The organism is Runella sp. R0.1_18 (assembly GCF_057652155.1).
In genome coordinates this window covers 1-57,671 of sequence record NZ_JBYFCK010000025.1, presented here as the reverse complement: position 1 = coordinate 57,671, position 57,671 = coordinate 1, and the positions used below count along the sequence as shown (strand labels likewise).

The following is a 57,671-nucleotide window of genomic DNA, read 5'->3' as shown; positions in this document are numbered from 1 at the left end:
TCATCAAGTTTGGCAACGGGGATAATTTGGATGTTGTAGTTTTTGAAAATCAACCCTTTAACATTGTATTTGGATATATAAATTTTCTTAAAACCGAGCTTTTCAGCCTCCGCTATGCGCCCTTCGATTCGATTGACTGCCCGTACTTCGCCTCCGAGTCCGACTTCGCCCGCGAAACAAATCGACGGAGGAACGTACGAATCTTCGTACGAAGAAGCAAGGGACGTAACGACTGCCAAGTCGATGGCAGGGTCTTCGACACGTAAGCCACCTGCTACATTAAGGAAAACATCTTGTGTTCCTAACCGAAAACCGCCGCGTTTTTCGAGTACGGCCAACAACATTTGTAAGCGCTTGTTGTCAAAACCCGTACTGCTACGTTGAGGTGTTCCGTAGTTGGCGACACTCACAAGCGACTGAATTTCAATCTTTAAGGGTCTGTTTCCTTCCAACATCGAGCCAATCGTAATGCCGCTGAGGTGCTCTTCTCGTTGGGAGATTAAAATTTCGGAAGGGTTGGTGACTTGACGAAGTCCTGAGCCTAGCATCTCGTAGATTCCCAGTTCGGAGGTGCTGCCAAAACGGTTTTTGGTCGTACGTAAAATACGGTAAGTGGTATGGCGGTCGCCCTCAAATTGCAGTACAGTGTCCACCATGTGTTCGAGGGTTTTGGGCCCTGCGAGGTTTCCATCCTTGGTAATATGCCCAATCATAAATACGGGAACCCCGCTTTCTTTGGCATATTTCATCAACTCTGCGGCACACTGACGCACCTGCGACACACTTCCCGCCCCCGACTCAATCAGCGACGATTGCATGGTTTGGATGGAGTCGATGATGAGGACATCAGGGTCAAATTCTTCAATTTGACGAAAAATATTATCAGTAGAGGTTTCGGTGAGGATGAAGCAATTGTTGTTTTTACTGCTCAAACGCTCCGCTCGCATTTTAATTTGCGATTCACTTTCTTCTCCCGACACGTACAACACTTTTTGGGTAAGCGTAAGGGCGATTTGGAGCATCAACGTTGATTTCCCAATGCCAGGCTCGCCTCCAATCAATACCAGTGAACCTAACACAATTCCGCCCCCCAAAACACGATTAAGCTCGGCATCGGAAGTGACGATGCGAGGTTCTTCTTCGTATTTTATTTCGTTGATGGCTTTCGGTTTGGGGGCTAAACTCACCGATTTCCATTGGGCCAACGGCCCTTTTTTATCTTCTTTCTCAATGACTTCTTCTACCAAGGTATTCCACTCGCCACACGACGGGCAGCGCCCCATCCATTTAGTGGCTTGGTGCCCACAATTTTGACAGAAATAGGCTGTTTTTACTTTTGCCATGTAAGAATGTGATTGGTTTGTGTTGCACTGTAGGTGAAACGTATTAAAATAAAGTGGCCTCAACGCTCGGTGAAAGATGTCACCCCGATGGGGCTTTGAGGATAGTTTGCGTTATTCATTCTACTAAGATTTAGCCCCTCTGGGGCATTGTAGCGATTAACTTGTGCTTTCACACTTTCGTCATCATCTAAACAAAAAGCGTTGACAGTGACTCCACCATCAACGCTTTTTATATGAAAATGGAGGCATTCTAGCGCTCGTTCATTGGAACGAAATCGCGAGGAGTAGCACCTGTGTAAATCTGACGCGGGCGGCCAATTGGCTCCTTGTTGGTACGCATTTCTTTCCATTGAGCAATCCAGCCTGGAAGGCGACCAATCGCAAACATCACCGTAAACATGTTGGTAGGAATACCCAAGGCACGGTAAATAATGCCTGAATAGAAGTCAACGTTTGGATACAAGCGACGGCTCACGAAGTATGGGTCGTGAAGGGCGGCTTCTTCTAAGCCTTTGGCGATTTCCAACACTGGGTCGTTTACGCCCAATTTCGCCAATACATCATCCGCCGCTTTTTTGATGATTTTGGCGCGTGGGTCAAAGTTTTTGTAAACACGGTGGCCGAAACCAAACAAACGGAAACCGCTTGTTTTTGCGTTTTTCGCCATGTCCACGTATTTCGCCACATCACCACCGTCGGCTTTAATGTCTTCCAACATTTCGATAACCTCTTGGTTGGCACCACCGTGGAGCGGTCCCCACAAAGCACAAATACCCGCCGAGATAGACGAATAAATGTTGGCTTTTGAAGAACCTACCAAACGAACCGTTGAGGTAGAGCAGTTTTGCTCGTGGTCGGCGTGGAGAATCAATAATTTGTTGAGCGCTTTTGAAACAACAGGATCGACTTTGTATTCTTCCACGGGCAAAGCAAACATCATGTGAAGGAAGTTAGAGCAATAGTCTAACTCATTCTTAGGATAGTTTACTGGGTGGCCTTGTGATTTTTTGAACGACCAAGTCGCGATGGTTGGCAATTTGGCCAACAAACGAATGATATGAAGTTCTGTGCTGTCAGGGGCTTTTTCGTCGTACGAATCGGGGTAAAAAGCACTCATGGCACTTACCAACGACGACAACACGCCCATCGGGTGAGCGTTTACGGGGAAGCCATCGAAAATTCTGCGCATATCTTCGTTTACCATCGTATGGATACGAATTTTATGCTCAAATGCCTCGTATTCGGCTTGCGTTGGAAGCTCTCCGTAAATTAATAAGTAGGCTACTTCCAAAAAAGTAGCTTTTTCCGCAAGTTCTTCAATTGAGTATCCACGATACCGCAAAATCCCTTCTTCTCCGTCCAAAAATGTAATTGCACTTTTGGTTGCACCCGTGTTTTTATAACCACTGTCAATAGTTATATAACCTGTGGTATCACGAAGAGTGTTGATGTCGATGGCTTTTTCTTTTTCCGTCCCTTCGATGGTAGGAAATTCATAGGTTTTTCCTTCTACTATTAATTGTGCTTTATCTGACATACAGTGGGTATTTATGAATATTAGATGGATTTGGACTAAGCTACAATTTTCCGAAAAAATTTCGGATTTTCTTAGTGAAAACCTACTTTTTTTAAACGTTTTTCGCAAAATTAGTATTGATATACGTTGTTTGCGGAGTTCTAGTGCCGTTAAAAAAGTAGGGTACTAAGACCTTGACTAATGTTGAATTTCGCCATTTTTGATGACCAATTTGACATTGCGAACGTCGCTTATCCGAACGTCGGGGCGTCCTTCAACCGCCACTAAATCAGCCAAAAAGCCCGTTTTGATTTGGCCAAGCTGTTCTTGGTGGAAAACGCGGGCGTTGACCGACGTCGCCGAACGCAGCACGTCGAGGGGTTTCATGCCATAATCGACCATCATTTCCATTTCACGGGCATTGTCTCCGTGAGTAAAAACACCTACGTCGCCCCCGAAACAAATCGTAACTCCTGCGTCTAGGGCTTCTTTAAAAGTCTTTCGTTTGTTTTTGATTCTTTCGGGCTCGGGTTCAATGCCCTTTTTCCAACCTCGGTACTGCGTGATAGCATCGCCTGCGGCGAGGGTAGGGCAGAGTGCAACGCCCTTTTCTTTCATCAATGCAAAGATTTCGGGCGTACCTGCATCGCCGTGTTCGAGGGTTTCGCATCCTCCCAAAATCGCCCGTCGCATTCCTTCGACACTCCCTGCGTGGGCAATCACGGGGCGGCCGCTGCTTTGGGCTGTTTCCACAATGAGTTTGATTTCGTCAACCAAGAACGTAGGGCGTGCTTCACCCATCAAACCCCAACGATAATCGGCATAAATTTTAATCACGTCGGCTCCTTTCCCGATTTGATTTCGTACTGCTCGAATGAGCGGGTCGCGGCCGTCGGCTTCTTCTGCACCTTGCGGTACGGTCACGTCGGTACTAAAGCCCTTGGGGGCGTAGCTACCCGTTGCAATCAGGGCTTTGGTGGCAATAATCATGCGTGGGCCTGGGACAATTCCTTGTTGGATGGCTTGTTTTAAGCCTACATCGTCAAATTCAGCTCCTTCTGTTCCCAAATCACGTACGGTTGTAAAACCTGCCATTAACGTTTTCTTGGCGTGAACCACCGCCCGCGAAGTACGAAGTGAACGTGCTTCTTTGAGTACTTGGTCGTCCCAAGTTGTTTCGTTGTAGGGGTGTAAAAACAAATGGGAATGCCCTTCTATAAAACCAGGAAGTAGCGTACACCCTTTTAAATCAATGATTTCAGCTTTGGAAGACTGGGGAGCGGCGGTGATTGATTTGACATCGCCAACGGCAATTATTTTATCATTTACGACCAGGACGCTCCAATTTTCGCGAATGTCTTGCCCATCAAAAACGCGGTCGGGGCGTAGTAAAAACGATTTTTGAGCGACAACGGTATGGGTCGCCAAAAGAATTATCCAAATGATTCGATTTAGTTGATGAAGTGACATGCTTGTTAATTTGTATCCTACAAAAATAGGCGTCAAACTGCATTTATAACCTCAAAATGTACCTGAAAGTTTTAACATTTAGCTAAAAACAGAACGTTAGCCATGATTTTGAAGAAAGTAAAAGAATGGTTTTGGAATTTTACCAAACGTTCGTTTGGTAAAATAGATTTGTTTTTTCACCTTTGTACACCACACGGTCAGACGCGGTAGTCAGACCGTAAGTACGTTTGTAAGATGTATCTGTCTGACTGCCGTCTGACAGAGTTGGTCAGAGTTATCTGTCAGACGATAGTCAGACAGAGTTGGTACCTATAAACAACCATAAATGCCCATTCAAAAAGTCACCAAAGAGGAAGTTGTAAAACAAGCCCTGTTTTTGTTCAAAAAACAAGGGTATCACCGTACAAGTATGTCCGACCTTGCGGCGGCTTGTGGGCTGCTAAAAGGAAGCTTTTACCATTATTTTAGCAGTAAAGATGCTTTAATGTTGGAAGTTCTTGAAACAGTCCATCAGTATTTTGCCACAAGGGTCTTTTCTATTGCTTACGACGAAACATTAATGCCTCGGGAACGCCTTCAAAAAATGATTACGAAACAAATTTATGTTGCAGCAAGCACAGAAGGTGGCTGTTTGATGGGAAATATGGCAATAGAAACGGCCCTAGTAACACAAGAGTTCTTACCAAAAATGCGGGAGTTTTTTGAGGAATATCTACGCGCATTGGCGCATTTATATAGTTTCAAATGGGAACCAACTACGGCTCAGAAATTGGCCGAACAGGCCATCGTTGAATACGAAGGAGCATGGATTATGGTGAAATTGACCCAAAATAACCATTTTTTACAAGATGTGCTTCAACGCGCCCTTGACCGATTTGATACGGTGAATTAATGATAGTAAAATCTAATTAACCTAACACAGCTATTGAAAATGAAGGAAATAACACTTACCATACCAACCACCGATGGTTTTGACTTGTCGGCAATTCTTTATGAGTACTCAGGCCAGCCCAAGGGTGTGGTTCAGTTTAATATAGGCACAGGGATGCGGAAAGAGTTTTACGGCAATTTGGCACGCTTCATCGCCGAACAAGGATTCATCGTGTGCCTATGGGAATACCGAGGCATGGGCTGGTCGAGGCCAGCAGATAAAGAAGTATTTTCGACCATCACAATGCAAGATTGGGCCAAAGACATGAGCGAAGTGCTCGCCTTTTTGGAACAGCGTTACCCAGATTGGCCCAAATTAATGATTGGTCATAGCATCGGAGGGCAGTTACTAGGGCTGATGCCCAATCATGCTATTTTGAAAGGAGTGGTCTTACTTACAAGTTCGACGGGTACGTGGTGGCGTCAGACCTTTCCATACCGATTGAAAGCCTTTTTTTTCTTTAATATATTGTCGCCGCTGACGGCTCCTTACTGGGGGTATTTGCCCGCCAAGCGAATGAAACTTATGGAAGACCTACCCAAAGGCTTGATTATGGAGTGGCGTTCGTGGTGCAATTCAGAAAATTATCTATTTGATTTTTTAGACAAAACCATTCCCCGACATTATTATAATGAAGTAAGGTTGCCAATAAAGTCATATTGGACTACCGACGACCCTATTGCCAATGCACATACCGTTCCTGCGCTGTTGAAACATTTCCGAAATGCTGATATTATGAATGAAGCCCTTCGGCCCAAAGACTACCGTGTAAAGCGGCTAGGGCACTTTGGCGTATTTTCAAGAAAGTTTAAAGAGTCATTTTGGCGAAAAGTGGTGAATGATCTTGAATTGATGCTGACCAAAAATCATCACTATAATAATCCAGCATTGCGAAAAGTCAATTTGTAAATAGTTAAACAACACATTTTATGAACAAGACAGAATTGAAAGGACTGCTCCAAGAGCGAGTCCAAGGAGTTGTTGTGTTTTCAGAAAACCAAACATCCGAAATTTTTTATGCCAAACCCGCCGTTGATGTATGGTCGGTGGCAGAGAATGTTCAGCACCTGATTTTGTCGGTGCAGCCATTGACGCGGCTTTTTGGTGCCCCTAAATCGTATTTTATTGAAAAATGGGGAAAAGCACCCTATGGGTCGAGAGGGTATGAACAGATGGTAGAGATTTACGACGCGGCGTTGGGAGGAGGAGGAGGAGCAACGGGAGCGTTCGTTCCATTGGCGACGACACCTTCTAAGGAACAACTGCTAGGGGAGTTCGTGCAAATACACCAAATGCTGTTACAATTGGTGGAAGCCAATTGGTCGGAAGAGGAGCTGGACGAGTACCCGATACCACACCCACTTTTGGGGCTAATTACCGCCCGAGAAATGTTGTATTTTACCGCTTATCACCTCCTTCATCACCATCAAATTATGCAAAAAAGGGTGGAACAAGTAGCTTAAAAAAGTAGCCCTAAAAGCGAATTTGTACATTTCCGTTAGCAAAAAGGATTATTATTTGTGGTACTTTTCTCATTTTCGTTGTACTATTTAAAGAACTTTTCATTTTTAGCAAAAATTTATTTGTACTGAACTAAGCAGAGGTTGAATTTTTCATTCAAGAAGAAAGGTTGTTTGTACTATTCTAAGAAAAGGTTGAAACCCAAGATATGAATTTATCAAGAGGGTGTTTTTACCCTATTTTTTTGTAAATCAAAATCTTACACCTTTGCATTGTCAAAGCGAAGTCACCGCGACTGAGCGGCACAAGATGGTACAAAAACTATAACACACTATGAAAAAGATCACAATGCTTTCGACAGTATTTGCAGCTATGATGCTCGCAACCGCAGGAACTGCTTCGGCAGAAACTCACCTCCTTACCAAAGATGTAAAATTGGTAAAGCGTGACACCAAGAAGGTTGAAGTAAAAATCAACCAACCTAATGTAGGCGTACTTGATGTAGTAATTAAAGATATAGATGGCGTAATCGTTCACGAAGGAATTTTTGAAGTAAACGAAGGCGTATCAACTCAATTGAACCTTAACGCACTTCCAAATGGCGAGTACGTTATGAGTTGCTCTAACAACAATTTCTGGTCGGCACAAACACTTTTCATCAAAAATGGCAACGTGGAAATCGACGAGAATAGCTACAAAGAAGCGGTTCTTCCTAAAGTAGAAGCGTTTGGTGTAAACCGTTTTGAAGTATCAACTTCTAACAGAAACGTAGCAGATATGAGCGTAGCGATCACAGACTTGGCTGGAACACCAATTTATAACAGTTATTTGTCAGCAGGTAGCCGTTTTAACTTGAGCCACTTGCCAGCAGGTGAATACGCTTTTGAATTTACAGTGGCTGACAAATCTTTCAAGAAATTCGTGAAAGTTAAATAAGCCAACAGTTGCAATGACTTCTCAAAAAAACAGACTATAACCACATCATCTTGCGATTTTGCGACACCCGTCGGCGGAGAACCCGCCGACGGTTTTTTTTATGGTTAGTCCAAAAACCAGCCTGCAATCCATTGGGTCAATGACAAGCCAATGCTAAATAGCAATGCGGCGATGGCACTCGAAACGCTGAAACCATCGACCAAGTAAGCGCATAGATATACAAGGGCGATGTTGATGATAAAATAAAACAGCCCAAGCGTCAGAATGGTGATAGGGATAGACAAAAACTGTAAAACTGGCTTTACGAAGGTGTTGAGGAGCCCCATCACAATGGCAACAATCACGGACGTAGTGAGGGAGTCCACATAAAATCCTTGTAAAACACGGCTGGCGACAATTACCACAACGGTGCTGATAATGAGTCGAATAATTAGGCTAGTCATTGATTTATAGGTTTTTGGTTAGAAAAGCTGATTGTAAACAAAGGTCAGGTTGTGGGCAACCTGACCCACATTCGTTATGAAACCGCAAGGTTGGCCGAATCGAACTGCAACTTGATGAGGCTGGCGTAAAGGCCGTCTTCGTTGAGAGCAAGCTCGTCGTGGGTGCCTGACTCTAAAATGGTGCCGTCTTTGATGACATAAATGCAGTCCACGTTGCGAACCGTCGCCAAACGGTGCGCAATGATAATTGTCGTGCGGTTTTGCATCAGTCCATCGAGGGCTTCTTGCACCAATTTTTCTGATTCAGCATCGAGTGAGCTTGTTGCTTCGTCCAAAATCAGGATTTTAGGATCTTTCAAAATGGCGCGTGCAATGGCAATGCGCTGACGTTGCCCACCCGAAAGTTTTATTCCACGTTCGCCCACAACGGTTTCCAATCCTTCAGGGAAAGATAAAATAAAGTCTAGTGCGTTGGCTTTGCGGGCGGCTTCGCGGATTTCTTCCTCGGTGGCATTGGGTTTTCCATAGGCAATGTTTTCACGAATCGTTCCGCCAAATAGCATCACTTCTTGCGGAACGACGGCGATATTTTGACGGTATGCTGTAATGTCAAGTCCTTGAATATCATTGCCATCGACCAATATTTTTCCTCCAACGGGCTGATAATAACGCATCAATAATTGAACAATTGTTGACTTTCCAGCCCCACTGTAACCCACCAGCGCAATTTTACGACCTGCGGCCACGTCAAGCGAAATATCTTTCAACACCGTTACGTCGGGACGAGTGGGGTAGGTGAATTTAACGTTTTGGAAAGAAATCGTACCGTTAATCGGAGCAACTGCTTTGGGCGATTCAATTTCGACTTCGGAGGTTTCGTCCAAAATCTCCAAAAGACGTTCCGACGCTCCCAAGGTTTTTTGGATTTGGGCGTACATATCTCCCAAACCACCAATTGACCCACCAATAAACATGGTATATAGAATAAAGGTCATAAGTTCTGAGAGTGGCATTTCGCCGCTTTGAACGAGGGTAGCACCGTACCAAACCACCCCAATGATGCCACCAAACAACGCAAAAATGATAAACGAAACGAAGCCGCCACGGAAGCGCCCTGCTTTGAGTGCTGCTACGATTACGTTGTCGAGGGCTTTGCCATAGCGCTGAACCTCAAGGCGTTCGTTGGTAAAAGCCTTTACTACGTTGACCGATTGAAGTGTTTCTTCCACAATGACGTTGGCAGTAGCCAATTCATCTTGGGCTTTTTTAGAAAGTTTACGAATAAAACGCCCAAATACCATCGCAATCACAATAGCGACAGGGAAGGTGGCCAGCATAAAAATGGTCAATTTCCAAGAAATAAAGCAAATGATACCAATACCCACAACCACCGTAGCGAGCGAACGAAACAGTTCAGCAAGGGTAAACGAAAGAACGTCTTGGAGCGATTGAACGTCGGAAGTAATGCGGCTCATTAGTTCACCTACGCGACGCTGTTCAAAAAAGGAAACTGGCAACGAAATGATTTTGCTGTAAACCGTCCGACGAATATCGGCCATACTTTTTTCGCTGACAATCGAAAAGAAAAAGATGCGCCCAAACGAGAATACCGATTGCAGAATTAAAACCCCTACAAGTACCAAGACAACTTGATTGATGGTGTAGGACGATTTTCCTTCAATCACGGCTGTTATTTCCCCAATCAGTTTTGGGAAAAGTAAGTTGGTGGTTAAGGATAAAAACAAGAATAAAATGCCGACGATAAAGGTGTTTCGATAGGGGAGAATGAATCGAAAAATCTTTAGTGTTTTTTGGAGGCTCTCTTTGGTGAGTTTACGTTTTTTATCTTCGGGCGACAACTCGGTGCCCGTTCCTCTGCCTTTAGCCATTGGTATGAATGAATAGTGAGTTAAATAAGGGATAATCTGATGACAAAGGTAATCACAACTTGGTTCATTCTTCGTCCTTTTGTCCTTTGTAATTTGCCTCTTCAAAAATCTGCCGAACGTTGGTGTTCGTCATCAATTCGGTCAGCGTGGTGTTTGGTTTTTTGTGCAAATATTCTCCTACAATGCGCCAACCTACCCAACGGGCAATGCCACCTGGGCAATATTGACTGATTTCGGGGGTAGCGGGGCGTTCGCTAATGAAGCGTTCTTTTTCGGTGTCGCGGGTTTGGTACAAAAGTTGGCGGTCTAAAAAGTAGGCCCAAATATCCTGCTGGGAAGCGTACACGTCGGTAAGTTGTTCGCCTGAATAACCAATGATGAGGCTATCAGGTGTTTCGGGAGAAACGTGTTTGACAAACTCAAATCCTTTGCCGTACCAAATCATATCGGCCAAGAGCGTTTTGTCCTCGTTAGGTACTTTGTTGTATTTCTGAGAAATGAAGAACAAAATGCCAGGAGCGATATATTCTTTTTGGTAACGACGAAGTTGATAATCAAAAAGTTGTGGTCGGTATTTGGCTTTTGGGCCACCAAAATAATCCAACCCTATGACAATAATGCTGTCTGATACGTACAAATCAGTACCCATAAAACCCGTGATGGTTGTTACGATTTCGGGAGCTTTAAAATCAGGATAAGAAGCTTTGATTTGCCCAAAAGCTTGTTGGAGCTGGGTTTGTAAAAAAGTCAAGTCCGCAAACTGCGTTTGGAGTTCTTGGCTAAACTGTTGTAAGTCACGATTAGAGATGTTTTGGTACAACTGATTGGTAATCATTGAGTCAGCCACGCCCGAGGGCAAGCCAAAATAGTCTCTTAAAATGGGGTTTTTCTGGAGCAACAGTGATAGGTCGGCGGGGGATTTTGCCGAAAAAAATTCTTTTTCGAGGCGTCGAATGCCAATTGGCACTTCTTGGGGTTTTTGTTCGCAGGCATTGAAAGTAAGCCCAAAAGCAATAAGAACGAGGAATGAATAAATAGCTGCTTTCATTGAAAATTTTGATGACGTATTTTAAACGTAGAAGCGGCCTAAAAAAGTTTGAAGCAGGGCTAGAAAACCGCTTTTGGTGTTTTGCGCGTCGGAGACGCTGAGCCGTTTGCGCCCCGAATCGGAGTTCGGGGCGAGAGAAAGTTAGGCCGTTTGCGCCGCGAATTTCATGTTTGCGTCGGAGACGCTGGGCCGTTTGCGCCCCGAATCGGAGTTCAGGGCGAGTATTTTCAAGAGATTTCCGTTAGATTTACCCCATAATTTGTGAACAATACTTTTTCTCTCATGGCCAGATATTTGATAGCATTGATGTGTTGGGGATGGATGTGTAGCGCCTTGGCTCAGAAATTACCACCGATTCAGTACGAAGACCGTACGTACGAAACCACGATAAAAACAGTAGCGATTTACCCCGCGCCTAATGATATTCAAGACCCTGCGCGAACGACTTACTCCCCTGTAGTAAATGTCGAAAGTACCAATCCATTGATTGTGGAATTTGATGACCTCAAAGCACGCTATCGAACCTTGAGGTACCGTATTTTCCACTGCAATGCCGATTGGACATCGTCGGGCTTGAACGACATTGAATTTACGTACGAATACAACGACTACCCGATTAACACTTACCAGGCGTCGTTTAACACCAAAATTCCGTATTACCATTATACTTTTGAAGTACCAAGGTTAAAACTTTCGGGGAATTATGTGGTGGCGGTTTACGAAGATTCGCGGCCTGCCAAAGTCGTATTTACGCGTCGATTTATGGTCTATCAATCGAAGGTAAGCGTGTTTGCGCAAGTTCGGATGTCGTCAGGAATTGCCGAACAACGCACGCATCAGCAAATTGATTTTGACGTTGATTACCGAGGGTACGAAATCCTCTCTCCGCAAGAAGACTTAAAAATTGTGATTCGTCAAAATTACCGTTGGAACAAAATGATTACGAATCTGCGCCCAACCAACGTCCGTATTTTTGACCAAAAATTGGAATTCCGACCGTTTGATTTGTCCAATAACATGCTGGGAGGAAATGAGTTTCGTTGGTTTGATACCCGCATTTCGCGCGGGGTAGGTATGAGCGTGGACGATATTCAACAATTACCCGATCAGACCATTGCGCACCTTCGGGTTGATCAGTCGCGGGTAGGTGGTGGGGCAACTTTTCAGGCGCAAGACTTTAACGGTCAATACATTGTGCTAAACCGTGATGCAGCCAATAGCACCAATGAGGCTGATTATATTAATACGGTTTTTACGCTTCAAAGTCCGCAATATCCCAATGCCCAAGTATATGTCGGAGGGGCTTACAATTTATGGCAATTGGAAGATGCCAATCGGATGACCTACAATGCGACGAAAAATGTTTATGAAGCCAGTATTTTGATTAAACAAGGAATTGTGAATTACTATTATTTGGCAGTTGGGGCCGATGGAAAAATCAACGATACGGCTTTTGAAGGAAGTTATTCAAGTACGTCTAACGATTACGAAATATTTGTCTATCATCGTCCACCTGCTGCCCGCGCTGATCAACTGATTGGTTATCGTTTAGTTGAGTTTGGACGACGTTAAAAAAAACCTCCCGAAAGTTTAGAACTTTCGGGAGGTTGAAAAAACAGAGTAATATGGTTGATTTTCAAAGTTTTTTGGTGTTTGCTTTTGCTACTTTGATGCTGAACCTCACGCCAGGTTCGGACATGATTTACGTCGTTACCCGTAGCACATCGCAAGGGACAAAAGCAGGAATTGTTTCGGCTTTGGGGATTGCAGGAGGGTGCGTAGTCCACACATTGGCTGCGGTGTTGGGGCTTTCGGTCTTGATTGCCGAATCAGCATTGGCGTTCAATATTGTGAAGTACTTGGGCGTGGCCTATTTGTGTTATTTGGGATTCATGTCGCTCAAATCCACGAGCAGTTTATCGACCGAGGGTAAAGTAGAGACTATTCCTTTGAAAAAGCTGTTTTGGCAAGGTGTTTATACCAACGTTTTGAATCCCAAAGTAGCCTTATTTTTCTTGGCTTTTTTGCCCCAATTTTCCGACCCCTATTCGCCCGATTTTAAATGGCAAGTGCTGGTTTTAGGGATTTGGTTTAACTTTTCGGGGACCGTCGTCAATTGTTTGGTGGCAGTGTTGTTTGGGAAAGCAGGTGCGTATTTGAACCAATTGCCCAATTTTGCCCGTATCCAAAACAAAGTAACGGGCGTGATGATGCTTGGGCTTGGGGCGTATTTGGCGTTGGCAAAACGCAGTCAATAAACTACTTCAGCTTCTCGTTTTCGTGGTGGCGCGTCGCGTCGCGCTTGGTTTTCTTATCCAAATTTTTCTGAAAAGCTTCGGTCAAATCAACACCAGTTTGGTTGGCCAAGCACATGAGCACCCACAGAACATCGGCCATTTCATCGGCCAAATTTTTCTCTAAATCGGATTTTTTGAACGATTGGTCACCATAGGTACGGGCCATAATGCGGGCTAACTCTCCCACCTCTTCGGTCAAAATGGCCATGTTGGTCAATTCGCTAAAATAGCGTACTCCGTAGGTTTTAATCCACGTATCAACTTCTTGCTGTGCTTGTTCTAAAGTCATGGGAATGACGAATGTTTGAATGAATCGAATAACGAATAACAGATACCATCTATGCCTAGTCAACCAGCCAAATGCGGTCGGCGTCGTAGCCTTGCTCTTTCCATTCAACCAGTACGCGTTGAGAATCAAGGGTGTTTACTTTCATTCCAGTGTAGTCGGGCTCAACGGGAATTTCGCGGTTGTATTGGCGGTCGATAAGTACCAGTAGTTCCACTTTGCGAGGGCGACCAAAGGCTTGCATGGCATCAAGTGCGGCCCGAACCATCCGACCTGTGGCGAGTACGTCGTCAATCAAAATCACTTTTTTGCCTTCAATTACAAAATTGATTTTGGTCGCATTGGCTTTTAGCGGTTCACGTCGGCGAAAGTCATCGCGGTAAAAAGTCGCATCCAAATACCCAAGTGGAATGTTTGAACCTGTGATTTGGCGAAGTTCGTGGGCGACGCGTTCGGCAAAATAAATACCACGTGGTTGAAGACCCAACAAGACAGAATCCGAAAAATCTTGGTGGTTTTCGAGCAGCTGTTGGCATAGCCGACTGATCATAATTTCGAGCAAAGGACTGCTCAGGATAAGGCGATTTTGATTCATGTAACAATCACATTTCGAAAAATAAATTGAAACCTTGACTTTTAAGCCCATCTTTAATGGGTTGGTCATAAGTCCATAGTAAGCAATCTAATTGAAGAGCTAAAGCTACAAACGGAGTATCTTTTTCGTCAATGAGTTTGCATAGTCGATAAGCTTCTACGAAATTCCCAATTGAGATAAAATCTTCATTAATGAAGGTGATTTTCTGCAAAAGAAGATTTAAATATTCGTAAAATTCATCTTCTAATTGAGTATTATTCTTTAAAATTTTTTCTTTGTGTTTAAAAATCTCTACGATTAGAAATTTAGGAGCGTAAAATCGATATTGCTCTTGGGTAAGAAGCTCTCTTATGGTTGAATGTTTCAAACGCAGGGCTTTGAATACAACGTTAGTATCAATTACTACCGCAGTCTTACTCATTTATAAAACGCTCTTTATTTTTACTCCACCAATCACTCTTGATAGTTTCTCCTATTTCTTCTACCGATTGGTCAAAGTCAAGTTGATGAGCAAGCTCTTCTGTGCGTAATTTCTCCATTAGACGTAGTAACCACTCTTTGTCAAACATAGATTTGTCAAGAGTAATTAAGTACTTATCGCTGCTAGTGTCCAATTGAATCGTTGACATCGTGCTTTGTTTTTGTACAAATATAGAAATAACCAATCGTTACTCGCCCAACATTTCCAAAAACTCCGTTTCAGAAATCATTTTGACGCCCAATTTTGTGGCTTTGTCGAGCTTAGAAGCTCCCGCTTTTTCCCCTACAATCAAGAAGTTGAGTTTTCCCGAAACCCCGCTAACAAGTTTGCCGCCGTTTGCTTCAATTTTGTTTTCGAGTTGCTCGCGGCTCATACTGGCAAACGTGCCTGAGTATAAGAATGTCTTCCCTTCGAGGGAGTTTGACTCCATCACCACGGGAAGGTCGTCGGTTTCCATTTTGAGACCTGCGGCGCGGAGACGCTCGATGTAGGCACGGTTTTGGTCATCTGCAAAGTATTCTATCAAACTTTGGGCAATTTTTTCGCCGATTTCGGGGACATTACGTAGGGCTTCCAAGTCAGCATTCATCAGTGCGTCGATGTTTTTGAAATACGCAGCCAGTTTTTCAGCGACTGTAGCACCGACAAAACGAATCCCGATGGCAAACAATACTTGCTTGAAAGGAACTTGTTTGGATTGCTCAATTCCTTTTAAAATATTCTCAACGGTCTTTTCCTTAAACCCAATTCGCTTGGTTTTTCCCGTTTCGTCGTCGGTGATGACTTTTTCTAACCCAAATAGTTTTTCATAAGTCAAATCGTACAAATCTGCGGGGGTGTTTACCAAACCTTTGTCAAACAATAACTCAATTTTCCCTTCGCCCAAACTGTCCAAATTCATGGCTTTACGGTGAATAAAATGCTCGATTTTACCACGAATTTGGGGTGGACAGCCGCGCTCATTGGGGCAATAATGATTGGCTTCGCCATCTTTACGAACGAGCAGCGTGGCACATTCGGGGCAGTGGGTTGGGTAGTAGATAGGGGACGTTAGGCGAAACGCACGTGCTTGTGGGTCAACTCCCGTGATTTTAGGAATAATTTCTCCCCCTTTTTCTACAAAAACGACATCGTTGAGCATCAGCCCGAGGCGCTCGATTTCGTTGGCATTGTGCAAGGAAGCACGCTTCACGCGGGTGCCCGATAGCCAAAGCCCTTTGCCGTCTTCGTTGAGGTTGTCTAAGTTAGCCACGGGCGTCAAAGCCCCTGTTCGCCCCACCTGGTACGAAACAGAACGCAAAACACCTGGCTTGTTTTCTGCTTTGTATTTGTAAGCAATCGCCCAGCGCGGACTTTTGGCCGTAAAGCCTAATTCACGTTGTTGGGCGAGCGAATTTACTTTGATAACAATCCCGTCCGTCGCTAAAGGAAGGGTGTGACGTTTTTCTTCCCATTGGTGAATGTAGGCCAAAACGTCGTCGATGGTAGCGCATTTCTCCCACGAAGGCGACACGTTAAAACCCCATGCTTTGAGGGCTTCGAGGCTGTCGGAATGGGTTTCAAACACGTCTTCGTCGCTCAAAAAATAATAAACATAACAGTCTAATCCCCGACGAGCTGACTCGGCCGAGTCTTGAAGCTTGAACGCGCCCGATGCTGCATTGCGTGGGTTGGCGTAGGTTTGCTCGTCGGCTTCTTCGAGTTCTTTATTGAGCTTTTCAAAGGACGAAATTGGCATAAAACCTTCACCACGGACTTCAAAAGAAAGGGGCAAGGAGCGAAGGGCAGAATTGGATTTCGAATCTTGTACCTTCAACGGCAGGGTTTTGATGGTTCGGACGTTGGCAGTGATGTCATCGCCTCGAACGCCGTCGCCACGAGTTACGCCTCGCACAAGTACACCATTTTCGTAGGTCATACTGAGCGAAATGCCGTCGAATTTTAATTCACAAACATACTCAAAGTCTGCGCCATTAAGCCCTTTTCTAACCCGCTCGTCAAAGTCGCGTAGGTCTTGTTCATTGTAGGTGTTTCCCAACGAAAGCATGGGGTAACGGTGCTCGACCGCCGCAAAATTTTTGGTAATAGTACCTCCTACGCGTTGGGTGGGAGAATCGGGACGTTTGAGGTCGGGATATTGATTCTCGAGCGAGACAAGCTCTTCGAGGAGTTGGTCAAACTCGTAATCGCTGATTTCAGAAACGCTATCTTGGTAATACCGATGGTTGTAAAAATTGAGGCGTTCGGTCAGTTCGTTAATGCGGTCGGCTACAGACATGGCTATAAGAATGTTTGCAATGGGATAGGCCGCGAAGTTAGAGAATCTAAACCAAAAAGCCTACCTTCTTACCATCCGTGGTGGTACAACAAAAACGCGAATACATACAGCCAAAGCACATCTACAAAGTGCCAATAAATGGTAATGAGTTTGATTTTAAGCTGATTGGGAGGGTTGACACTAAAGACAAAAGCGTCCACGTAACTGTGGTTTTTGATGGACTGATACACGGCCCATGCCAATACCGCAACTCCAATAACAATGTGCAAAATATGAATGCCAGAAAGAAGGTAAATAAACCCAACGGATGGATTATTGACGGTTGAAATGCCCGCCTGAATAAGTTGCGTCCAGCCCAAGAATTGTAAGACAACAAAAAGCACACCCAAGCCAAGGGTAGTACCTATGAAAGAACGAAACTTCGGAAATTGATCTTTTTGTAAGGCAAGATTAGCGCCGTGCAGGGTAAAGCTACTGGCGATAATTACACAGGTACTTACCCAAAAAAGCGATGGAAGTGGTACATCCGTCCAATGGATACCTGCCGATTTTCGCATGACATACACCCCCAGCAAAATTGTAAACAGAAGCATACTTCCCCCAAGTCCCAGCCAAAGCATAAAATTGAAAGGTTCACGGCGTTTGGTGAAACGATTTTCTTTTTCGATGAAGGCTTTTGCCATGGTGCTTAGCGGGTCAAGTGAAGTTTAAAAAAATCAAGTGAGTTCTCCTTTCCAAACGGTGTAAGAGGTAAAAATGTTCTGTAAATCGGGCACTTTCTCAAAAATTCCAAATACAGTCGAGCCTGAGCCTGTCATACTGGCGTACAAAGCACCTGCTTCGTACAATTGGTCTTTTATTTGAGGTAAAACGGGGTATTTTAGAAAGAGTCCGTTCTCAAAATCATTCTTTACCCAATGACGCCATTCTTCAATGGGACGTTGCAATGCTTCGCGCAAATCTATCTCAGCTTTTTGTGGAACTACGCCCGCGTAGGCTTCGGCGGTGGAGATGTGGAGGTTGGGATAGACCAGAACAATGCCTTTGCCTTTGAGGGAAAGCGAAATGTCTTCAAATTGGTCTCCTTTCTCAAAACAAAATTGAGGTTGATTTTCGATAAAAAAAGCACAGTCGCTGCCCAAACGTCGGGCGTAATTTTGGAGGGCGTCCGTAGAAAGCGATAGTTTGAAGGTATCGTTTAGGAGTTTTAATACAAAAGCAGCATCCGAAGACCCGCCGCCCATACCCGCACCAATGGGTACGATTTTAAGTAAGTGCATGGCCACTGGCGGCAACTCAAAATCAGCTTTCAGCAATTCGTAGGCTTTTACACATAGATTTTTGGCGGGGTCGCCTGGGATATCAATGCCTGAAGAACTAAAGCTGAATTCGGTGGCGGGAATGATTTCAACGACATCTGACCAACCCACGGGGTAAAAACAAGAAGCAATGTTGTGAAATCCATCGGGGCGTTTTTCCGTGATTTGAAGCCCGATATTGATTTTGGCGTTGGCAAAAGCAACCATACAATTGGAAGAAAAACAAGAGGTTGTCCAAAAAGTAACAGGTCACAAAATATTCTTTGGTTTCAACCTCATCCCAACCCTTCTCCTTTCTGGAGAAGGGCTTAAAAAGTCCCCATCTCCAGAAAGGAGAGGGGGATTTAGGGGACGGTCGGCCGCTGCCGTGAGGTTGAACAAAGGCCGAAGATAATTTGGTGATACCAGACTTTTTGGACAGCCTCATGTTAGAATAAACTCTATTTTAGTATAACATCCGAAACTTAATCGTTTCTTCTACATTCTTAATTTCGTCAATGAACCCATCTTCGTAGCTGCGTTCTACATCCATGATGACGTAGCCGATTTGCTCGTTGGTTTTGAGGTATTGACCCGTGATGTTAACATTGTATTTGGCAAAAATGTTATTGAGTTTGGCCAAAATACCTGGTACATTTTTGTGAATATGCAACAAACGGTGCGAACCTTTGAGGAGTGGAAGCTGCACTTCTGGGAAGTTGACGCTACCTGTGGTGCTACCATTGTTGATGTATTCCAACAAGCGCTCAGGAACATAATGACCAATTCCTTCTTGGGCCTCTTCGGTACTCCCTCCAATGTGCGGCGTAAGAATTACGTTGGGCAATCCGCGAAGTTCACTTTCAAAAGGTTCGTTGTTGGTTTTGGGTTCATACGGGAACACGTCAACCCCAGCGCCCCATACTTTTCCGCTTTTGAGGGCTTCAACCAACGCTTCCACCTCCACCACGTGGCCACGGGCAAGGTTCAAAAATACCACCCCATCTTTCATCAACTCAAACTCGCGTTTGCCGATGACGTTTTTGTTATCTTTCCGACCGTCGATGTGCATACTTACCACGTCGGCAATACGCAAAAGGTCGTCTAACGACTTGAGTTTCTTGGCATTTCCGATGGGCATTTTGTCAACTACATCGTAGAAATAGACCTCCATTCCAAGCGCTTCGCCGATGACTGAGAGCTGCGTTCCGATGTGACCATAGCCAACGAGACCAAGTTTTTTACCACGAACTTCAAAGCTATTATTGGCAGATTTGTCCCATTTGCCTTCGTGCATTCCGTTGCTCTTGGTGACCACGTTACGGATGAGCATAATCATTTCGCCCACGGCCAATTCTACCACCGAACGCGTGTTGCTGTAAGGCGCATTGAAAACGGCGATTCCTTTTTCGGTAGCAGCTTTGAGGTCAATTTGGTTGGTACCGATACAAAAAGCACCGATGGCTATCAAACGCGGCGCATTTTCAAGAACGCGGCGTGTAACGTTTGTTTTGGAACGAATACCCAAAATGGTAACATCCTTGATTTTTTCAATCAATTCGTCTTCGTCCAAAGCACCCTTTAAAAATTCTACGTTAAATCCTTGTTCCTCAAATGCTTGACGAGCTACTGGGTGGACGTTTTCGAGCAAAAGAATCTTGATACGGCTCTTTGGGTAGGATTGCGAACGAGGTAAATTGTTCAAAAACAAAAACTCATCCAACGACGGTACGATGTGGTCGGCGACGCTTGTTACTTTGGCCCGCTCCACGTTTTCGGTAAAGGCATAAAAACGACTTGCTACGCCTGCTTCGCGGAGTTCATAGTCGGTATATCCATCGCCAATGACGCAGACATCGCCAGGAAGCGCAAGCGATTCGAGTAATTTTACCTTTCCTTTATCTTGCGACAACACGTTTTCGTCGTCCACGCCAATGATGCTGTCATCGGCGTCAAAACGGAACGTATTGGCATACACATTTTCTTCTTTAAGCCCTAATTCAGTGACGATTGGGACAATAAACTCCTTAAAACCACTCGAAACGATAAGAATAGCCTCGGAATAGTCGCGGAGGAACGCTCGGTTGCGAGCAAACGAATCTGAAACTTTGGTACGCAAAAAATCAACCAGTGCTTCGACGTGGCTGCGATTTGCTTGAAGAAGCGAAATACGTTGGCGCAAACCTTCCGCAAACGACAATTCGCCGTTCATGGCGGCATCGGTCAAATCACGGATTTGTTGAACTACTTTTTCGCGGTTGGGATTGCCCGCGAGGGCAATGTTAGCCAATTCGTCCAGACCTTCGACCTGCGTAAACGTGCTGTCGAAATCAATGACGTAATAGGTTTGTTCAATCGTGTTGGTGAGCATTCTGCAAAAAATTATAAACTGAGATAAATATGTCCGTTAAAGAACAAGTGACTTTATACCAATTGGATGAAGTCTCTAAAAATATAAGGCTTAATTGAGGGTTTTATGGCCCTAAATTCGACAATGTCTATTTTGCGTTGGGTGAGCTTTTCTAAATCTTCTTCCATTTGCAAGAGCTCAAAAATTGTCATACCCTCCTTTTCAATGGCTAAATCTATATCGCTATGCTCATTTTGTTCACCACGAGCAAATGAACCAAACAAACCTGCTTGGATTACGTGATGTTGACGCAAGTAATTTTGTACTACGTCAAAAAAAGCGAAAGATGAGCTCATAGTTTCTTTCGTAAAATTTACTGCAAATTTACCGTTCCTTTTTGGCATTTTTGCAAACTTGTCAAAAAATGGAAGGTTCTTTTAGAACTTTGTTAATACGCTGGCAGAAAAAAAATCATGAAAATACTTCATACGGCCGACTGGCACTTAGGTAAACAACTGCATAAATACAGCCTTGAAGAAGAGCAGAGCTTGTTTTTGAACTGGTTAGTAGCGCTGATTAAAGAACGAGAAATTGATGTGTTATTGGTTTCGGGTGATGTTTTTGATACCGCAAACCCTTCTAACCAAGCATTGTCTCAGTATTATGGTTTCCTCAAAAAATTGGTCGGAACGGGCTGTCATGTGGTAATTACGGGAGGCAACCACGACTCACCAGGGGTTTTGAACGCTCCGCGTGAACTGCTGCGTTTTTTGGACATTAAAGTCATTGGAAATGCGCAAGAAAAAATAGAAGATGAATTGTTGCACATCGACACTCCTAAAGGGGATGTCGTAATTGCGGCAGTGCCCTATCTGCGCGATGCCGATTTACGAAAATCGGTCGTGGGCGAAGGATATGACGACCGTTTGTTGGCGTTGCGCCAAGGGATTCGAGGGCATTACGAACAACTCGCGCATCTCTGCGCCGAACGCTATCCTCAAAAATGCGCTATTGCAATGGGGCATTTGTACGTCAACGGGGCGTCGGTGAGTGAGAGCGAGCGCGATATTCACGTCATTGGGGGCGAAGCGGCTTTTTCAGCCGACTTTTTTCCCGAGGGCTTTGATTACATTGCGTTGGGGCACATTCACAAGCCACAACGCATTGCAAACTCCGACTTCGTGCGCTACTCGGGCTCGCCGATTCCATTGAGTTTTAGTGAAAGAGATGACCGAAAATACGTGCTAGAACTAACCCTCAAGGACGATAAAATTGAAGCAGTGGAACCCATTTCGGTGCCTATTTTTCGAGAACTACGTTGCTTTACGGGCAATTTGGAGGAAGTAGAAGCCGCACTTAATGCGTACGAAGTGATCACTCCCTTGCCACCTTATGTGGAAATCCACGTGACCGAACCTTATGCTGACCCGCAAAAAGAGGTGTATTTCAGCTATTTAATTCGAGAGTTTGAGACTGCTCCTTTCAAAATAATCAAGCCTCGCCTGTCTTTTACCAACCGCACTCAAGGTGCCGATGAACTCTATGTTACAGGTACTTCTATTCAAGATTTAACACCAAGGGATGTTTTTCAAAAACGCCTTTTATCCGAAAACCTCGACGAGGAAACCCAGCAGCTTTTGGCCGAAGCTTTTGAAGAACTGTGGCGTGAAGTGGTCGAGCAAAACTGATTTTAACCATGAAAATTCTTCGACTTCGATTCAAAAATATTAATTCGTTTTACGGTGAACATCCTTGTATTGACTTTACGGCTAATCCGTTAGCGGTTTCTGGTTTGTTTATTATTTCGGGGCCAACGGGGGCGGGCAAATCGACGCTGCTTGACGTTATTACGCTGGCATTGTACAATGAAATCCCGCGTTTTGGAAGTATTTCAAAAACCGAAATTGAAAAATTAGGCTCTATTGTCAATCTCAAAGCTGCTGAAGAACCTAGGGCCGAAGCCTACGCAGAGGTAGAATACGAGGTAAAAGGAGGTCAGTACCGTTCGCGTTGGAGTATTTCGCGAAACCGAAATGATAAATGGAACAATTATCAGATGGAAATCGCGGAGCTTCCTTCTGGTAATTTATTGGATATTAAAGGGTTGTCGCAGTTTCCAAAAAAGAATGAAGAACTTATTGGGCTTACGTACGAGCAATTTGTGAAGTCAATCGTGTTGGCGCAGGGGAGTTTTGCCGAGTTTTTACGCGCCAAAGCCCACGACCGTTCCAAATTGTTGGAAGACATTACGGGCCAACGAATCTACCGTCAACTCGGGGCCGCGTCGTATTTGAAGGATAAACTCTTCAAAGAACAACTTGAACTCAAAGAAAAAGAGCTAAAGTTGGTTTCGATGCTCACCGAAGAAGAAGTGACTCAGTTTCAGCAAACCAAAATCACGACCGAAACGCATCAGGTTCAAGCAGAGAAAGACGTGCAGTTTTGGGAAAAAGAAAAGTCGGTATTGGAGCGTTGTTATGACCTTCAACAAAAGTTGGAGAAAGTCGCAAAAGAGGTTCAAGTTCTCGAAAATGAGCAAGAAACTTTTAAACCAGACGCTTTGAGACTCCTCCAACACGAACAAATTAGCGAGTGGGCGGGAGAGTTGGCGACTTTACAATCTCAGCAAACGCAGTTGAAAGGGCTGGAAGAACGCGGAAAATCGCTTCAAACGCAAATAGAAGGGCAGATAACCATCATCGAAACGACGCATCAACAAATCACGCATTTGGTGCAAAAATCGGTTCCGAAAGAGCGTTTACTGGCGGAATTGAACGTTTTTGAGGGGGAAATTTTGCAACTCGATACGGAAATTGAAAAACTTAATGCTGAGATTCGACCTGTTTTTACGGCTATAAAACAAGAAGTTTCCGCAACCAATCACCCTTGGCTTAGAACGCTTTCGGTTGAAAAGTTAGACGAAGCGTATGCCCTTCTTCAGCAGAAAAAACAAGAAATTCAGCAAGAGGTTGCGCGCTTTCGGGTAGATTTTGAAGCAGAAAAAGAGCTCGCTCAATTAGCCAATCGGCAAAACGCCTTGATGGAACTAAAGGCAACCTTGACACGTCGAAACGAATGGTACACCCAAGGTCTTGATGCTAAAAAAGCCTTGGAGGAATCGACGGCAAAAGTAAACGAACGACAACCTCAATGGGCAGCACTTCAGCAAAAAATGACTGAAATGGAGGCCAAATTGAAAGTTCTTCAAGCGCAGAAGGAAAAAGAGCAACAAAAATTTAACCTCGAAGACCTTCGCAATGCCCTGCAAAATGGGGAAGAATGTCCTTTGTGTGGTTCTACGCACCATCCCTACGTCCATGCCTACATGAATGCACTTTCTAAGGTGCAAATGGAGCTAGATTTGCTCGAAAAGGAGAAGAAAGAGGTAGATGCTTCAATGCAAAAAGTAGGGGCGGAGTTAAACCAAGCGCAGGGGTCAATGACAAAAGTGACCGAAAATTTGGTCAAAATTCGTGAGGAGTACCGAAAAGCCAAAGAGGAAGGTGAAAAAATGTTGACAGGGTTGGGATTGGCATTGGATAGTACCCTGGAGCAATTGGCCCAAGAGCAGAAGCAATTAGGGGACTTGCAAGAACAAATTACTAAGTGGCAGAAAGTCAACGATATGAATGCCGTGATAGGTAAATTATTGGGGCAATATGAAGTGCTTTTTGAGCTAAGGGTACGAAAGTCGGCGAAAGAATTAGAAAAACAACAGCGTTATGCTGGCAAGGATATTCGTACCGAAAGTCAAGCATTACGGAATACGTTGACCAACGCGGAAACAACTTGGCAGATAGCACAGAAACAAAAAATTGAAACCGAAAATGGCATTGCAGTTGAGCGTGAAAAAGTAAAGCATCTGGCCAGTATGTTATCAACTCATTTAGCGGCTAAAGGAATTGAAAGTATCGAAAAAGCCAATGAACTTTTACTGCCAGCCCTAGAGATTGAAAAATTGCGAACCAAACGTAAAGTGCTAGAAGATCGCGAAAAAGAGCTAGCCATCAATCGGAAAACTTGGGAAGAGCAATTAATGGAAACCGCAAAACTTCGCCAAGCTGAATTACCGTTGGAGGATGTAGAATTTAAAGTCAAAATAAGCCGCAGTTTACGTGATCAATATTTGAGGGAAGTATCGGAGATTGGAGCTAAATTGGCGCATCATGAAGCCCAACAGGCCAAATTTTCAACCCTACAAACAGAGCTCGAACAACTACGGAAGGAACGGAAAAAATGGGATTTGCTCAACCGCTACATTGGCGACCGTGAGGGAAATAAATTCAGCAATTTTGCGCAAAACTTAACGCTTTCTAACTTAATTGGACTTGCAAATCAGCGATTAAGGTATTTATCTGACCGTTATATTTTGGATAAACCGAAAGAAGAGACCGAAAGCCTTTTTGTAATAGATACGTATCAAGGAAATGCCCAACGCGCAGTCAATACGCTGTCGGGTGGTGAAACTTTCACCCTTAGTTTAGCCCTCGCACTGGCCCTTTCCGATTTGGCTTCGCAAAACGTGAGCATCGAGAGTTTGTTTATCGACGAAGGGTTTGGTACGCTCGACCCCGATTCACTCGACATGGCCTTGAGTATGTTGGAACGCTTGCAGTCGGAGAGTGAAAAAACGATTGGAATCATCTCGCACGTGGAAGCATTGAAAGAGCGCATCGGAACGCAAATTCGCCTCTTCAAAAATGGCAATGGGCAAAGCACGATGGAAATTGTGGGGTGATAATCATCAAGCCCCACAACACTTCTTGTATTTTTTCCCGCTTCCACAAGGGCAATCATCATTGCGGCTGATGGCAATCGTTTTGCCCGAAAGATAAAACCACTGATAATGTTCTTTCACAAAGAGCGAGTGTTCGTAATGCACCCGACTCTTTTTGTCTTCGTCGATATACAACGCTTGGAAAGCTACTTCTCCTTGCGTATCGAGCGCCGAACCTTTGGCAGTAGAAATAATTTTTAACCCTTTCCACTGCGACTCCTTGGCCCATTGCTCGATGGAGGCTTTATCAAACTGAGCTCGCTTGCTGAGATGAGTGGTTGCAATCAGGTAATCGCTGGCTACGACGCAGTATGCCGAATAGCGTGATTTCATCAGTTCTAAGGCAGTTGCAGCGGTACGTTTTCCTGATATAATGCTACCACAGCATTCATCAAAGGAAAGAGAGGAGCCACAGAAACAGGTGGTTGTCATTGAGGAGAAATTGGGTTTATTATCTTCAAATGGGTACAATAAATAGGGTTTTGAGAAACCCTGCGTTTGGATATGAGTATCCAAATACACAAAAAAGCGGCTCAGCGCCGCTTTTTTGTGCTATTATCATTGCCAAAGAGAGCTAGTCAATCAATCTAAACAGGCGATTCCAGCGGATTTTGGTTAAGATAGACTTTGGATTTGGATCAATCGACATCCAAATAAAGACCGCTTTCCCAACGATGTGGTCGGCAGGAACAAAGCCCCAAAAACGCGAGTCCGCCGATTCGTAGCGGTTGTCGCCCATCATAAAATAGTAGTCTTGTTTGAATGTGTAACTCGTAATGGCTTTGCCATCTACGGAAACTTTACCCTTGTCGAGCACTACTTTTTCAGGGTCATTGTGGTCAAAATACTTAATCACATAGCCGTATTTGGTCACGTTGGCAGAATCCAGTTGGATTGTCATGCCTTCTTTAGGCACTTGCATTGGTCCCCAAAAATCAGGATTTTGCTTCGCAGCGGCTGGGAAAAGTCCCATTTCAGGAGCAGAAGCTGCATATTGACTAACGTGTGTCACAGAGCGGATAAAGCTATGTTTTTTCAAATCGTCCACGGTTTGGGGGGTGGTACGAATTTGATACACAAAATGGTTCGGCTTGGCCGTATCACCAGGAAACGTACCATAATCCCGAATATCTTCATTTTCAAAAAAACGATCATCCAACAAGTCACTTGATTCCAAACGGTACATCAACTGGGCCTGTGGAGGGGTTTCCCCTTCTTTACCATTGATGTAAACCAAACCATTTTTAACTTCCACCACGTCGCCTGCTACCGCAATACAACGTTTGATGAAGTTGGTACGTAAGTCAACGGGGAAATTTTTGTAACCTCCATTCCCAACGAGTGGATCTTCAAACGGTTCCTCTGGGTCGCCAGGATAGTTAAAAACAACCACGTCGTTGCGTTTTACCGATGTGAAGCTTGGAAGGCGAAACATCGGGAGTTGAATTAAGGTAGAAAACGAGGGAATATTGGTTCCCCAAATGGTTTGGTGCGTAAGCGGTACTTGCAAGGGCGTACCAGGCGTCCGCGCTCCGTAGTGGAGTTTACTTACAAATAAAAAGTCGCCAATAAGCAGGCTTTTTTCCATGGATGACGACGGGATGGTGTACGCTTCCAATAGTAACCAACGGATAAGGGTAGCTGCTACTACAGCAAAAACGACCGAGTCGAGCCATTCTCTAAGGGCCGATTTTTTAGGTTTGGGTTGAGACATAAAAACAATTCTTATTGTAAACAAAAAACTATTCTCCTAGCAGCTCATCCATGCCAAACACGCCTTCGCGGGGAGCAAGCCATTCGGCAGCAACGACCGCGCCGAGGGCAAACCCTTGGCGATTGTGGGCAGTGTGTTTGATTTCGATGCTATCTACTTCGGAATCGTAGCGAATAATATGAGTACCAGGAACTTCTCCTTCGCGCAAAGATAGAATGGGGATTTGGTTTTCGGTGCCCTCTTCGGTATTTACCCATTCCGTTTTGTTAGAAAGTTGTTGAATTAAGCCTTCTGCCAACGTGATGGCCGTTCCACTTGGGGCGTCCAACTTATGAATATGGTGGATTTCGGTTGTATGCACCGAGTACTGCGAATAGGGAGCGATAAGTTTGGCTAACTGCTTGTTGAGGCGGAAAAACAAATTAACGCCGATGCTGTAATTTGACGCGTAGAAGAATGCCGCTTTATTTTCGATACACAGTTGCTCAATTTCGGGGCGGTGGTGCAGCCAGCCTGTGGTTCCACACACGGTTGGCAAGCCTTTACTCATGCACCATTTAAGGTTTTCATAGGCCGCTTCGGGGGCACTAAATTCGATGACGGCGTCCACGTTGTCGCGGCTAAATGTATCTAGTTCGTGGCGGTTAGAAATGTCAATTTTTCCAACTACTTGGTGGCCACGGCTCAGGACGATTTGTTCAATCACTTTGCCCATTTTACCGTAACCTAAAAGAAGAATATTCATAATTTATGTTTTGCAATACGTAATTTATTTGATAGGAACGACAACTTTTACCCCATATACTTGGCCCGTAAAAGAGTTGTTGTAAGTATCAGGCTCAAATCGAAAAGACAAATCTTCTGACATATCAAACGTTTTGAGGTGAGCCGATACGTTGGCTTCCACGGCTGCCAGTGCCCAAACACCCACTAACAACAAAAAATTGAGATCTCGATAGCGACGGTAAATATCTTTTCCTTGGGTAATACGGTCAAGGGGAAGGGTACGTGTTTGGTTTTGACTCCGCAAAAACACCTCCGCTTCTGTGCGTAGCTGCTTACCCGTTGTTACATCATAGCTAAAGTAATAAGGCCACAAAAAATCTTGGTAACGCACGTGGTAAAACCTTATAAAATAAGCAACGGCCCCTAAACCTCCATAAACAAAGGGCATTTTCCAGTATTGGCGATTGTATGCCTGCCCTAGCCCAGGAAACATCAATGAATAATAGGCTGCTTTGCGCGGACTATGTTTCTTTAGCGCAGCGTCGTTCAATGAACTTTTTGCGAGGCTGTTTTTGCTCAATTTTTTATTTTTGAGCGAATCCAACACCGTCGAATCAGCGGCCAAGGAGGATGCCGCCTTAGATAGACGCTTTTGGAGGGAGTCTGTTGCTGTTTGTTGCGCCTTCACCACCATTGCTCCCGACCATAGCCACAAACTGAAAAAAATCCCTAATGTTCTCAAGGTTCAAACTTTAAAACGTCTAAAATACGATCTAATTCTTCTTGGGAGGTAAATGGAATTTTAATTTCACCTTTTTGTTTGTCATCGGTTTTGATAGAAACCTTTGAACCAAAAAACGATGAAAGTTTAAATTGCAAGGAGCGAAGTTCTTGTTTCAACAGAGTCGGCTTGCGGTCTTTGTTGCTATCGTCGGGGTCGAGTTTAAGTGCCTGAACGGCCTCCTCTACCTTTCGGACAGACCAAGCTTCTTCAATGGTTCTACGGAATATTTTGAGCTGTGTCTCAGGGTTTTCGATGTTGATAATCGCCCGAGCGTGCCCCATCGTAATTTGATCATCGCGCAAGGCAGCTTGAATCAACGGGGGAAGTTTGAGCAAACGAATGTAGTTGTTGACCGTCGTCCGATTTTTACCTACTCGTTCTCCGAGTTCTTCTTGTTTAAGTCCACAATCCGAAATCAGGCGCTGATAACTTAGGGCAATTTCGATGGCGTTTAGGTTTTCGCGCTGAATGTTTTCAATCAAGGCCATTTCCAACATTTGTTGGTCATTGGCCGTACGAACGTAAGTCGGGATGTGGGTAAGTCCAGCAAGTTTGGAGGCTTGTAAACGCCGTTCTCCCGAAATCAATTGATAGCGATCTTTTCCGATTTGGCGTACCGTAATCGGTTGAATAATTCCCTGAATACGAATCGATTCCGCCAATTCATTGAGCGCTTCTTCGTCGAATCGGGTACGAGGTTGATAGGGGTTCGTTTCAATATGATCGACCGAAACTTCGTTCATCATGCTTACGCCTTCATGGGGCAACGGGCTTGAAGAACGATTGACATTGTCGCTGTCTTGGAGTAAAGCACCCAAACCACGACCAAGTCCTGTCATCTTTTTGGGAGCAGCTTTTCCGACATTTTCCATGTGCTAGAATTGTATGTTTTTAGATAGATTTTTGGAAAAATCTACTGTGTATTCAAATTGGTATCAATTACAGCGCTCTACGGCTGGTAGGTTCGTCTTGCTCTAGCAAGCCGTTTTTGTTCAAAACCTCACGAGCAAGGTTTAAGTAACTAATGGCTCCTTTACTGTCCGAATCCTGCGCAATGGTAGGTACACCGTAACTTGGTGACTCACTCAGACGGATATTGCGTGGAATGATGGTGTTGAAAACCATGTGCTTGAAGTGGGCAGTGACTTCATTTACTACCTGATTGGATAGACGCACCCGCATGTCGTACATGGTCAACAAAATCCCCTCAATCGTCAAACTTGTATTCAAACGAGTCTGGATGATTTTGATGGTATTCAGGAGTTTGCCTAAACCTTCAAGGGCAAAGTACTCACATTGTACGGGTACAATCACCGAATCTGCTGCCGTAAGGCTGTTGATGGTAATCAAACCCAACGAAGGCGAACAGTCGATGATAATAAAGTCGTACTCTTCTTTGATGGGCCATAGGGCCTCTTTCATTTTTTCTTCCCGACTTTTGAGATTAATCATCTCAATTTCAGCCCCTACGAGGTCGATGTGTGAAGGCAACAAGTATAGGTTTTCAAAGTTGGTTTCCACAATGGCTTGTTGTGGTATGACTCCCTCAACCATACACTCATAGATACTGTACTCAATCTCTTTGGGGTTGAAGCCCAAACCTGACGTAGAGTTGGCCTGTGGGTCGGCATCTACAATCAGCGTTTTGAAATCTAATACAGCCAAACTCGCTGCCAAGTTGATGGCTGTGGTGGTTTTGCCAACTCCACCTTTTTGGTTGGCTATTGCTATGATTTTTCCCATTGTTATTAGGTTTACCGCCTTCAAATATCCGTCTTTATTCCCAATAACCCAAACTGTTCCACGTAAAAAATGTTAAATGTTTCACGGTTTGGTACTTTTCGACCAAGTTTTAAACTAAAAACAAGGCAAAACCTGCACGGTAGGCAAGTGTTAGGAGGGGTATAGGTGTGTTATGAAATAATGAAATTTTGGTTTGGAGTATGTAGATCTGTGGGTTAGCCTAAAAGTAGAAATAAGCAAACGAGACTTTACTTCAAGTATATACGCGAAATATAGGCTTAACCATTCATAACCAATGAAGTACTTATTGATTTTGTCGGCTGCGGCGACTGTGACATTGGCCGCTTTTTCGGGAGATACACACCGCAAGCCTGAGCGGATTTTTGACGGCAAAAGTTTTAAAGGTTGGGAAGGCGATACCCTAAAAACGTGGCGAATTGAGCAGGGGGCATTGGTTGGTGGTTCTTTGCAAACAAAGGTGCCAAACAATGATTTTTTATGTACAAAACGGAGTTATTCTGACTTTGTTCTAAAGGCTAAATTTAAGTTGGTGGGCACCGAAGGATTCATCAATTCGGGGGTGCAGTTTCGAAGCAAACGGCTCACCAATCCGTCGTATGAAATGGAAGGATATCAGGCCGATTTGGGTGATAAATATTGGGGAAGCCTCTATGATGAATCGCGGCGCAACAAAACGCTGGCTGGAAAACCCGCCGAGGAAGTTGCTAAATTGCTCAAGCCTAACGATTGGAACGACTATGAGATTATAGCGAATAAACGCCATATTGTCCTTAAAATCAACGGTGTAACAACCGTGGATTATACCGAGCCTGATGTTAATATTCCGCAATCGGGTCTTATTGGCCTTCAAATTCACGGGGGAGGAAAGGCGTTGGTTTATTTTAAAGACATCTTCATCGAAGAATTAAAATAGGCCATACTGATTTAATGACCAAAGACCTAAACCTAACATTCAAATGGACAAACGAACATTTCTCAAAACCTCATCTATTCTTTTAACTGGTAGTATGCTTTCTAATTTGATGTCGTGTAAAAAAGCGGATCCGCGTACCAATTGGGCGGGAAATTTGACGTACAGTACGGAAAATTTACACATTCCAAAAAATGTGGAAGAGCTTCAGGATGCGATTAAAAAATGTAAAAAAGTGCGGGCATTGGGCACAAAACACTGTTTCAATACCATTGCCGATAGCAAAGAAAACCAAATTTCGACCGAGGCTTTTAACAAAATCATTGGTTTGGATAAAGAAAAAAACACGGTAACAGTAGAAGCTGGAATTAAGTACGGAGAAATGTGTAAGTATTTGGATGACAACGGCTTTTCGCTTCATAACTTGGCTTCTTTGCCGCATATTTCGGTGGCGGGGGCGTGTGCTACTTCCACGCATGGCTCGGGTATCAAAAATGGCAGTTTGGCGACGGCTGTTTCTGCCATTGAGTTGGTGAATGGAAAAGGAGAGGTGGTTTCATTGAGTCGTGAAAAAGACGGAGAAGAATTTGGGGCAGCGGTTGTAAACCTTGGGGCTTTGGGCATTGCGACCAAAATCACGCTTGACGTTCAGCCAACGTTCAAAATGAAACAGGTGGTGTATCAAAACTTGCCCATGTCGGCCTTGGAGAAAAATTTTGAAGCCATCATGTCAGGCGGATACAGTGTCAGCTTGTTTACCGATTGGCGTAATAAAAACGTGAGTGAGGTGTGGGTAAAAAGTAAGGCTGAGGACATGAAAGAAGTAGCTCCTGAGTTTTACGGGGCGAAATTAGCTACCAAAAACCTGCACCCAATTGAAGCCCTAGACCCCGTTAATTGTACAGATCAAATGGGGGTGGAGGGGCCTTGGTACGAACGTATGCCTCACTTCAAAATGGGTTTTACCCCCAGCAGCGGCAAAGAGCTACAGTCGGAGTATTTTGTGGCTTTTGAGCACGCGTATGAAGGGTTTATGGCGATTGAAAAATTAAACGAAAAAGTAGCTCCCCACTTGTTTATTACCGAAGTGCGGGCAATTGCGGCGGATGCGTTACCGATGAGTCCATTTTACAAAAAAACGTGCGTAGCTTTCCATTTTACGTGGAAACAAGAAGTGGAGGCGGTAATGGCGCTTTTGCCCGAAATAGAAGAGGCGTTGGCGCCCTTTGCCCCTCGCCCTCATTGGGGTAAAATTTTTACCCTAAAACCTGCGGTACTACAATCACGCATTGAAAAACTGGCCGATTTTAAAAAAATCATGGAAAAACATGATCCCGAAGGCAAATTTCGGAATGAGTTTATTGAGACCAATCTTTTCATTTAGATAACCAGGTTGAACGTATTAAAATATAGCTTTACTATTTATTGCTCCAGAGGAGCTAAATCTTAGTAGAAAGAATGACCTAGGTCTTCCCCCAAGCCCCATCGGGGTGACATCTTTTACCGAGGGTCGGTTGCCCCGATGGGGCCTCGGTAGGTGTTTGTTTGCCTTTTTCTACTAAGATTTAGCCTCGCTGAGGCTACTTTTTTAAATGCGTTTAACCTGTTAAATAAGATGATAAAATGCAAGTAAGACCTTTATTTTTGGGAAAAAGTGAGGCATCCAAAACAAGGAAGAACCTATTTGATAATAGGTCGGGAACAAAAAGCACCCAATGGCGCAGAAGGTAAGTCCGTTTTGAAAATGAGGAAGTGTCTCGGTTTTAGAAAGATATACTATTGCAAATAGCAATAGAACAAAACCGTAGGCATAACTTCTGGAAAAATCTAAGACCAAGCTGCCTGCTGCTATCACACCTAGTGCGCTAAACATAAACATCAGTAGGTAAAACCAATCTTTTTTGGCTACCATGCTCACAACCGCCCCAAGAAGAAGAAACCAAGCACATTCGTAGGTGACAGTCAGACCCATAGGAAACGAATTGTATTGATTGGCGTCAAAGCCCAGCATTGATTTATCGGTTTGCATTCCCAAAGACGACATGATGTAGAGCCTCAAAACTATAAATAGCACAATACCCACCATCGCCGCCCAAGTAGCTTGGTAGCGTTTGAACGAAAATACGTTGCTGAGGGTGACATTGTGGGCGTTACTTTCTTGCCAAAACCACCACAAAACCGCCGCACTACTGCCAATGACGGCGCGTTCATCGACAAATCCACCGAGGACAATGCCAAGAACAATCAACAATGGATTTCGGAAATTAACAATGACTAAGAGAAGGAGATAGGCAAGTGGGTCGTGGTAGAAAAAATCAAAGAAAGTCCATTTGGTGACAAATAAATTGGCAAACATAAACGTGGCTAGGACACTTGCTGTGGAAGTTAGGTACTTAGAAAGGAACCGAATTAATAGCACAACAAACAAAATCCCGACGATAAATTGAATACCAACGTAGTGTTTTGCCCTTAGTCCTACTGTGTGGAGGGTAACAGGGACGAGTGGGCGAAAAATTCGTTTTTTGAAGTGAGATATGTCGCCTTCGCTTAGTACTTTTCCCGTAAACAAATGGTCAGGTAAATTCTGAAATGGGTGGGTGCCAATCCAATCAATCACTTCAAAGCGAGCAGCAAGGCGTTGCCCTCCTGTATCCATTTTTACCAGTGCCTGATAATCAGGGAAAGAGGTAAGCAAGATGTACAAAACTGTAAAGACAGTAAGCTTGGTTTTCCAATATGGGTTATTGGTAAAGATTGCTAACCAGTTGAAAAGTTTGTTGCTCCAAAAATTCCAGAAAGTAAGGGCCATGACATAAGAGGTAAGAGGGCGCAAAGATAGCTAATAACACAAAAAAGGCGTCAGAATTTGTATCTGACGCCTTTTTTGTGGGTGACTTGGAGTAGGTTAAACCGCGAAACTCTCGCCGCATCCGCAAGTACGGCTGGCGTTGGGATTGACAAACTGAAACCCTTTGCCATTCAGACCATCCGAAAAATCGAGGATTGTCCCAGCTAAGTAAAGGATGCTCTTTTTATCAACCACAATCCGAATCCCTTTGTCTTGGAACTCCATGTCGGTGGGTTGTTTGGTTGAATCAAATTCCAAATTATACATCAGCCCCGAACAGCCTCCGCCAACCACTCCTACACGAATGTGGCTGTCTTCAGGACGCCCTTCTTCACGACGTAATTCAAGGATTTTATCTTTTGCTTTATCGCTTACTGTGACCATGTCTTTATTAACTTTCGATAGTTTTTGAAGGCAAATTAATTATTTTCAAAACCAAAATCAACGGTTAAAAGTTTCCGAACTTAGGGTGATGACCGTAGGTTTCTCCGTAAATCCTGTGGTTATGGTAAAACAAATCGTAATTTTGGGGGTTAAACCTACGATGTATAAAGTAGAACTATGAAGCATTTTCATCTTAAAGTTAAAGAAGTTATCAAAGAAACCCCCGATGCGGCTACGATTGCTTTTTGGCATCCGTTGAGCGAAATGATTAAGTACCAAGCGGGACAGTTTTTGACCATATTGCTGACCATCAATGGCGAAAAAGTGCGTCGGTCGTATTCAATGAGTAGCTCGCCCCATACCGATACCGCCCCTGCCGTTACCGTCAAACGTGTTCCAGGAGGTTTGGTGTCCAATTGGCTTTTGGACAACGTCAAAGAAGGAGATTTTTTGGAAGTACTCGAACCCATGGGGCATTTTCAGGTTTTGCCCGATGCGCGCAACGCCCGCACTGTTGTGTTGATTGGAGCTGGGAGCGGTGTCACCCCTTTGATTTCTATTGCCAAATCGGTGTTGAAAGTAGAGGCGGAGAGTCGGGTAGTGCTCTTGTATGGCAATCGGAAAGAAGAAAGTATTATTTTTAAACAACAACTCGACGAGCTGAGCCGTATATATGGCGATCGCTTTGTGCTTTATTATGCCTTAACTCAGCCTTCTGACGCGTGGGTAGGCGTACGAGGCCGTTTGAATAAGTTAACTATTTTAGAGATTTTCGAAGGAATAGGAGGGTTGAAAAACGCATCGGCCGAGTATTTCTTGTGTGGGCCAGACGGGTTGATGGAAATGACGAAAGAGACATTATTGGCGTGGGGTGTAGCCGAAGAAAAAATCCATCGGGAGAGCTTTGCCACGGCCACCACCCATGTAGTGCATGAAGCTGAGGACGACGGAAGCCTAAAGACGCAAGAAGTGAAAGTGTTGTACGAAGGGGAAGAATACACGTTTAATGTAGAACCGCACCAAACGATTTTGGAAGCAGCCCTCGAACTTGACATTGACTTGCCCTATTCGTGTCAGGCGGGGATGTGTACGGCTTGCATGGGAAAATGTACGTCGGGGAAAGTGCAACTGGACGAAGAAGATGGCCTTACCAAATCGGAGTTAAACCAAGGGTATATTCTGACCTGCGTTGCCCATCCACTTACCAAGGGAGTGGTTATTGAGATTGAATAATAGTTTTGGCATTTTTTTTGCCCACCTTTTTGAATTAAATAATAAGAGTATGGAAATTACATTGCGCCCCTACGAACTCAGTGACCGCACCACACTGGAAGAAATTTTTATGATGAATACTCCTAAATACTTTGACCCCAAAGAATTGGGCGACTTCTTGGAGTATTTGGATATTTTTGGAGATGACTACGTCGTAGCAGTTGTGGATAGGAGAGTGGTAGGTGGTGGTGGCTATTGGGTGCGTTCGTTTGACCAGCAAGGAGGACTTTCATGGGCTTTTGTGCATCCCGACTTTCAGGGTACGGGCGTTGGCAAGGAACTAGCTTTGTATCGAATTGAGCAAATTCGCCAATCGGGAGTAGCCAAAACCATCATGGTCGAAACGTCGCAACATTCGTTTGGTTTCTACGAAAAACTTGGATTTAAACTTTTAAACCGCCAAATCGACTACTGGGCCAAAGGAATCGACTTATACTCAGCAGTGTTGGAGTTATAAAAAACAAAGTGTACCCCGCTTTGAATAAAACTATCAGGTTAAACGCATTAAACACAAAGTAGCGTCAGCGACGCTAAATCTTAGTAGAAAAAGGGAATAAACACCTCCCCCCAAGCCTAATCGGAGCAACGGCACTCGGTAAAAGATGTCACCCCGATGGGGCTTTGTTTCTGACCTAATTCATACTTTCTACTAAGATTTAGCTCCTCTGGAGCAATAAATAGTAGCGTGTCTTTTTAATGCGTTTAACCTAATACAAAAAGCCCTCCCTGAGGAGAGCTTTTTGTAAAAGTAGGCCGATTCAATTACAAACGTGACACCGCCTGTTGAACAAAAGCTGTCAACTCGCTACCTGTCAGCATCCCTTGCGAAAGCAATGCTAGGTTATATGCGTGACGGATTAGTTGTTTTTGCTCATCTTCTGCTGCGGTCAGGATTTTCTGCGTTACAGGGTGGTTGGCATTGATGGCCACGTTCAGCATTTGAGGCATATCACCGAACATCGACTTCTGACCAGAGGTAGCCGCCATGTCGTTCATACGACGGATAAATTCTGGAATGGTAATGACTACTGGCAACTCGTCGGTAGGCATTGGTTCTACGCTGATGGTCAGTTTAGGAGCCCCACCTAGGGTTTGCTCAAACAAATTTTTCGCTTTTTCCTCGTCGTCTTTCGACAATACGCTTTCCAGCTTGATTTCTTTTTCAATAAGCTTGTCGAGCGTATCAGCATCTACGCGCTTGATGTTTGTTTTCTCTATTTTGTACTCGATGCCGTTGATAAAGTGCGGGTCAATCACACTGTCAAATACGAGTACATCGTAGCCGCGTTTGGTAGCCGATTGGATGTAGGCGTCTTGCTTTTGTAAGTCGCTGGCGTACAACCATACCACTGTGTCATTCTTATCGGTTTGATTTTCTTTGACTTGGGCGGTGTATTCCTCAAATGTAAAGTGTTTGCCTTGGGTGTTTTTAACCAAGCAGAATTCTTTGGCTTTTTCGCCAAATTTTTCGTCGGAAATGATACCGTACTTGACAAACAAGCCAATGTCATCAAACTTTTTCTCAAATCCTTCGCGGTCGTTGCGGAAAATCTCAGAGAGTTTGTCGGCGACTTTACGCGTGATGTACCCACTGATTTTCTTGACGTTACCATCGGCTTGAAGGTAGCTACGCGACACGTTGAGCGGGATGTCGGGAGAGTCGATAACCCCGTGAAGAAGCGTTAAGAAATCAGGCACTACGTCTTTGACTTCGTCCGTAATAAACACCTGACGACTGTACAATTGGATTTTTTCCTTGCGGGCCGAGAAGTCGTTTTTCAGTTTGGGGAAATACAAAACTCCCGTCAAATTGAACGGATAATCGACATTAAGGTGAATCCAGAACAGCGGATCTTCGCTCATCGGGTGAAGCTCTTTGTAAAACGCCAAATAATCTTCATCCTTGAGCTCGGAAGGTGCTTTTACCCAAATAGGGGTAGGATTGTTGATGATTTTCTCGTCAAACTCAATCTCAATAGGCAAAAATTTGCCGTATTTTTCAAGGATTTCGGTGAGGCGGTATTTGCTCAAAAACTCTTCCGAATCTTCGGCGATATGGAGGACAATGTCCGTACCACGGTCGTTTTTTTCGGCAGGTTCGATGCTAAACTCGGTGCTTCCGTCGCATATCCAACGAGCGCCTTCGGAGCCGTCTTTAAACGATTTGGTAATGATTTCTACCTCTTTTGCCACCATAAACGCTGAGTAGAAACCTAGACCGAAGTTACCGATGATATTGCCACGGGTATCTTCCTTTTCTTTGTATTTTTCAACAAACTCAGCCGCGCCCGAGAAGGCGATTTGGTTGATGTATTTTTTGATTTCGTCGGCTGTCATCCCGATACCACGGTCGCTGATGGTAATCGTTTTTGCCTCTTCGTCAAGCTTTATCGATACTTTCAATTCACCAAGTTCACCATTGAACTCACCAAAATCGGCTAATTTCTTGATTTTTTGAGTGGCATCTACGGCGTTTGAAACCAACTCACGTAAGAAAATTTCGTGGTCTGAATAGAGGAATTTTTTGATAATTGGAAAAATATTGTCGGTATGAATCGACAATTGCCCTTTTTCGGCCTGTACGTTTGCTTCCATAATTCTGTTTTACGGTTTTTACAGTTTTTGGTTTTCTGGCTTGATTACCTAAAAAATGTATTCCACCGCTTTATTAACTGACATAATGGCAAAAAAAAGAGCTGTCAGATTTTCAAACCTGACAGCTCTTTTTTATCGACAGTCGATGGACTATCGACTATTTCTGCACAAACTTCACCCATACTTCACGCATAGGTACTTGTTTGCGGCCTGTGGTATCTTTAGGGTTAATGCCCGTACCTCGTCCTTCGGCATCCACTCGTACGAAGCTAATGCCTGATTTTATAAATTGGTCCTTCAACGCATACACACGTTTTACCGACAGCACTTTGTTGGTCAATGGCGGTTTGGCATCGTTGGCGTAGGCCACGAGTTTGATTTGGGCAGTTGGGTATTTTTTCAACAAATCGGCCAATGCTTGTACGGGCTGAGAAGCTGTTGCTTTTAATTGAACCGTATTGTCTTCAAAATCTACGTTTTCAAACTTAAAAGCTTTTCCTTTGGCTGCGGCAGCATCTGCCAAATACGTTGCCATTGGACTCTCGGTCGTAGTTGCGGCGGGCGTCGTTGGAGGAGCTGCAGTGGTCGTGTCGGCTGTTTTGGTAGCAGTGATTGGTTCTTGAATCGTACGGGCTTCTGCAAGCGTATCAGCATCTATTTCTGTGTCAACCGACGAGGTATCTCGCTGACTCCAGAAGTAAATACCAGCTCCAAGAACAGCAACGACCAAGAGGCCGACTCCCACCCATTTGAAATTAATTCGGCCCAAACCCGAATCTTCCACATCGACGCCGACCAAAAATGGTTGCTTAGCTGGAATAGGCTCAGAACTTTTGGTGATGGTTGTTGATTGTTCGGCACGAGGTACTTCAAAACTCTGTAAAAGGTATTGAATACCAACGGTTTCGATGATACGGTCGTTGAGGTCAGGTACGACAGTAAGGAGGCTTTCACGTTGTTCTCCCAAATAAGCCGCCAACGACTCGGCATCAAATTGTTTCTCAGCTACTACCTTTTTCAACACCGAGATAATAATTGACATCGAAATGCCACTCAACGATGATGCAAGCGAGTTTTTTGTGCCAGAGTATTTCGTCACCATGCTACAAACAGAGCTTTTGAAACCAGGGAGCACTGTATTGAGGATTTTTTCGCCAGCCGCCTTGAATTCCTCTAATTCTGAGGTCGTTTTCAAAATTCTGGGAAGTTGCTCGGGAGAAAATGGGGTGTTTTTTACCTGATTAAAAATAAGTTTCATCCCCGATTCATTGGAGGCTCGCTTAATAAGACCACCCACAATCGAAGCGGCAAAAGCATCAATTGCTTTTTGGATTTTCTCTGTTTTTTCGTTGTTCTGTACCGCAATCTGATTTACGATACCCTCAGTCAATGTCTCCTTCAGAGATGCAAATAAGTTCATTTTCAATGTTTTTTTATGAGTTAGAACCCCAGGAGGAAAAGTGAGAAAGTACGCAACTATGCCCTTCACCTCCCAGCGCTACAACCAATAGTGACTCGATTTTTTCAAATGGGGCGGAAAGTTACTTAATAGTTAAGAGTCCATAGCCAACACCTGATAGTTTTTTTTAGCAATCAAACCATTGTCGTTACCTTTGTACAAAAGAAATTTACTTAAAATTCTACGTTTTTGGACAAATCAACTGAACCACTCATTTTAGTCACTGGCGCAAACGGCCTTTTAGGTAGTGCCATTGTAAACTATTTATTGGCAAATGGGCACCGTGTCCGTGGCTTGCGTCGTAGCGGAAGCGACATGCGGTTGTTGAACGGCGTGGAAACCAAGGTGGAATGGGCCGAGGGAGATGTATTGGATGTGCTGGCGTTGGAAAAGGCATTTGAAGGAGTAACCTACGTCATTCATACGGCGGCAATTGTTTCTTTTATTCCCAAAGATCAAAAACAAATGTACCAAATTAATGTACAAGGAACGGCCAACGTCGTCAACTTGGCATTAGAGGTGGGTGTCAAAAAAATGGCTTTTGTGAGTTCGGTAGCAGCGCTGGGGCGGCCCGACCCGCGCATGATAGACGCGTCGAAACCGACGGTGATTGATGAAAACCAAAAATGGGAAGAATCACCGCTAAATTCGCACTACGGAAAAAGTAAATATTTGGCAGAAATTGAGGTGTGGCGGGGCGTGGCCGAGGGGCTTTCGGCGGTAGTTGTGAACCCAAGCATGGTGCTTGGCGAAGGCGACTGGACGCGAAGCAGTACTCAACTGTTTAAATATGCTTTCGACGAAAATAAGTTTTATACCGAAGGGCTAATCAACTACGTTGACGTACTAGACGTGGCGGAGGCAACGGTGAAGCTGTTGGTATCGGAAGTTAAAAATGAGCGGTTTGTACTAAGTGCAGGTAGCACCACCTACCGCGAAATATTTACCAAAATAGCCGAGGGTTTTGGGAAACGCCCACCTTCAAAGCTTGTATCACCCTTTTTGACAGAAATTATTTGGCGAGTGGAAGCCGCTCGTTCATGGTTGACGGGAAGCAAGCCACTCATCACCAAAGAAACCGCCAAAACGGCCCGAACAAAGTTTATTTACAACGGAGAAAAAATCCAAAAAGCACTTGGGTTTACTTATAGGCCGTTGGATGAAACGGTGGTGCGGGTTTGTAAAGCGTTGAAAAATTGAATATGAAAAAAGTCGATTTAAGGTGTTTTATCTAACTTTACGCTATACACAAACAAGTATTGGCTATGTTTCTCAGAAAAATACGACTTCAAGATTTTAAATGCCTCGCTGATATTGAAATATCGTTTGAGAAAACGAATACTCAAAATCGACAATGGACATTGATTTTAGGGGAAAATGGTACAGGTAAGAGCAATGTTTTAAAAGCAATCGCTTTAGTCACAGCTGGTAGTAATGCGTTAGGGGAGTTGTTAAGTGATACAGATAGTTGGATAAGAAATAATAAAAATAGCTGTCGGATTGATGCCACTTTGGGGACTAAAAAAGGTGAAATAAGAGAAATAAGCCTCATCATAAATCGAAAAGATAATTATTCAAATATTATTTCTAACAACAAGGACTCATTACGTTTGATTGATGATGCTATAGAACATGCCGATCGAAATTATTTTATCGTAGCTTATGGAGCAAGCCGAAGGTTGCCATCAGAAAATTTTTCAAATTTCGAGAAATCTTCAAACGGTAATCGTTCAGGCAATGTAAGAAGTTTATTTAATAATGCTTATTCTTTAAATCCCCTTACTTCTTGGATTATAGACTTAGATTATCGCTCGGGCGAACAAGGTATCGCAATTGTCAAAGAAGCGTTAGATGATTTTTTGCCAAGTGCTTCTTTTCATTCCATTGATAAGTTCAAAAAGCAGGTTTTATTCAAGACCATTGATGGTATAGTACCACTAGATTATTTGAGCGACGGTTATCAAAATATGGCGGCTTGGATTGGCGACTTGTTATACCGAATCACGGAAACATTTAAAGACTATCAAAACCCACTGACAGCCAGAGGCGTACTGTTGATTGATGAAATAGATTTACATCTTCACCCAAAGTGGCAGCGTAGATTAATAGATTTTATCACCCGTAAATTGCCTAATTTTCAGGTAATTGCTACGACGCATTCGCCACTGACGGCACAACAAGCAGATGAAGGAGAGTTGTACGCTTTGAAACGAGATGATAAGAATCAAATTCAATTGATTCCATTTATTGGAACACCCAAAAATCTTTTAATTAACCAATTATTAATGACGCCCGTTTTTGGTTTAGAAACTGACGAATCATGGGAGATAGAAGAAAGTAAGGCAATTTATAATGAACTCAAGAATAAAGAAACAAAATCAGAAGAAGAGAACGAAAAGTTTAGAAACGTCGAGAAGAAATTAAAGAAAAACCTGCCCAAACGAGCCACACCTGAAACCTCAGAAAAAAGTCTTGATTTATTGAAACGTATTGAAGCTAACTTGAATATTCAATAATTTATGATTTCCTTATTCCGTCTCAGAACAGCGAAAGCAATCAAAGCCAAATATCGCGGAACAGAAAAACGTGAAAAGGAGATAGAATTGATAAAAGCTCAACGAGATGTATTAAAAGGCTCGAAAGAAAAAATCGAATTTGATAGCACTTTCTGGAAATTATCAAAGACACAACTTAAAAAAGAGAGTTTTGGGAAGTGTGCCTATTGCGAAGCAAATACCGAAGTCGTAGCACATGGAGATGTAGAACATTATCGGCCTAAAAGTATTTATTGGTGGTTGTCTTATACTTACGATAATTATTTATATGCCTGTCAAATATGCAATCAGATTTATAAAAGTGATAATTTTCCTATCAATGGAATACGATTTCCTGAGCCTCAGGTTAGCGCATACTCAACGGAAGATGAAATAAAGTTATTGGTGAAAAATATCTCACCAGACCCTATTGATGTGAATGCCAATTACACACTTCAAACGTATTTACAAAAACATTATGATGAGCAAGCTTATTTGCTAAACCCTTATTTCGATAATCCTGAAAATTACATTGCCTATGAGGCCGATGATGTTTTAGAAGAAGTAAAAATAGTCCCCCAAAGCCCAGATTTGCAACCCTACATTAAGGCAATGGAAGATTTTTATGGAATTAATCGAATAGAGTTGAAATCGGTAAGGTATGGTATTTTTAGACTCTTCAGAGCCTTTAAAAAAGCGTTGCCGCACATCACACATGCACCAACTCAAAAAGAGGTCATTGAGCAAATTGACTTTATGAAGGCGGACAAATCATTATTCGCTGGTATGGTCAGGTACTTCGATGCAATTTTATAAACGAAGCCTATTTATGCAAAACGCTGACGGGGCTTTATCCCGTCAGCGTTTTGTATTTATGCCATCAGCTTCTTATACTTAATTCGTTTTGGTGTTACGTCCGTTCCTAAACGTTTGCGGCGGTTTTCTTCATAGTCGGAGAAGTTGCCTTCAAACCAATAGACCTGCGAATCGCCTTCAAAAGCCAGAATGTGCGTACAAAGACGGTCTAAAAACCAACGGTCGTGGGAGATAATCACGGCACAACCAGCGAAGTTTTCGAGGGCTTCTTCCAAGGCGCGAAGCGTGTTGACGTCCAAGTCGTTGGTAGGCTCATCCAGAAGTAGCACGTTACCACCTTCTTTGAGCATCATCGCCAAGTGAACACGGTTGCGTTCTCCCCCCGATAGGTTTCCAATTTTCTTTTCTTGATCGCTTCCTGTAAAGTTAAAACGGCTTACGTAGGCGCGGGCGTTACTTTGTTTACCACCGAGTAGAACCCAATCGTTTCCATCAGAGATTTGTTGGTAAACGGTTTTGTTGGGGTCGAGTTGGTTGTGTTCTTGATCGGCGTACGCAATTTGCACCGTTTCACCAATGACAGTAGTGCCGCTGTCGGGTTTGATTTGCTCCGTAATGAGTTTGAACAAAGTGGACTTACCCGCACCGTTGGGGCCAATAATACCCACGATACCCGCAGGAGGAAGCGAAAAGGTAAGATTCTCAAACAAAAGCTTGTCGCCAAAAGCTTTAGAAACACCTTCCATCTCAATCACTTTATTACCCAAACGCGGCCCCGATGGAATGAAAAGCTCCAATTTCTCTTCTTTTTGCTTCATGTCCTCGTCCAAGAGTTTTTCGTAAGCCCCCAAACGAGCTTTCGACTTGGCTTGACGAGCTTTGGGTGCCATGCGTACCCACTCCAACTCGCGCTGAAGCGTTTTCTGGCGTTTTGATTCTTGTTTTTCTTCCTTGGCCAAACGGTTTTGTTTTTGCTCCAACCACGAAGAGTAATTTCCTTTCCAAGGAATACCTTCGCCACGGTCAAGTTCCAAAATCCAACCAGCCACGTTATCCAAGAAATAACGGTCGTGCGTGACGGCAATGACTGTTCCTTCGTATTGGCGAAGGTGTTCTTCCAACCACAGTACCGACTCAGCATCCAAGTGGTTGGTAGGTTCGTCGAGGAGAAGAACGTCAGGTTTTTTCAATAAAAGTCGGCAAAGTGCCACGCGGCGTTTCTCACCACCCGACAAATTAGCAATGAGGGCATCCGACGGCGGGCAGCGAAGGGCATCCATGGCACGCTCCAATTTGCTGTCCAAATCCCAGGCGTCGAGGGCGTCAAGACGTTCCTGAACTTCCCCTTGACGTTCCAGCAATTTATCAAAATCGGCATCGGCATCGCCAAAAGCTTCATTTATTTGATCAAATTCTTTCAATAAATCGACCACTTCTTGCGTTCCTTCTTGGACAACCTCAAGAACGGTCTTGGTGGGGTCAAATTGGGGTTCTTGTTCAAGCAAGCCCACCGAATACCCTGGTGAAAAAACAACCTCGCCAGTATAAGCTTTGTCTATGCCTGCAATGATGCGCAAAAGAGTGGATTTTCCTGAGCCATTTAATCCTAAAACGCCTATCTTAGCACCATAGAAAAACGACAGATAAATGTTTTTAATGATTTGTCGGTTGGGAGGAATTACTTTACTTACCCCCGACATCGAGAAAATAATAGTTTCGTTGCTCATTTTTCGTTTAATTTGTGGTGGCAAATATCGTAAATTGCCCACCAAAACCTTCAAAAGCAGATAAATAAAGTAAACCAGTGATGGAAAATGCCACCTTAATGGACGAATACGGCTATGTCTCAGACGGCAAGGTATTCTTAAAAGGGTATTTAGGGAACCCAGACCGCCAAATTGGCGAAGTGAAACGCACCGAACAAGAAGCCATTGATTATTTTAAAAATCGCTTCAATATTGCTTCGAGTAAGGTGGAACAGTTGGAAAACGATGTCGAAGAAGCCCAAAACAAAGGCTCTTACCTGACAAAATTGGTGCAGCTACGCAAAAAACTGCTCAGTTTTGACGGACTCGGTGATTTTGTCCCGCTCCTAGAACGGCTCGACAAATTGGAAGTGGTGCTTGAAGACTTGATCAAAGTCAACCAAGAAAAAAACCTGGAAATCAAGCGCGCTTTGTTGGATGAAACGCGGGCCGTACAAGTCGAAAACGACGATTGGCAAGCCGCAACGGATATGTTGCAAGAAATTAAGTCGAAATGGATTCGTACTGGCCCTGTTGATAAAGAATACCAAGAGGAAGTTGAAGGCACATTCCAGTTGCTGTTGGATACATTTTTCCAGCAACGCCGCGATTTCTTCTCGGAACTAAACCGCGTCATCGCCGACCGTATCGAACGCTACACGGAACTTATCGCCAAGTCGGATTCGCTCATGCGTATGTATGACCTTGACGAAGCAAGCCGCATCTTGCGCCAAGTGAGGGCAGAATGGAAAGACGTGGGTGAAATCCCAGTGAAACGTTCGGCCAAATTGTACAAGCAATTTAAGCGCTCAAACCAACGGATTATGGACAAAATCAACCGTATCCGTGGCATTGTGACGCAGCCGCAAGAAAACCCACTGGTCACCAAACAACGCGAAATGTGCCGTGAAGCGGAACAACTTGCCCGTTCGAGCGACATCATTCAGGCATCAGAACGTGCCAAAACGTTGTTGAACCAATGGAAAGAAATTCGTCTTCCACCCCGAGTGGGAGATAAAAATATTGCAGAGCGTTTCCGTTCGGCTTGCGATAAGATTTTTGAGTTGAGTTATTTGGCCCGAGTTATCTCACGTAAATATCCTGCGTTTGAAATTCGTACGCCACAAGACCAGCTCAATATCAAAATTCGTGAGATGGAATGGCTCATCAAGCGTGAAAAAGCCGATTTGGAGGTGACCATTGCCAATGCGCAAAATATGCCGCCTGATCCAGAAGCTGAACGCCAAGTGATGGGTAAAATCAACATCCAGCGCCGTAAAATCACGATGAAGGAGAAGATTTTAGAGGAATATAAAATAGCGCTTACGCGAATCTAATTTAGTACTTACGCAGAATTAGATGAGAGGCTGTCTCAAAAGTTTTTGTCACCAAATTATCCTCGGCACCTATTCAACCTCACCCCCCTAAATCCCCCTCACGGTACGCCGTCGCGGCCTTTCAGTAGAGGGGGACTTTTAGAGCCCTTCTCCAGAAAGGAGAAGGGTTGGGATGAGGTTAAAACCAAAGAATATTTTGTGACCTGTTACTTTTGAGACAGCCTCTATTTTTGTTGGAATTCAAATGCCTATTGAATCGACGAGAAGAATTGGTAGGAGCCTAAAAGAAAATCTTGAACCGCAGTAGCGTGGTTTTTACCTTTGAGGGTAATCAGTTCTACATTGGTTGCTCCCCGTGCTTTCATAGCGTTGAAGGCGTTTTGTGAATTGAAATAAAAGACCAAATCGTCGGCATCACCGTGGTACAAACGCGTGGGTGTTTTGGGTTTCCAATCGTACACGTCGTTGTCTTTTACGGCATTGGTAAAACCCGTATCCGAGCCGTCGGTGAGTCCTTTGACAAACGCATCGGTAAAAATGGTATTAAAGCTCACGTTGATATTGGCATTCTCTTTAGACGACTGAATCTGGGCTGCCCAAGGGTCTTTAAAGTACTGAGTCGTGGGGCGGTTGAGGCCATAGATTCGGTCGTAAGTAAGTAATGTCCACAAATAAAGTTGGTTGTAACCCACAACCCCTGTGGTTTTGTTGGTGGTAATGTACTTCATAAAAGCCGTTTTATCGTAAGCACCCGCCCCACAACTCGATGCCCTCAGATTGAATTCGGTACTGGCTTCTTCCTCAATTTTCTTTTGAAGCGACATGGTGGCAAAACCACCTGCCGAATAGCCCGCAATGTACAGACGTTCATCCCACTGAATTTTTTCTTGGTTAATAAACTCTTTTGATGCCCGAATCATGTCCAAACAGGCCGATGCCAAACTGGCGCGGTGTTCGTAAGGATGCGGTACGGTATTAGATGTACCATATCCAATGTAATCGGGGTAAGCGATGATGTATCCCAACGCAGCAAAAAGTGAGCCTGCTAAACTTGCTTCCGAATTGGCCGCAAAGTACGACGGCGCTTCTTGATCGGAGCGAATGGTGCCGTGTTGTACACTGATAAGGGCCGAGGTGGTAGTTTTGGCAGCAGGATAAATCAATGCCCCAGAAGCCTGAATTTCCTTGCCATCGGTGTTTTTCGTTTTGTAAACGATTTTATACACTTTGATGCCGTATTGAAGAAACGGGGCAATTTGCGCAAAAGCAGGGTCTCCTGCCGCTATTCGTTGCACAAGCTGGTCTTTGGTAAATTCCCCAACGAGGGCGCTGCTTACTAAATACTGGTTGGAAGGCGTGGGGTCACTGTTTTTGCTACAGCTACTGACAATCACCGTCAGCGCTACGAGCCACAGGTAAAATGAATGTTTGAAGTGTTTCATACGGAAATTGAATCGTGTTTGGGTTATGATTCTTAACGTACAAAATTAGAGAAAGTTGCCCGCCAATTTTGAAAATACCCTATAATTTGTCAAGATTAACAATGAAAACTTGCTTGTTTTCTTGCGTTGTTTGCGGTTTTTTTAACGAACGGTTGAATGCTATCTTTTTACCGTCGTGAGACCACACCAAATTGGAAGGTGAAGGGTTGCTTGAAGGGGTCAGTAGTCGTACCCGATTTTCAAAGGATTCAGTTCCAAGTTTTACCAAAACAATGCTTCCGTTCCAAACGTAGCAAAGGTGCTGCCCATCAGGGTGCCATCTGAAATACCCTTCTACATTGGATGGGTGAAAGGTAAGTTGAGTGGGTGTACCTCCAAGCGGCGAGAGGGTGAAAATTTGTTGCACACCTTTATCGTCTTTGGCCAAAAACGCCAATAAACTACCATCACTCGACGAACGTACCACGCCCGTACATCCTGGAAAAGCAGTATCGGCGGTGTGGGTCAGACGGCGTTGGCTTGTGCCTTTGGGTGGCATGGGCATGGTGGTGTCAGTACCTTCGAGTGGCCCCCACGCGCCAGGTTGAGTAATGTCGTTGGGAATGTCCACGATAAACACTTCATCAACGTCTTTGCCATTTTTATCTTTTACTTTTCCCACAAAAGCCCGCGCTATTTGGCGGTGGCCGTCGGGTTTTAGATACCCATTTAGACCTACCCAACTATCGCCTGCGGCGTGGCTAATTTCGTCGGAGCCTGCTTGTGGGGTAGGAGTTACCCGCACGACCACGGCGCTAAACCAGTCGCTCGATACATCTTCGCCATTGGTTGTTTTAGAAACGGTCACTGAATGTCCGCGTTTCGACACGCCGATGGTGCGGAGGTTGTGTTTTTGGTGCGTTTTGTCCTCAAGTCCCCTCAGGATGGCATCATTGTAGGTATAACCGATCCAATTCCCGTCGCCACTCCATTCGTGGCGGTGGGTGCCTCCGCGCAGTGCGCCAGCGGTAAAAGGCGGCGTTACGTCACGGGCATCCATATAAATAGGAATATTGGGCGCTTGGTCTTTGATGATAATTCCTGTCCGTCGCCACTGTTGATAAGGGTTGGCGGCGGTCACACTCATTAGGCCATGGATAAACACCACGGATGCTTCGGTGTGGGCATAACTCACCGCGCCCGCGCCAGGCCCCCAGGCGGCGTTGTTGGGCAGGGCGTATAGTACTTTTTTCTCCCCTGTTTGGGTATGAACTTTTTCGATTTTGGCCGAAGCTGCAATGCCACCGTCATCGGTGCGGGTGTCGTACACCAACCACTGGTCATCGGGCGAAAAATTGTCGTTGTTGTCCAAGTCGTGGTGGTACGAAAGGTCGTTGGTTAATTGCGTTTCTTTTAAATACTGGTTACTGTTGCAAGAAGTCATGGCAAGGGTGGTTAAGCATAAAACGGTTGTTAGAAGACGCATATAAATTGGATCATTATAAGTAGGACAATGGCTAACGGGTTGGAGCGCTGATGACGCCCAAATAGCGCCCCATCCAATAGGGTAATAAAAAGGAATCGCCTGCACTTAACTCACTCTGGCCGTTGGCAAGGCGGTCGAGCTTGAAAAGATTGCGATTATGTTTTAACTCTGGACGCTCGTCGGGCGGAAGAACGTGCGTGATGGTTTGTCCCCGAAAATTGGCAGGAACCGACACAAGGTCTTTGCGGTGACTATTTATAACCTGCCATTCGACCATGTCTAGCGGAAATTCTTTTAAGTACCAAATCGTTTCTTTTTGGTCAAATTGTTGCGCCCCTGTCATGGCATAACACAAATTCCACAAGCCATTTTTCTCGGGGCGTTCAAAATTCCAATGCTCTTTGATGGCGTGAAGGTATTGTTTTTTTAGCTCAGGGGTAAACGCGTACGGATACAAACACCAGTACGCCAAAAAATACATTTCGTCGTCGGAGTGATTCCACTCTTCCGAAAGTTCGGCCGCAAGCTTTCCTTCGTGTTCATCAACGCGGCCAATGTCAGCCATCGGGCGCATGAGGTTTTCTAGGTAGCCGTGTTTTTGCATTAACTCATACGCCTTTTGTTTATAAATCTCTTTTTTGGTAAAATGATAAGCTGTTTGTAAAAAACCGATGATGTTGGAAGAGTACAATTTGCGATCGCCAACGGTTTTGGAAAATCCATTGACATAGGCAGGATTCCACTTTCCCCAAAGGGTAGGTTTTCCGTCAAAATCAATCAAATACCAGTCATTTTCGATGATGTAGGTCATCAATTCGTCCATCAAAGTAATGGCTTTTTGTTTGACTTCACCGTCTAGGTTTTGTGCCAACAGGGTCAGGGCAAACATTTGTCCCACGGTTTGGTCGCTACTGGTGGTACCGCGCCAATCCCACACGCTGTCTTTGGCCTGTACCCAGCCGTTGGTCATGCCACCATCCCACGGAACGGCCTTAAATTTATGGTGTCCGTGGCGTTCAAACCCTCGGGCAAAGTACCCTTTCATGCTGGTAATGCTAAAGAGTCGTTGCATGGCTTCAAACGATTCTAGGCAGTTGTCGAGGGCTACTTTTTCTCCCGTCACTTTGTATCGAAAAAGCTGGCTAACGAGGTACATCGACGTCCAGAGGTTGTCGCTGTCGCGTTGTCCCATTTCAAAGGTGGATAAATCGCCATTTTTTAAAGTAGAAACGTCGCAGTTGAAACCATAACGAATGTGGCGCTGCCGTACCTGTTTTTCATAGACCATGGCTTTGTCATGGAGGGTCATTTTGTCAAAATGAATTTCGCCTACGCCTTTGTCGGTAAGTAGTTGAACGGTTTGGTTTGGCCCTGCTGCAATGCTCACAACCCGATTGCTAGGAATCCAACGTTCGCCATAATAATAGTTAAAGCCACCTTCTGGCCGACGCATAAATGCCCCCTTGGTAGAGCCTAGCCATAGTTTGTCGTTGATGTAAGCAAGGGCGGTCAGTTGTGGACAAGGTAGTTTTTCTTGAAGCGCACTGGCCTTGAAAGTAAGGACCGAAACTGAAAAATAGCCGTTTGAAGTACCTACGAATAGGGAGTCTTTGGCCAAAGTAAAACAGCTCAGATTATTGCCCTGAAATTCGGTTTTTACTTCTTTGGTTACCACTGAATAGGAGATAATCTGCTGCGAGGTGAGCATCAAAAAACGGTTCCGAGAAGGATCAAACACCATATCCAAAATGGGCTGACTTGGGACGGTCTTTGTGTCCACAACTGCATTGTTTTGCAATAATGTAAGCCGTTGGGCACTGGCAACCAAAAACGTAAAGTTGGAAGCTGCCGCCAATTTCAGGGCTGAGCCAAGCGAATGTGGTGCATAGACTTTTCCTGCCCACGCGTTGCTCAACACCGCACGGTCGTCCACAAAGACCAGTTGACCTTGGAGAAGTGCCATATCCGCTATTTTTCGGCTAGTCATGGGGAGGTATGAGCGGTCTGGGCGAAGTTGGCCTGGATACTGGAATTGTCCCCCGTGGGGCTGCATGAGCCCTGCCGAAGTCAAAATTCGTATCCGTCCGTCTTTGTCGGTAAGGATTTTACGAAGCTGCACCGAACTATCCTGAACATAGTATTTGATGCTATAATCTTGGAGGTATGGCTGGTCGGTGTAGGCCGTTGGGCGCAGTTTTTGAGATAGCGAAGGAAATGTTGCCCAAAATGTTAGTAATAATGCAAGTGTGGAAGTGAAACGCATAGTTGGCTTATCAGAAAAATAAATATCTATAATACGACGGATGCGGGAGCGAAGACTATTTCGCTGTCCAAAAGGATATTTTGTTACGATATAATTTTATACCATTAGCTAATGTCCGAATTGTATATATTGGTTGATAAATAGCCATAACCCTGAAAAAAATACGCCTGATAAATAGTTTGTGGGAATTTATTTAACGGTTTGGAAGTACCAAAAAATAGTGCATAATTGCGCCCTTTAGTTTGTTGTTTATTAGTCATTTAAAACGAAATAGGCTGCTTTTTTGACATTTGAAAGCGGCAGTTGTAGATATTTAACAGGTAAAAAATTAACGAATTTTGTACAAAGAAAAAGGATGTTTGTATGCTCAAAAAGGCATTTTATTTACTTTTTCGTTTCGTATCTTTTTTGCTATTGGATATTTGTTTCTTTTGGGCTAATTTTGATGAAACCATCAGTTGAAGAGTGATAATAAAGTATAATTTTGAAATGTCGTTATGAATACCATCCACCCAAACCTAACTGGAGAAACCCTTATCATCGAAATTGATAAGGCCAATGTTGCTGAATGTATGGAGTTCCTTATCAAAGCACACATCCCCTTTAAAGTAGAATACAAAGGAACTAGCGCTACTGAGTCTCCCCTGGAGATTGCCTCGTTAATGAGTGATGCAGAACCTGATTTAACCCCTAGAAAAAAAGAAAAGCGCCTGAAAGAAGCGCAGCTCGTAGAAGACATTTATCGACAGTACATTTCTGACACCGATTTTAGTACCTCGGCCAACATCAAGGATATTGTCAAAGAGCACAGTATCAGTTTGTTAAACTTTCAACAAATCTTTAAAACCGTCTATGGTAAGTCTTTTTACCAATTGTATATTGATAAAAAGATGGACTATGCGGCTGATTTGCTCCGAAAAGGGCATAAAGCAAAAGAAATTGCCAAAATGATTGGTTACGGTGACAAATCGAGCATTAAGTTTAACAAGATGTTTCAGAAGCACTTTGGACTGACTCCCAAAAAGTTTCAGATGGAAGCAAGGGCCGCTTCCTGAAATTTGGGTTTGAATCCAACCTGAGGGGCTTGATTTGCGTCATGGTTGAAAGAAACTTCCCCATGAAAAAAATCTATTTCTTGATAGCAATCACTTGCTGGTTGATGGGTTGTGGAAACAACCCATCGCCCTTGAGTAACATCGGCCCCAAAATCAGCGAGATACGCGAAAATGGAAAGCTACAGATGGCGTTTTTGTACAACAAACAAGGGTATGTTACAGAAATCCAAAAGTATTACTCAGATGGTCGTAACGTCTGGGAGTCATGGCGTTATGAATACGAAGGGAGTAAGGTGGTCAAACAAGAATATTGGTCGTCGCATCCGCTTCATTTAAGCACTTTTCCTGCGCCAGGTAAGCCGCTTGCACTGCAATGGATCACTAAATACGAGTACGCATTCAACCAGCCTTATCCTTCCAAAGTCATTACGTATTCGATGAACAACCCCAAAGAAGTCAGTTCGTACCAATTGAATAGCTACGATAATTCGGGGAAACTTTTGAAAAGTGAAAGGTTTACGCCCGATGGGCAAACGAATGGTGTAACGGTCTATGAATACGACCAACGGGGAAATTTGCTTTTTTGGGGAGGTTCGTACTGGGAGTATGATGCCAAGCCAAGCCCGTTGAGGAAGCTGAATATTCCCTATTGGAATCCAAGTTGGCCAAGCCCAAATAACGTAACGGCCAATTTTAGCTTAGATGCCAACGGAAACAAAGCCAACGTATGGCGGTATGAGTACACCTACGACGCCGTTTCGGGTTTTCCTGCGACCTATAAACTGTATGTTGATAACAAATTTATGGCCGATGGAGAATACATTTACGAACCCTAAGGGTAGAATTTAAATAATGACAAAATGAAAATATGCTTCTTTGCCTTGATGCTGTGCTGTACGGCTGCGGAATACGCTGGTGCCCAATCGTTTAAAGTGGTTGCTTTTTTTACGGGCAAAAACGACCAAGCACACGTTAGTTTTGTCAAAGAAGCAAATCGTTTCTTTCCAAAAATGGCGGAGAAGTACCATTTTCAATACGATACTACGTCCAATTGGGATAACCTAAATGCTGATTATTTATCTAATTATCAGGTAGTTTTGTTCTTAGATACGCGCCCAGACAAACCCAGTCAACGGCAGGCGTTTGAAGAATACATGAAAAAAAGGGGGGCATGGATTGGGTTTCATTTTGCCGCCTTTGCCCTAACGCCGTCTAAGTATCCGCAAGATTGGGATTGGTACCACGAAACATTTTTGGGGTCGGGGCAATACAAGAGCAATACGTGGCGGCCGACGTCGGCGGTGCTAAAAGTCGAAACCAAAAAGCACTTTTCAACCAAAAACCTCCCCACAACTTTTACCACAGCCCCCAACGAATGGTACCGCTGGGAGCATGACTTACGGCAAAATCCTGATATTGAAATTCTGTTGTCGATTGACCCCGCTAGTTTTCCATTGGGTACGGGACCTAAGCCGCACGAGATTTGGCACAGCGGCTATTACCCCGTGGCGTGGCGCAACAAAAACTACCGAATGTTGTACCTCAACATGGGGCATAACGACATTGACTACGAAAACAAAACCAACAAAGAATTGTCGTTTACGTTTGAGAACGAAACCCAAAACCGTTTTGTAATGAATGCTTTATTGGGTTTTGGAAAGGGAAAGTGAACATAGCGACGGTGCTAATTCGTCACTTAGACATTTCATAGATGGATTTTCTGTACTCAATTCCCCATTGCGCTATTTCGTCAATGATACGTTCTAAGGTTTTTCCGTATTCGGTCACTTCATATTCGACCGTAATGGGCTTGGTGTCGAGCACGGTACGACGTATCAGATGGTTCATTTCCATGTCTTGCAATTCTTTTGAAAGCATTTTTGCTGCTATACCATCTACCTCTCTCAATAAATCCATAAAACGCATTTTCTCACTTTGCATGAGTGTGCCCAAAATGTGGATTTTCCATTTTCCTGACAGTATTTCCATCGTGTCTTTAATAGCCCCAATACGGGTTTTGCAAATGGCCGTAGTGTTCAGACTTGCTTCTTTTTTCATGCTGTAAAGTTCAAAGTGGTAAAACAAAGGTATCAAAAAAAGGGGGTAGTTTCTAACAGGAAAGTAGTTTCTAAAAGGAAACGCATAACAATTGTAAACCGTCTCGATTTTATCTTTGTATCGGACTTAAAAATCAAGCAAATGAGTGTGCTTTTTGGGGTACATTATTCTTGACTATCAACTCAAAATGAAAATATATAGTGTAGCAATTGTCTTGGTAGCCGTTTTTTTTAATTGCCAAGCACAACCAAAAAACAAAACAATGGCCAACGAAACAGTAAACAGTAATCCGCTTTTGTGTGATCCCGTAGCGGGAATTTGTGGACTTCCAGACGCGACTGACAACCTGAACGTTGCCACTACGCAGACCCAAAAACCAGTAAAAGTCGTCTATTTTACTGACCCAATTTGCTCTTCGTGCTGGGGAATAGAGCCACAGTTGCGAAAACTAAAATTGGAATACGGCAGTAACCTCGAAATCGAATACCGCATGGGAGGTTTGTTGCCCGATTGGAGCTACAACAGCGGCGGAATTAGCAAGCCTTCAGACGTGGCGCACCACTGGGACGAAGTGAGCGTGCATTATGATATGCCCATCGACGGTGATGTTTGGTTAGAATCTCCTTTGCATTCGTCTTATCCGCCGTCGATTGCCTTCAAAGCAGCGCAAATGCAGAGTAACGAAAAAGCGATTTTGTTTTTAAGAGAGATACGGGAAATGGTTTTTTTACAGAAGAAAAACATCACCCAATGGGAGCACCTCGCCGCCGCTGCAAAAAAAGTAGGGTTGGACGTGGCACAGCTAAAAACGGATTTTGAAGGAAAAGCAAAAGCACTTTTTGAGGAGGATTTGAAGGTAGCAAAAACGTACGGAGTAAGAGGGTTTCCAACGATGTTTTTTTCCAACAACAGTGGCAGCCAAGAAACCGTATATGGTACAAAACCTTATGTTTTCTACGAAACAGCCGTGTTGAGACTTCATGAGAACGCTACTAAAAGCGAGTATGGTACAACTTGGGAAGCACTTTTTAAAAAGTATCAATCGTTGACAGCGAAAGAGTTTTCGGTGCTTTCCAATACCCCAAGGAATGAAAGCGAAAAAGTATTAAATGAGCTTTCTAATCAAGGAATTTTGACAAAAATCACCACCAAAAATGGTGCTATTTGGAGAAAAGAGCCGTAATGCGTATTTTTCAACTAGAAATCAAGCGCCACTTGATACCTTTCATTGATGTATTTTTCTAGTGCCGTGATGGCTATTTCGACATTTTGAGGGCTTCTTAAATGACTGTAGGGAGGGGCTTCCACGCCCGTTCCTGCAAAGTAAGGCTGCAAAATCCCCCTCTGTTTCTGGATTTTAGCCCCCATAACTTGGGGGCTAAAATCTTTCTGAATAAATTCCTTCACGGCGGCTTTGTAATAAGCAAAATAGGCGGGGTCGTCGATAATATACCGTATCAGAGGCCACTGACTCGTCACCTCTTTCATGTCCATACTGAGAGAAAATCGCGAATTGTTGGCCCCTCCTCGCATCTGAAACGACAAGTTGAGGTCGTAAGGAATCCAGTGCAGAACGCCGTCGATATTGGCTAAAAAATAGTTGTGGGTCAAGACCCCGTACGAGTCCCAATTGCCCACAGTATTGTTGACGGCCAAATACCGCAAAAACTCTTTTACATCAAATATCGCTTCTAACTCCTTCTTCCATTGTGCATTGTCAATGACCCGTAAAGGGCTATTGAGAGTGGTAATCAGTTGTTTTACGTCCGAATAATCGGCCAAAGTTTGATTGTTTTGTTTTTCAAATTGGCTAGTAATAAACTGCTGCATATTCGACTCAGGTTTATATACGTTACCCATTTTTTTGCCGCTTTGCGTTTCTACCATGTGCTCTTCTACGGTTTCAATGACTTGGTAAATTCCGCAGTTTTTTAACCCTTGACCAAAATCAAGAATAACTTTATAATAGGCAACTTTGCAGGCCATGACGCCGTTGTTTCGGAAGAGTTGGGTGAGCAGTTTTTCTCTTAGGAAAGAGTCGTCGCCGTAGCTAGGAGCAAAAGAGAGTTCTTGAAAGCCATAAAAACGCTGATTTTTGATGGCGGGGTACTGGTCTTCCCATTCGTCGAACTTCAACTTAAAGGGTAATTTGTAGATGCCACTTCGCCACGAACCATTGAGGGATGCGTTGCCTTTGAGCCGAAAACCAACATTTTTCCACGTATTGTCACCTTGTTTAACTTGGGCTTGCACAAAAATTGGGTCACCATAAACGGCATCCAAGGGAGCTCCTACGGGAGGAGTAACGCCAGGAATAGGGCTGGAACTGCCAAATTTACGCGCTGTACGCCATTCCATGTCCCGCTGAATTTTATCCCAATTCTCCTGTCCCACTTGAATAGTGATGGTTCGTACCTGATCCTCTGGAAAGACCCATTCATAATCAGGGGTTTGGCTAAATTTAGCGGGGAAAATATCCGCATCATTTTTGCAACCAATAACAACGGCAACCAACAAACAAAGGAAAATAATACGATTCATGTGCGTAGGACAAGGCTTGGGATAGTAAGGTAGAGGGAGGCTGTTCTCTACTCGTTTAAGTCCTCAAAAAAGTAAGTTATCCCATTCCATTGTTATTCTTTGAAAGTGATTGTGGGCGGAATCTGTATCTATTATCAGCCAAAACCTGGATTTTTATATCAAAATTGGCTGATTATGAGGATACAGCGCGAAAAAAAATAAGTACGCGACTTCGCTGGTACAAAATGAAATAACGATGGGGGATTTGTTTTTGTAACCTTGTTTTTGCTGTGATGCTGATGGCTCTTGGAGGCTGGTTTTAATGTTACGCTCTTTAAAGGATGAATGGAATTAGTTGGGTGTTTTTGGTGCGGTAAAATGTTTGAAATCTTTCTTGAAGTAATTAAAAGTGCTGTGGGATAAGGTCTATGGGGTAGGAGTGTTTGAAATCTTTTTTGAGGTAGTCGTGGTGCTGTTTGGATAGGAAAGTTTTGTTTTCTTTATCAATGGTTCGCTATGATTTTGACAAATTATAAAAAATAAAGGGTAAAGAAGTAGCTTTGTTTTGCGAACCCAAACTA

General features: G+C 44.0%; 51 protein-coding genes (1 of these 51 running past the window's edge). 20 read left to right on the top strand and 31 right to left on the bottom strand.

Annotated features, from left to right (window positions below):
• From radA to AC23P2_RS27430, 3 genes are all read right to left on the bottom strand, one after another.
• Nucleotides 1-1,343, bottom strand: partial view of a DNA repair protein RadA gene (gene radA, locus AC23P2_RS27440; protein WP_028522199.1) — the 5' portion only. Its footprint begins 25 nt before the window's first position; only the first 1,343 of its 1,368 coding nucleotides appear in the window; its start codon is at nt 1,341-1,343; the stop codon falls past the left edge of the window.
• Between the two features lie 250 nt (nt 1,344-1,593).
• A complete protein-coding gene (locus AC23P2_RS27435) occupies nt 1,594-2,880 on the bottom strand; it encodes a citrate synthase (RefSeq protein WP_472486937.1) in 1,287 nt (428 codons plus the stop codon).
• Between the two features lie 177 nt (nt 2,881-3,057).
• Nucleotides 3,058-4,329, bottom strand: a complete 1,272-nt coding sequence (locus AC23P2_RS27430) for a metal-dependent hydrolase family protein (RefSeq protein WP_487776151.1) — start codon at nt 4,327-4,329, stop codon at nt 3,058-3,060.
• A 325-nt stretch (nt 4,330-4,654) separates the two neighbouring features.
• On the opposite strand from AC23P2_RS27430, the gene AC23P2_RS27425 reads away from it, so the two are divergent.
• From AC23P2_RS27425 to AC23P2_RS27410, 4 genes are all read left to right on the top strand, one after another.
• Nucleotides 4,655-5,221 carry a TetR/AcrR family transcriptional regulator gene (locus AC23P2_RS27425; protein WP_487776150.1) on the top strand — a complete coding sequence of 189 codons (567 nt, stop codon included), beginning with the start codon at nt 4,655-4,657 and terminating at the stop codon, nt 5,219-5,221.
• A 39-nt stretch (nt 5,222-5,260) separates the two neighbouring features.
• The gene (locus AC23P2_RS27420) at nt 5,261-6,169 is read left to right on the top strand and encodes an alpha/beta hydrolase family protein (protein ID WP_487776149.1); all 909 of its coding nucleotides are present in this window, start codon (nt 5,261-5,263) and stop codon (nt 6,167-6,169) included.
• A 20-nt stretch (nt 6,170-6,189) separates the two neighbouring features.
• Nucleotides 6,190-6,723 (top strand): DinB family protein, encoded by a 534-nt coding sequence (locus AC23P2_RS27415; protein WP_487776148.1) that lies wholly within the window; start codon nt 6,190-6,192, stop codon nt 6,721-6,723.
• A gap of 331 nt (nt 6,724-7,054) precedes the next feature.
• Complete coding sequence (locus AC23P2_RS27410; RefSeq protein WP_487776147.1) at nt 7,055-7,657, top strand: T9SS type A sorting domain-containing protein; 603 nt, start codon at nt 7,055-7,057, stop codon at nt 7,655-7,657.
• 104 nt (nt 7,658-7,761) lie between these two features.
• On the opposite strand, the gene AC23P2_RS27405 is transcribed toward AC23P2_RS27410, so the two are convergent.
• The 3 genes from AC23P2_RS27405 to AC23P2_RS27395 form a co-directional block, all read right to left on the bottom strand.
• Nucleotides 7,762-8,100 (bottom strand): phage holin family protein, encoded by a 339-nt coding sequence (locus AC23P2_RS27405; protein ID WP_487776146.1) that lies wholly within the window; start codon nt 8,098-8,100, stop codon nt 7,762-7,764.
• A gap of 74 nt (nt 8,101-8,174) precedes the next feature.
• Complete coding sequence (locus AC23P2_RS27400) at nt 8,175-9,989, bottom strand: ABC transporter ATP-binding protein (protein ID WP_487776145.1); 1,815 nt, start codon at nt 9,987-9,989, stop codon at nt 8,175-8,177.
• 64 nt (nt 9,990-10,053) lie between these two features.
• On the bottom strand, nt 10,054-11,037 hold the full coding sequence (locus AC23P2_RS27395; RefSeq protein WP_487776144.1) for a gliding motility protein GldB-related protein: 984 nt from the start codon (nt 11,035-11,037) through the stop codon (nt 10,054-10,056).
• Nucleotides 11,038-11,319: 282 nt separating this feature from the next.
• Here AC23P2_RS27395 and AC23P2_RS27390 point away from each other — a divergent pair, with 282 nt between their 5' ends.
• On the top strand, nt 11,320-12,609 hold the full coding sequence (locus AC23P2_RS27390; protein ID WP_487776143.1) for a type IX secretion system plug protein: 1,290 nt from the start codon (nt 11,320-11,322) through the stop codon (nt 12,607-12,609).
• 53 nt (nt 12,610-12,662) lie between these two features.
• Nucleotides 12,663-13,295, top strand: coding sequence for a LysE family translocator (locus tag AC23P2_RS27385; protein ID WP_487776142.1), 633 nt, complete (start codon nt 12,663-12,665; stop codon nt 13,293-13,295).
• 1 nt (nt 13,296) lies between these two features.
• On the opposite strand, the gene AC23P2_RS27380 is transcribed toward AC23P2_RS27385, so the two are convergent.
• The 9 genes from AC23P2_RS27380 to AC23P2_RS27340 all read right to left on the bottom strand — a co-directional run bounded on the left by AC23P2_RS27380 (nt 13,297) and on the right by AC23P2_RS27340 (nt 21,026).
• A complete protein-coding gene (locus tag AC23P2_RS27380; protein ID WP_487776141.1) occupies nt 13,297-13,623 on the bottom strand; it encodes a nucleotide pyrophosphohydrolase in 327 nt (108 codons plus the stop codon).
• A gap of 55 nt (nt 13,624-13,678) precedes the next feature.
• Nucleotides 13,679-14,215, bottom strand: coding sequence for a bifunctional pyr operon transcriptional regulator/uracil phosphoribosyltransferase PyrR (pyrR, locus tag AC23P2_RS27375; protein ID WP_028522211.1), 537 nt, complete (start codon nt 14,213-14,215; stop codon nt 13,679-13,681).
• 7 nt (nt 14,216-14,222) lie between these two features.
• Nucleotides 14,223-14,636: a PIN domain-containing protein gene (locus tag AC23P2_RS27370; RefSeq protein ID WP_487776140.1), complete on the bottom strand. Its 414-nt coding sequence runs from the start codon at nt 14,634-14,636 to the stop codon at nt 14,223-14,225.
• Nucleotides 14,629-14,844: a hypothetical protein gene (locus AC23P2_RS27365; protein WP_122929737.1), complete on the bottom strand. Its 216-nt coding sequence runs from the start codon at nt 14,842-14,844 to the stop codon at nt 14,629-14,631. Before AC23P2_RS27365 ends, AC23P2_RS27370 begins: the two co-directional genes overlap by 8 nt.
• A 39-nt stretch (nt 14,845-14,883) precedes the next feature.
• Nucleotides 14,884-16,974 carry an NAD-dependent DNA ligase LigA gene (ligA, locus tag AC23P2_RS27360; RefSeq protein ID WP_487776139.1) on the bottom strand — a complete coding sequence of 697 codons (2,091 nt, stop codon included), beginning with the start codon at nt 16,972-16,974 and terminating at the stop codon, nt 14,884-14,886.
• Between the two features lie 68 nt (nt 16,975-17,042).
• Complete coding sequence (locus AC23P2_RS27355; RefSeq protein WP_487776138.1) at nt 17,043-17,657, bottom strand: cytochrome c oxidase subunit 3; 615 nt, start codon at nt 17,655-17,657, stop codon at nt 17,043-17,045.
• 33 nt (nt 17,658-17,690) lie between these two features.
• Nucleotides 17,691-18,500 carry a 4-(cytidine 5'-diphospho)-2-C-methyl-D-erythritol kinase gene (ispE, locus tag AC23P2_RS27350; RefSeq protein WP_487776137.1) on the bottom strand — a complete coding sequence of 270 codons (810 nt, stop codon included), beginning with the start codon at nt 18,498-18,500 and terminating at the stop codon, nt 17,691-17,693.
• A 238-nt stretch (nt 18,501-18,738) separates the two neighbouring features.
• Nucleotides 18,739-20,643, bottom strand: coding sequence for a phosphoglycerate dehydrogenase (serA, locus tag AC23P2_RS27345; protein ID WP_487776136.1), 1,905 nt, complete (start codon nt 20,641-20,643; stop codon nt 18,739-18,741).
• A gap of 53 nt (nt 20,644-20,696) precedes the next feature.
• Nucleotides 20,697-21,026 carry a nucleotidyltransferase family protein gene (locus tag AC23P2_RS27340; protein ID WP_487776135.1) on the bottom strand — a complete coding sequence of 110 codons (330 nt, stop codon included), beginning with the start codon at nt 21,024-21,026 and terminating at the stop codon, nt 20,697-20,699.
• Between the two features lie 69 nt (nt 21,027-21,095).
• On the opposite strand from AC23P2_RS27340, the gene AC23P2_RS27335 reads away from it, so the two are divergent.
• Both AC23P2_RS27335 and AC23P2_RS27330 read left to right on the top strand, forming a co-directional pair.
• Nucleotides 21,096-22,310, top strand: a complete 1,215-nt coding sequence (locus AC23P2_RS27335; RefSeq protein WP_487776134.1) for an exonuclease SbcCD subunit D C-terminal domain-containing protein — start codon at nt 21,096-21,098, stop codon at nt 22,308-22,310.
• Between the two features lie 8 nt (nt 22,311-22,318).
• Nucleotides 22,319-25,360: an AAA family ATPase gene (locus AC23P2_RS27330; protein ID WP_487776133.1), complete on the top strand. Its 3,042-nt coding sequence runs from the start codon at nt 22,319-22,321 to the stop codon at nt 25,358-25,360.
• A gap of 6 nt (nt 25,361-25,366) precedes the next feature.
• On the opposite strand, the gene AC23P2_RS27325 is transcribed toward AC23P2_RS27330, so the two are convergent.
• The 6 genes from AC23P2_RS27325 to AC23P2_RS27300 all read right to left on the bottom strand — a co-directional run bounded on the left by AC23P2_RS27325 (nt 25,367) and on the right by AC23P2_RS27300 (nt 30,366).
• Nucleotides 25,367-25,831 (bottom strand): YchJ family protein, encoded by a 465-nt coding sequence (locus AC23P2_RS27325; RefSeq protein ID WP_487776132.1) that lies wholly within the window; start codon nt 25,829-25,831, stop codon nt 25,367-25,369.
• A gap of 142 nt (nt 25,832-25,973) precedes the next feature.
• Nucleotides 25,974-27,113, bottom strand: a complete 1,140-nt coding sequence (gene lepB, locus AC23P2_RS27320) for a signal peptidase I (RefSeq protein ID WP_487776131.1) — start codon at nt 27,111-27,113, stop codon at nt 25,974-25,976.
• 28 nt (nt 27,114-27,141) lie between these two features.
• Complete coding sequence (gene dapB, locus AC23P2_RS27315) at nt 27,142-27,858, bottom strand: 4-hydroxy-tetrahydrodipicolinate reductase (protein ID WP_487776130.1); 717 nt, start codon at nt 27,856-27,858, stop codon at nt 27,142-27,144.
• Between the two features lie 24 nt (nt 27,859-27,882).
• The gene (locus tag AC23P2_RS27310; protein WP_487776129.1) at nt 27,883-28,581 is read right to left on the bottom strand and encodes a DUF5683 domain-containing protein; all 699 of its coding nucleotides are present in this window, start codon (nt 28,579-28,581) and stop codon (nt 27,883-27,885) included.
• A complete protein-coding gene (locus tag AC23P2_RS27305) occupies nt 28,578-29,495 on the bottom strand; it encodes a ParB/RepB/Spo0J family partition protein (protein ID WP_487776128.1) in 918 nt (305 codons plus the stop codon). The genes AC23P2_RS27310 and AC23P2_RS27305 overlap by 4 nt, the downstream gene beginning before the upstream one ends.
• A 67-nt stretch (nt 29,496-29,562) precedes the next feature.
• Entirely contained in the window at nt 29,563-30,366 is an 804-nt protein-coding gene (locus AC23P2_RS27300; protein WP_028522222.1) for a ParA family protein, read from the bottom strand.
• 295 nt (nt 30,367-30,661) lie between these two features.
• Between AC23P2_RS27300 and AC23P2_RS27295 the strand changes: the two genes are divergently transcribed.
• Both AC23P2_RS27295 and AC23P2_RS27290 read left to right on the top strand, forming a co-directional pair.
• Nucleotides 30,662-31,300 carry a 3-keto-disaccharide hydrolase gene (locus AC23P2_RS27295; RefSeq protein WP_487776127.1) on the top strand — a complete coding sequence of 213 codons (639 nt, stop codon included), beginning with the start codon at nt 30,662-30,664 and terminating at the stop codon, nt 31,298-31,300.
• Nucleotides 31,301-31,343: 43 nt separating this feature from the next.
• Nucleotides 31,344-32,681, top strand: coding sequence for an FAD-binding protein (locus AC23P2_RS27290; RefSeq protein ID WP_487776126.1), 1,338 nt, complete (start codon nt 31,344-31,346; stop codon nt 32,679-32,681).
• A 222-nt stretch (nt 32,682-32,903) separates the two neighbouring features.
• Here AC23P2_RS27290 and AC23P2_RS27285 read toward each other — a convergent pair whose 3' ends face one another.
• Together AC23P2_RS27285 and AC23P2_RS27280 are read right to left on the bottom strand one after the other, a co-directional pair.
• Nucleotides 32,904-34,106, bottom strand: a complete 1,203-nt coding sequence (locus AC23P2_RS27285; RefSeq protein ID WP_487776125.1) for a hypothetical protein — start codon at nt 34,104-34,106, stop codon at nt 32,904-32,906.
• 96 nt (nt 34,107-34,202) lie between these two features.
• Nucleotides 34,203-34,529 (bottom strand): HesB/IscA family protein, encoded by a 327-nt coding sequence (locus AC23P2_RS27280; protein ID WP_028522226.1) that lies wholly within the window; start codon nt 34,527-34,529, stop codon nt 34,203-34,205.
• Nucleotides 34,530-34,706: 177 nt separating this feature from the next.
• Here AC23P2_RS27280 and AC23P2_RS27275 point away from each other — a divergent pair, with 177 nt between their 5' ends.
• Together AC23P2_RS27275 and AC23P2_RS27270 are read left to right on the top strand one after the other, a co-directional pair.
• Complete coding sequence (locus tag AC23P2_RS27275) at nt 34,707-35,762, top strand: 2Fe-2S iron-sulfur cluster-binding protein (RefSeq protein WP_487776124.1); 1,056 nt, start codon at nt 34,707-34,709, stop codon at nt 35,760-35,762.
• A 49-nt stretch (nt 35,763-35,811) separates the two neighbouring features.
• Nucleotides 35,812-36,258, top strand: coding sequence for a GNAT family N-acetyltransferase (locus tag AC23P2_RS27270; protein ID WP_487776123.1), 447 nt, complete (start codon nt 35,812-35,814; stop codon nt 36,256-36,258).
• 305 nt (nt 36,259-36,563) lie between these two features.
• Here the strand turns inward: AC23P2_RS27270 and htpG are convergent, their stop codons facing one another.
• Together htpG and AC23P2_RS27260 are read right to left on the bottom strand one after the other, a co-directional pair.
• Nucleotides 36,564-38,396, bottom strand: a complete 1,833-nt coding sequence (htpG, locus tag AC23P2_RS27265; RefSeq protein ID WP_487776122.1) for a molecular chaperone HtpG — start codon at nt 38,394-38,396, stop codon at nt 36,564-36,566.
• 157 nt (nt 38,397-38,553) lie between these two features.
• Nucleotides 38,554-39,816 carry a DUF937 domain-containing protein gene (locus AC23P2_RS27260; protein WP_487776121.1) on the bottom strand — a complete coding sequence of 421 codons (1,263 nt, stop codon included), beginning with the start codon at nt 39,814-39,816 and terminating at the stop codon, nt 38,554-38,556.
• 228 nt (nt 39,817-40,044) lie between these two features.
• Here AC23P2_RS27260 and AC23P2_RS27255 point away from each other — a divergent pair, with 228 nt between their 5' ends.
• The 3 genes from AC23P2_RS27255 (at nt 40,045) to AC23P2_RS27245 (ending at nt 43,205) form a co-directional block, all read left to right on the top strand.
• The gene (locus AC23P2_RS27255) at nt 40,045-41,055 is read left to right on the top strand and encodes an NAD-dependent epimerase/dehydratase family protein (protein ID WP_487776120.1); all 1,011 of its coding nucleotides are present in this window, start codon (nt 40,045-40,047) and stop codon (nt 41,053-41,055) included.
• A 65-nt stretch (nt 41,056-41,120) separates the two neighbouring features.
• Entirely contained in the window at nt 41,121-42,371 is a 1,251-nt protein-coding gene (locus AC23P2_RS27250) for an AAA family ATPase (RefSeq protein WP_487776119.1), read from the top strand.
• Between the two features lie 3 nt (nt 42,372-42,374).
• Entirely contained in the window at nt 42,375-43,205 is an 831-nt protein-coding gene (locus tag AC23P2_RS27245) for an HNH endonuclease family protein (protein ID WP_487776118.1), read from the top strand.
• Between the two features lie 56 nt (nt 43,206-43,261).
• Here the strand turns inward: AC23P2_RS27245 and ettA are convergent, their stop codons facing one another.
• Nucleotides 43,262-44,932: an energy-dependent translational throttle protein EttA gene (gene ettA / locus AC23P2_RS27240; RefSeq protein ID WP_472486908.1), complete on the bottom strand. Its 1,671-nt coding sequence runs from the start codon at nt 44,930-44,932 to the stop codon at nt 43,262-43,264.
• Nucleotides 44,933-45,012: 80 nt separating this feature from the next.
• Between ettA and AC23P2_RS27235 the strand changes: the two genes are divergently transcribed.
• Nucleotides 45,013-46,287: a DUF349 domain-containing protein gene (locus AC23P2_RS27235; RefSeq protein ID WP_487776117.1), complete on the top strand. Its 1,275-nt coding sequence runs from the start codon at nt 45,013-45,015 to the stop codon at nt 46,285-46,287.
• Nucleotides 46,288-46,535: 248 nt separating this feature from the next.
• Here the strand turns inward: AC23P2_RS27235 and AC23P2_RS27230 are convergent, their stop codons facing one another.
• From AC23P2_RS27230 to AC23P2_RS27220, 3 genes are all read right to left on the bottom strand, one after another.
• Complete coding sequence (locus AC23P2_RS27230; protein ID WP_487776116.1) at nt 46,536-47,729, bottom strand: alpha/beta hydrolase family protein; 1,194 nt, start codon at nt 47,727-47,729, stop codon at nt 46,536-46,538.
• Between the two features lie 79 nt (nt 47,730-47,808).
• The gene (locus tag AC23P2_RS27225) at nt 47,809-49,194 is read right to left on the bottom strand and encodes a DUF3748 domain-containing protein (protein WP_487776115.1); all 1,386 of its coding nucleotides are present in this window, start codon (nt 49,192-49,194) and stop codon (nt 47,809-47,811) included.
• Nucleotides 49,195-49,225: 31 nt separating this feature from the next.
• A complete protein-coding gene (locus AC23P2_RS27220; RefSeq protein ID WP_487776114.1) occupies nt 49,226-51,457 on the bottom strand; it encodes a hypothetical protein in 2,232 nt (743 codons plus the stop codon).
• Between the two features lie 497 nt (nt 51,458-51,954).
• Between AC23P2_RS27220 and AC23P2_RS27215 the strand changes: the two genes are divergently transcribed.
• The 3 genes from AC23P2_RS27215 to AC23P2_RS27205 all read left to right on the top strand — a co-directional run bounded on the left by AC23P2_RS27215 (nt 51,955) and on the right by AC23P2_RS27205 (nt 54,182).
• On the top strand, nt 51,955-52,512 hold the full coding sequence (locus AC23P2_RS27215; protein WP_487776113.1) for a helix-turn-helix domain-containing protein: 558 nt from the start codon (nt 51,955-51,957) through the stop codon (nt 52,510-52,512).
• 62 nt (nt 52,513-52,574) lie between these two features.
• Complete coding sequence (locus AC23P2_RS27210) at nt 52,575-53,348, top strand: hypothetical protein (protein ID WP_487776112.1); 774 nt, start codon at nt 52,575-52,577, stop codon at nt 53,346-53,348.
• A 24-nt stretch (nt 53,349-53,372) separates the two neighbouring features.
• Nucleotides 53,373-54,182: a ThuA domain-containing protein gene (locus AC23P2_RS27205; protein WP_487776111.1), complete on the top strand. Its 810-nt coding sequence runs from the start codon at nt 53,373-53,375 to the stop codon at nt 54,180-54,182.
• 22 nt (nt 54,183-54,204) lie between these two features.
• Here the strand turns inward: AC23P2_RS27205 and AC23P2_RS27200 are convergent, their stop codons facing one another.
• Nucleotides 54,205-54,570: a winged helix-turn-helix transcriptional regulator gene (locus AC23P2_RS27200; RefSeq protein WP_028522241.1), complete on the bottom strand. Its 366-nt coding sequence runs from the start codon at nt 54,568-54,570 to the stop codon at nt 54,205-54,207.
• Nucleotides 54,571-54,832: 262 nt separating this feature from the next.
• On the opposite strand from AC23P2_RS27200, the gene AC23P2_RS27195 reads away from it, so the two are divergent.
• Entirely contained in the window at nt 54,833-55,753 is a 921-nt protein-coding gene (locus tag AC23P2_RS27195; RefSeq protein ID WP_487776110.1) for a ClpXP adapter SpxH family protein, read from the top strand.
• Between the two features lie 14 nt (nt 55,754-55,767).
• On the opposite strand, the gene AC23P2_RS27190 is transcribed toward AC23P2_RS27195, so the two are convergent.
• A complete protein-coding gene (locus tag AC23P2_RS27190) occupies nt 55,768-57,111 on the bottom strand; it encodes a CotH kinase family protein (RefSeq protein WP_487776109.1) in 1,344 nt (447 codons plus the stop codon).
• Between the last annotated feature and the right edge of the window lie 560 nt (nt 57,112-57,671).

What these genes read in the sequence shown, in the direction of transcription:
- AC23P2_RS27435 (WP_472486937.1), bottom strand. Translation starts at nt 2,880, where the DNA reads ATGTCAGATAAAGCACAATTAATAGTAGAAGGAAAAACCTATGAATTT.
- AC23P2_RS27430 (WP_487776151.1), bottom strand. Translation starts at nt 4,329, where the DNA reads ATGTCACTTCATCAACTAAATCGAATCATTTGGATAATTCTTTTGGCG.
- AC23P2_RS27425 (WP_487776150.1), top strand. Translation starts at nt 4,655, where the DNA reads ATGCCCATTCAAAAAGTCACCAAAGAGGAAGTTGTAAAACAAGCCCTG.
- AC23P2_RS27420 (WP_487776149.1), top strand. Translation starts at nt 5,261, where the DNA reads ATGAAGGAAATAACACTTACCATACCAACCACCGATGGTTTTGACTTG.
- AC23P2_RS27415 (WP_487776148.1), top strand. Translation starts at nt 6,190, where the DNA reads ATGAACAAGACAGAATTGAAAGGACTGCTCCAAGAGCGAGTCCAAGGA.
- AC23P2_RS27410 (WP_487776147.1), top strand. Translation starts at nt 7,055, where the DNA reads ATGAAAAAGATCACAATGCTTTCGACAGTATTTGCAGCTATGATGCTC.
- AC23P2_RS27405 (WP_487776146.1), bottom strand. Translation starts at nt 8,100, where the DNA reads ATGACTAGCCTAATTATTCGACTCATTATCAGCACCGTTGTGGTAATT.
- AC23P2_RS27400 (WP_487776145.1), bottom strand. Translation starts at nt 9,989, where the DNA reads ATGGCTAAAGGCAGAGGAACGGGCACCGAGTTGTCGCCCGAAGATAAA.
- AC23P2_RS27395 (WP_487776144.1), bottom strand. Translation starts at nt 11,037, where the DNA reads ATGAAAGCAGCTATTTATTCATTCCTCGTTCTTATTGCTTTTGGGCTT.
- AC23P2_RS27390 (WP_487776143.1), top strand. Translation starts at nt 11,320, where the DNA reads ATGGCCAGATATTTGATAGCATTGATGTGTTGGGGATGGATGTGTAGC.
- AC23P2_RS27385 (WP_487776142.1), top strand. Translation starts at nt 12,663, where the DNA reads ATGGTTGATTTTCAAAGTTTTTTGGTGTTTGCTTTTGCTACTTTGATG.
- AC23P2_RS27380 (WP_487776141.1), bottom strand. Translation starts at nt 13,623, where the DNA reads ATGACTTTAGAACAAGCACAGCAAGAAGTTGATACGTGGATTAAAACC.
- pyrR (WP_028522211.1), bottom strand. Translation starts at nt 14,215, where the DNA reads ATGAATCAAAATCGCCTTATCCTGAGCAGTCCTTTGCTCGAAATTATG.
- AC23P2_RS27370 (WP_487776140.1), bottom strand. Translation starts at nt 14,636, where the DNA reads ATGAGTAAGACTGCGGTAGTAATTGATACTAACGTTGTATTCAAAGCC.
- AC23P2_RS27365 (WP_122929737.1), bottom strand. Translation starts at nt 14,844, where the DNA reads ATGTCAACGATTCAATTGGACACTAGCAGCGATAAGTACTTAATTACT.
- ligA (WP_487776139.1), bottom strand. Translation starts at nt 16,974, where the DNA reads ATGTCTGTAGCCGACCGCATTAACGAACTGACCGAACGCCTCAATTTT.
- AC23P2_RS27355 (WP_487776138.1), bottom strand. Translation starts at nt 17,657, where the DNA reads ATGGCAAAAGCCTTCATCGAAAAAGAAAATCGTTTCACCAAACGCCGT.
- ispE (WP_487776137.1), bottom strand. Translation starts at nt 18,500, where the DNA reads ATGGTTGCTTTTGCCAACGCCAAAATCAATATCGGGCTTCAAATCACG.
- serA (WP_487776136.1), bottom strand. Translation starts at nt 20,643, where the DNA reads ATGCTCACCAACACGATTGAACAAACCTATTACGTCATTGATTTCGAC.
- AC23P2_RS27340 (WP_487776135.1), bottom strand. Translation starts at nt 21,026, where the DNA reads ATGCCAAAAAGGAACGGTAAATTTGCAGTAAATTTTACGAAAGAAACT.
- AC23P2_RS27335 (WP_487776134.1), top strand. Translation starts at nt 21,096, where the DNA reads ATGAAAATACTTCATACGGCCGACTGGCACTTAGGTAAACAACTGCAT.
- AC23P2_RS27330 (WP_487776133.1), top strand. Translation starts at nt 22,319, where the DNA reads ATGAAAATTCTTCGACTTCGATTCAAAAATATTAATTCGTTTTACGGT.
- AC23P2_RS27325 (WP_487776132.1), bottom strand. Translation starts at nt 25,831, where the DNA reads ATGACAACCACCTGTTTCTGTGGCTCCTCTCTTTCCTTTGATGAATGC.
- lepB (WP_487776131.1), bottom strand. Translation starts at nt 27,113, where the DNA reads ATGTCTCAACCCAAACCTAAAAAATCGGCCCTTAGAGAATGGCTCGAC.
- dapB (WP_487776130.1), bottom strand. Translation starts at nt 27,858, where the DNA reads ATGAATATTCTTCTTTTAGGTTACGGTAAAATGGGCAAAGTGATTGAA.
- AC23P2_RS27305 (WP_487776128.1), bottom strand. Translation starts at nt 29,495, where the DNA reads ATGGAAAATGTCGGAAAAGCTGCTCCCAAAAAGATGACAGGACTTGGT.
- AC23P2_RS27300 (WP_028522222.1), bottom strand. Translation starts at nt 30,366, where the DNA reads ATGGGAAAAATCATAGCAATAGCCAACCAAAAAGGTGGAGTTGGCAAA.
- AC23P2_RS27295 (WP_487776127.1), top strand. Translation starts at nt 30,662, where the DNA reads ATGAAGTACTTATTGATTTTGTCGGCTGCGGCGACTGTGACATTGGCC.
- AC23P2_RS27290 (WP_487776126.1), top strand. Translation starts at nt 31,344, where the DNA reads ATGGACAAACGAACATTTCTCAAAACCTCATCTATTCTTTTAACTGGT.
- AC23P2_RS27285 (WP_487776125.1), bottom strand. Translation starts at nt 34,106, where the DNA reads ATGGCCCTTACTTTCTGGAATTTTTGGAGCAACAAACTTTTCAACTGG.
- AC23P2_RS27280 (WP_028522226.1), bottom strand. Translation starts at nt 34,529, where the DNA reads ATGGTCACAGTAAGCGATAAAGCAAAAGATAAAATCCTTGAATTACGT.
- AC23P2_RS27275 (WP_487776124.1), top strand. Translation starts at nt 34,707, where the DNA reads ATGAAGCATTTTCATCTTAAAGTTAAAGAAGTTATCAAAGAAACCCCC.
- AC23P2_RS27270 (WP_487776123.1), top strand. Translation starts at nt 35,812, where the DNA reads ATGGAAATTACATTGCGCCCCTACGAACTCAGTGACCGCACCACACTG.
- htpG (WP_487776122.1), bottom strand. Translation starts at nt 38,396, where the DNA reads ATGGAAGCAAACGTACAGGCCGAAAAAGGGCAATTGTCGATTCATACC.
- AC23P2_RS27260 (WP_487776121.1), bottom strand. Translation starts at nt 39,816, where the DNA reads ATGAACTTATTTGCATCTCTGAAGGAGACATTGACTGAGGGTATCGTA.
- AC23P2_RS27250 (WP_487776119.1), top strand. Translation starts at nt 41,121, where the DNA reads ATGTTTCTCAGAAAAATACGACTTCAAGATTTTAAATGCCTCGCTGAT.
- AC23P2_RS27245 (WP_487776118.1), top strand. Translation starts at nt 42,375, where the DNA reads ATGATTTCCTTATTCCGTCTCAGAACAGCGAAAGCAATCAAAGCCAAA.
- ettA (WP_472486908.1), bottom strand. Translation starts at nt 44,932, where the DNA reads ATGAGCAACGAAACTATTATTTTCTCGATGTCGGGGGTAAGTAAAGTA.
- AC23P2_RS27235 (WP_487776117.1), top strand. Translation starts at nt 45,013, where the DNA reads ATGGAAAATGCCACCTTAATGGACGAATACGGCTATGTCTCAGACGGC.
- AC23P2_RS27230 (WP_487776116.1), bottom strand. Translation starts at nt 47,729, where the DNA reads ATGAAACACTTCAAACATTCATTTTACCTGTGGCTCGTAGCGCTGACG.
- AC23P2_RS27225 (WP_487776115.1), bottom strand. Translation starts at nt 49,194, where the DNA reads ATGCGTCTTCTAACAACCGTTTTATGCTTAACCACCCTTGCCATGACT.
- AC23P2_RS27220 (WP_487776114.1), bottom strand. Translation starts at nt 51,457, where the DNA reads ATGCGTTTCACTTCCACACTTGCATTATTACTAACATTTTGGGCAACA.
- AC23P2_RS27215 (WP_487776113.1), top strand. Translation starts at nt 51,955, where the DNA reads ATGAATACCATCCACCCAAACCTAACTGGAGAAACCCTTATCATCGAA.
- AC23P2_RS27210 (WP_487776112.1), top strand. Translation starts at nt 52,575, where the DNA reads ATGAAAAAAATCTATTTCTTGATAGCAATCACTTGCTGGTTGATGGGT.
- AC23P2_RS27205 (WP_487776111.1), top strand. Translation starts at nt 53,373, where the DNA reads ATGAAAATATGCTTCTTTGCCTTGATGCTGTGCTGTACGGCTGCGGAA.
- AC23P2_RS27200 (WP_028522241.1), bottom strand. Translation starts at nt 54,570, where the DNA reads ATGAAAAAAGAAGCAAGTCTGAACACTACGGCCATTTGCAAAACCCGT.
- AC23P2_RS27195 (WP_487776110.1), top strand. Translation starts at nt 54,833, where the DNA reads ATGGCCAACGAAACAGTAAACAGTAATCCGCTTTTGTGTGATCCCGTA.
- AC23P2_RS27190 (WP_487776109.1), bottom strand. Translation starts at nt 57,111, where the DNA reads ATGAATCGTATTATTTTCCTTTGTTTGTTGGTTGCCGTTGTTATTGGT.